Origin of the sequence: Gluconacetobacter entanii (genome assembly GCF_013155425.1) — a bacterium.
Lineage (GTDB): Bacteria > Pseudomonadota > Alphaproteobacteria > Acetobacterales > Acetobacteraceae > Novacetimonas > Novacetimonas entanii.
In genome coordinates this window covers 1-57,671 of the sequence record NZ_JABJWD010000034.1, presented here as the reverse complement: position 1 = coordinate 57,671, position 57,671 = coordinate 1, and the positions used below count along the sequence as shown (strand labels likewise).

General features: G+C 62.8%; 46 protein-coding genes and 1 riboswitch (1 of these 47 running past the window's edge). Of the genes, 29 read left to right on the top strand and 17 right to left on the bottom strand.

Annotated features, from left to right (window positions below):
* The 3 genes from HNH97_RS06570 to HNH97_RS06560 all read left to right on the top strand — a co-directional run.
* Window positions 1-224, top strand: the 3' portion of a protein-coding gene (locus HNH97_RS06570) for a hypothetical protein (RefSeq protein ID WP_110913391.1). Its footprint begins 169 nt before the window's first position; 224 of the gene's 393 nt are visible here — the last part of the coding sequence; the start codon falls outside the window, past its left edge; the stop codon is at window positions 222-224.
* Between the two features lie 66 nt (window positions 225-290).
* Window positions 291-2,657, top strand: coding sequence for a TonB-dependent receptor family protein (locus tag HNH97_RS06565; protein ID WP_244949340.1), 2,367 nt, complete (start codon window positions 291-293; stop codon window positions 2,655-2,657).
* Between the two features lie 10 nt (window positions 2,658-2,667).
* On the top strand, window positions 2,668-4,065 hold the full coding sequence (locus tag HNH97_RS06560; protein ID WP_171790350.1) for a PepSY-associated TM helix domain-containing protein: 1,398 nt from the start codon (window positions 2,668-2,670) through the stop codon (window positions 4,063-4,065).
* Between the two features lie 111 nt (window positions 4,066-4,176).
* On the opposite strand, the gene HNH97_RS06555 is transcribed toward HNH97_RS06560, so the two are convergent.
* Together HNH97_RS06555 and HNH97_RS06550 are read right to left on the bottom strand one after the other, a co-directional pair.
* On the bottom strand, window positions 4,177-4,848 hold the full coding sequence (locus HNH97_RS06555; RefSeq protein ID WP_171790349.1) for an SCO family protein: 672 nt from the start codon (window positions 4,846-4,848) through the stop codon (window positions 4,177-4,179).
* 66 nt (window positions 4,849-4,914) lie between these two features.
* Window positions 4,915-5,379 (bottom strand): Lrp/AsnC family transcriptional regulator, encoded by a 465-nt coding sequence (locus tag HNH97_RS06550; protein ID WP_171790348.1) that lies wholly within the window; start codon window positions 5,377-5,379, stop codon window positions 4,915-4,917.
* Window positions 5,380-5,488: 109 nt separating this feature from the next.
* Here HNH97_RS06550 and HNH97_RS06545 point away from each other — a divergent pair, with 109 nt between their 5' ends.
* From HNH97_RS06545 to ddpX, 3 genes are all read left to right on the top strand, one after another.
* Window positions 5,489-7,003 (top strand): aminotransferase class V-fold PLP-dependent enzyme, encoded by a 1,515-nt coding sequence (locus HNH97_RS06545; protein ID WP_171790347.1) that lies wholly within the window; start codon window positions 5,489-5,491, stop codon window positions 7,001-7,003.
* Between the two features lie 121 nt (window positions 7,004-7,124).
* Window positions 7,125-7,739: a hypothetical protein gene (locus tag HNH97_RS06540; protein ID WP_171790346.1), complete on the top strand. Its 615-nt coding sequence runs from the start codon at window positions 7,125-7,127 to the stop codon at window positions 7,737-7,739.
* Window positions 7,740-7,781: 42 nt separating this feature from the next.
* Window positions 7,782-8,333, top strand: a complete 552-nt coding sequence (ddpX, locus tag HNH97_RS06535) for a D-alanyl-D-alanine dipeptidase (RefSeq protein WP_110914562.1) — start codon at window positions 7,782-7,784, stop codon at window positions 8,331-8,333.
* A 25-nt stretch (window positions 8,334-8,358) separates the two neighbouring features.
* Here ddpX and HNH97_RS06530 read toward each other — a convergent pair whose 3' ends face one another.
* Window positions 8,359-9,288, bottom strand: a complete 930-nt coding sequence (locus HNH97_RS06530) for a 2-hydroxyacid dehydrogenase (RefSeq protein WP_171790345.1) — start codon at window positions 9,286-9,288, stop codon at window positions 8,359-8,361.
* Window positions 9,289-9,603: 315 nt separating this feature from the next.
* Here HNH97_RS06530 and HNH97_RS06525 point away from each other — a divergent pair, with 315 nt between their 5' ends.
* Window positions 9,604-11,661, top strand: a complete 2,058-nt coding sequence (locus HNH97_RS06525; protein ID WP_171790344.1) for an FUSC family protein — start codon at window positions 9,604-9,606, stop codon at window positions 11,659-11,661.
* A gap of 105 nt (window positions 11,662-11,766) precedes the next feature.
* Here HNH97_RS06525 and HNH97_RS06520 read toward each other — a convergent pair whose 3' ends face one another.
* From HNH97_RS06520 to HNH97_RS06500, 5 genes are all read right to left on the bottom strand, one after another.
* Complete coding sequence (locus HNH97_RS06520; RefSeq protein WP_171790343.1) at window positions 11,767-12,156, bottom strand: acyl-CoA thioesterase; 390 nt, start codon at window positions 12,154-12,156, stop codon at window positions 11,767-11,769.
* A gap of 161 nt (window positions 12,157-12,317) precedes the next feature.
* The gene (locus HNH97_RS06515; protein ID WP_408870051.1) at window positions 12,318-14,597 is read right to left on the bottom strand and encodes a TonB-dependent receptor; all 2,280 of its coding nucleotides are present in this window, start codon (window positions 14,595-14,597) and stop codon (window positions 12,318-12,320) included.
* Window positions 14,598-14,794: 197 nt separating this feature from the next.
* Window positions 14,795-15,364 carry a phosphatase PAP2 family protein gene (locus tag HNH97_RS06510; protein WP_171790342.1) on the bottom strand — a complete coding sequence of 190 codons (570 nt, stop codon included), beginning with the start codon at window positions 15,362-15,364 and terminating at the stop codon, window positions 14,795-14,797.
* 22 nt (window positions 15,365-15,386) lie between these two features.
* A complete protein-coding gene (locus HNH97_RS06505; protein ID WP_110914555.1) occupies window positions 15,387-16,859 on the bottom strand; it encodes a hypothetical protein in 1,473 nt (490 codons plus the stop codon).
* A gap of 47 nt (window positions 16,860-16,906) precedes the next feature.
* Entirely contained in the window at window positions 16,907-18,115 is a 1,209-nt protein-coding gene (locus HNH97_RS06500) for a glycosyltransferase (protein WP_171790341.1), read from the bottom strand.
* Window positions 18,116-18,283: 168 nt separating this feature from the next.
* Between HNH97_RS06500 and HNH97_RS06495 the strand changes: the two genes are divergently transcribed.
* Window positions 18,284-18,454 carry a hypothetical protein gene (locus tag HNH97_RS06495; protein WP_171790340.1) on the top strand — a complete coding sequence of 57 codons (171 nt, stop codon included), beginning with the start codon at window positions 18,284-18,286 and terminating at the stop codon, window positions 18,452-18,454.
* A 25-nt stretch (window positions 18,455-18,479) separates the two neighbouring features.
* Here the strand turns inward: HNH97_RS06495 and HNH97_RS06490 are convergent, their stop codons facing one another.
* A complete protein-coding gene (locus HNH97_RS06490) occupies window positions 18,480-19,070 on the bottom strand; it encodes a polysaccharide biosynthesis/export family protein (protein WP_171790339.1) in 591 nt (196 codons plus the stop codon).
* Between the two features lie 66 nt (window positions 19,071-19,136).
* On the bottom strand, window positions 19,137-20,441 hold the full coding sequence (locus tag HNH97_RS06485) for an outer membrane beta-barrel protein (protein WP_216657559.1): 1,305 nt from the start codon (window positions 20,439-20,441) through the stop codon (window positions 19,137-19,139).
* A gap of 388 nt (window positions 20,442-20,829) precedes the next feature.
* Between HNH97_RS06485 and HNH97_RS06480 the strand changes: the two genes are divergently transcribed.
* The 6 genes from HNH97_RS06480 (at window position 20,830) to HNH97_RS06455 (ending at window position 28,991) form a co-directional block, all read left to right on the top strand.
* Window positions 20,830-22,287: an exopolysaccharide biosynthesis polyprenyl glycosylphosphotransferase gene (locus tag HNH97_RS06480; RefSeq protein WP_171790337.1), complete on the top strand. Its 1,458-nt coding sequence runs from the start codon at window positions 20,830-20,832 to the stop codon at window positions 22,285-22,287.
* An 83-nt stretch (window positions 22,288-22,370) separates the two neighbouring features.
* On the top strand, window positions 22,371-24,608 hold the full coding sequence (locus tag HNH97_RS06475; protein WP_171790336.1) for a GumC family protein: 2,238 nt from the start codon (window positions 22,371-22,373) through the stop codon (window positions 24,606-24,608).
* A gap of 61 nt (window positions 24,609-24,669) precedes the next feature.
* Window positions 24,670-25,719 (top strand): glycosyltransferase family 4 protein, encoded by a 1,050-nt coding sequence (locus tag HNH97_RS06470; RefSeq protein WP_227744484.1) that lies wholly within the window; start codon window positions 24,670-24,672, stop codon window positions 25,717-25,719.
* Complete coding sequence (locus HNH97_RS06465; RefSeq protein ID WP_171790334.1) at window positions 25,716-26,084, top strand: hypothetical protein; 369 nt, start codon at window positions 25,716-25,718, stop codon at window positions 26,082-26,084. Before HNH97_RS06470 ends, HNH97_RS06465 begins: the two co-directional genes overlap by 4 nt.
* 23 nt (window positions 26,085-26,107) lie before the next feature.
* Window positions 26,108-28,144, top strand: a complete 2,037-nt coding sequence (locus HNH97_RS06460; protein ID WP_244949339.1) for a glycosyltransferase — start codon at window positions 26,108-26,110, stop codon at window positions 28,142-28,144.
* A 19-nt stretch (window positions 28,145-28,163) separates the two neighbouring features.
* Window positions 28,164-28,991, top strand: coding sequence for a glycosyltransferase family 2 protein (locus HNH97_RS06455; protein WP_171790333.1), 828 nt, complete (start codon window positions 28,164-28,166; stop codon window positions 28,989-28,991).
* On the opposite strand, the gene HNH97_RS06450 is transcribed toward HNH97_RS06455, so the two are convergent.
* Window positions 28,979-30,091, bottom strand: coding sequence for an acyltransferase family protein (locus HNH97_RS06450; RefSeq protein ID WP_171790332.1), 1,113 nt, complete (start codon window positions 30,089-30,091; stop codon window positions 28,979-28,981). The genes HNH97_RS06455 and HNH97_RS06450 overlap by 13 nt on opposite strands.
* A 405-nt stretch (window positions 30,092-30,496) precedes the next feature.
* Between HNH97_RS06450 and galE the strand changes: the two genes are divergently transcribed.
* Window positions 30,497-31,585: a UDP-glucose 4-epimerase GalE gene (galE, locus tag HNH97_RS06445; RefSeq protein WP_171790331.1), complete on the top strand. Its 1,089-nt coding sequence runs from the start codon at window positions 30,497-30,499 to the stop codon at window positions 31,583-31,585.
* A 138-nt stretch (window positions 31,586-31,723) separates the two neighbouring features.
* Window positions 31,724-33,265 carry a flippase gene (locus HNH97_RS06440; RefSeq protein ID WP_171790330.1) on the top strand — a complete coding sequence of 514 codons (1,542 nt, stop codon included), beginning with the start codon at window positions 31,724-31,726 and terminating at the stop codon, window positions 33,263-33,265.
* A gap of 24 nt (window positions 33,266-33,289) precedes the next feature.
* Here the strand turns inward: HNH97_RS06440 and HNH97_RS06435 are convergent, their stop codons facing one another.
* The gene (locus HNH97_RS06435) at window positions 33,290-34,054 is read right to left on the bottom strand and encodes a sulfite exporter TauE/SafE family protein (RefSeq protein ID WP_171790366.1); all 765 of its coding nucleotides are present in this window, start codon (window positions 34,052-34,054) and stop codon (window positions 33,290-33,292) included.
* A gap of 421 nt (window positions 34,055-34,475) precedes the next feature.
* On the opposite strand from HNH97_RS06435, the gene HNH97_RS06430 reads away from it, so the two are divergent.
* From HNH97_RS06430 to HNH97_RS06410, 5 genes are all read left to right on the top strand, one after another.
* Complete coding sequence (locus HNH97_RS06430) at window positions 34,476-35,687, top strand: MFS transporter (RefSeq protein ID WP_227744486.1); 1,212 nt, start codon at window positions 34,476-34,478, stop codon at window positions 35,685-35,687.
* A gap of 79 nt (window positions 35,688-35,766) precedes the next feature.
* A complete protein-coding gene (gene hpxZ / locus HNH97_RS06425; RefSeq protein WP_171790329.1) occupies window positions 35,767-36,153 on the top strand; it encodes an oxalurate catabolism protein HpxZ in 387 nt (128 codons plus the stop codon).
* 347 nt (window positions 36,154-36,500) lie between these two features.
* Window positions 36,501-37,109, top strand: a complete 609-nt coding sequence (locus tag HNH97_RS06420; protein ID WP_171790327.1) for a sorbitol dehydrogenase family protein — start codon at window positions 36,501-36,503, stop codon at window positions 37,107-37,109.
* An 18-nt stretch (window positions 37,110-37,127) separates the two neighbouring features.
* On the top strand, window positions 37,128-38,765 hold the full coding sequence (locus tag HNH97_RS06415; protein WP_171790325.1) for a GMC family oxidoreductase: 1,638 nt from the start codon (window positions 37,128-37,130) through the stop codon (window positions 38,763-38,765).
* Window positions 38,758-40,080 (top strand): c-type cytochrome, encoded by a 1,323-nt coding sequence (locus HNH97_RS06410; protein WP_171790323.1) that lies wholly within the window; start codon window positions 38,758-38,760, stop codon window positions 40,078-40,080. The genes HNH97_RS06415 and HNH97_RS06410 overlap by 8 nt, the downstream gene beginning before the upstream one ends.
* 199 nt (window positions 40,081-40,279) lie before the next feature.
* On the opposite strand, the gene HNH97_RS06405 is transcribed toward HNH97_RS06410, so the two are convergent.
* Window positions 40,280-40,825: a hypothetical protein gene (locus HNH97_RS06405; protein ID WP_171790321.1), complete on the bottom strand. Its 546-nt coding sequence runs from the start codon at window positions 40,823-40,825 to the stop codon at window positions 40,280-40,282.
* A gap of 310 nt (window positions 40,826-41,135) precedes the next feature.
* Between HNH97_RS06405 and HNH97_RS06400 the strand changes: the two genes are divergently transcribed.
* Both HNH97_RS06400 and HNH97_RS06395 read left to right on the top strand, forming a co-directional pair.
* The gene (locus HNH97_RS06400; RefSeq protein ID WP_171790319.1) at window positions 41,136-41,561 is read left to right on the top strand and encodes a DOPA 4,5-dioxygenase family protein; all 426 of its coding nucleotides are present in this window, start codon (window positions 41,136-41,138) and stop codon (window positions 41,559-41,561) included.
* A 219-nt stretch (window positions 41,562-41,780) separates the two neighbouring features.
* On the top strand, window positions 41,781-43,166 hold the full coding sequence (locus HNH97_RS06395; RefSeq protein ID WP_265176108.1) for a glucoamylase family protein: 1,386 nt from the start codon (window positions 41,781-41,783) through the stop codon (window positions 43,164-43,166).
* Between the two features lie 219 nt (window positions 43,167-43,385).
* Here HNH97_RS06395 and HNH97_RS06390 read toward each other — a convergent pair whose 3' ends face one another.
* On the bottom strand, window positions 43,386-43,856 hold the full coding sequence (locus tag HNH97_RS06390) for an Lrp/AsnC family transcriptional regulator (protein WP_171790317.1): 471 nt from the start codon (window positions 43,854-43,856) through the stop codon (window positions 43,386-43,388).
* Between the two features lie 128 nt (window positions 43,857-43,984).
* Between HNH97_RS06390 and HNH97_RS06385 the strand changes: the two genes are divergently transcribed.
* Both HNH97_RS06385 and HNH97_RS06380 read left to right on the top strand, forming a co-directional pair.
* The gene (locus tag HNH97_RS06385) at window positions 43,985-45,073 is read left to right on the top strand and encodes a saccharopine dehydrogenase family protein (protein ID WP_171790315.1); all 1,089 of its coding nucleotides are present in this window, start codon (window positions 43,985-43,987) and stop codon (window positions 45,071-45,073) included.
* Window positions 45,074-45,310: 237 nt separating this feature from the next.
* Window positions 45,311-46,273 (top strand): D-2-hydroxyacid dehydrogenase, encoded by a 963-nt coding sequence (locus tag HNH97_RS06380; protein ID WP_171790313.1) that lies wholly within the window; start codon window positions 45,311-45,313, stop codon window positions 46,271-46,273.
* A gap of 13 nt (window positions 46,274-46,286) precedes the next feature.
* Here the strand turns inward: HNH97_RS06380 and HNH97_RS06375 are convergent, their stop codons facing one another.
* Complete coding sequence (locus HNH97_RS06375; RefSeq protein WP_171790312.1) at window positions 46,287-49,541, bottom strand: Eco57I restriction-modification methylase domain-containing protein; 3,255 nt, start codon at window positions 49,539-49,541, stop codon at window positions 46,287-46,289.
* A 249-nt stretch (window positions 49,542-49,790) separates the two neighbouring features.
* On the opposite strand from HNH97_RS06375, the gene HNH97_RS06370 reads away from it, so the two are divergent.
* Window positions 49,791-50,780 carry a DMT family transporter gene (locus HNH97_RS06370; protein WP_171790310.1) on the top strand — a complete coding sequence of 330 codons (990 nt, stop codon included), beginning with the start codon at window positions 49,791-49,793 and terminating at the stop codon, window positions 50,778-50,780.
* Between the two features lie 13 nt (window positions 50,781-50,793).
* Here HNH97_RS06370 and HNH97_RS06365 read toward each other — a convergent pair whose 3' ends face one another.
* A complete protein-coding gene (locus HNH97_RS06365; protein ID WP_171790308.1) occupies window positions 50,794-51,732 on the bottom strand; it encodes a polysaccharide deacetylase family protein in 939 nt (312 codons plus the stop codon).
* A gap of 227 nt (window positions 51,733-51,959) precedes the next feature.
* Between HNH97_RS06365 and eat the strand changes: the two genes are divergently transcribed.
* Window positions 51,960-53,384 carry an ethanolamine permease gene (gene eat, locus HNH97_RS06360; RefSeq protein WP_171790306.1) on the top strand — a complete coding sequence of 475 codons (1,425 nt, stop codon included), beginning with the start codon at window positions 51,960-51,962 and terminating at the stop codon, window positions 53,382-53,384.
* 51 nt (window positions 53,385-53,435) lie between these two features.
* Entirely contained in the window at window positions 53,436-54,290 is an 855-nt protein-coding gene (locus HNH97_RS06355) for a 23S rRNA (adenine(2030)-N(6))-methyltransferase RlmJ (protein ID WP_265176101.1), read from the top strand.
* A gap of 25 nt (window positions 54,291-54,315) precedes the next feature.
* Here HNH97_RS06355 and HNH97_RS06350 read toward each other — a convergent pair whose 3' ends face one another.
* A complete protein-coding gene (locus HNH97_RS06350) occupies window positions 54,316-55,728 on the bottom strand; it encodes a M20 family metallopeptidase (protein WP_171790304.1) in 1,413 nt (470 codons plus the stop codon).
* Between the two features lie 293 nt (window positions 55,729-56,021).
* Window positions 56,022-56,105: riboswitch (Fluoride riboswitch) on the top strand.
* 135 nt (window positions 56,106-56,240) lie between these two features.
* Here HNH97_RS06350 and HNH97_RS06345 point away from each other — a divergent pair.
* A complete protein-coding gene (locus tag HNH97_RS06345) occupies window positions 56,241-57,578 on the top strand; it encodes a voltage-gated chloride channel family protein (protein WP_171790302.1) in 1,338 nt (445 codons plus the stop codon).
* Window positions 57,579-57,671 lie beyond the last annotated feature (93 nt).

The window sequence follows — 57,671 nt, the reverse complement described above, 5'->3', positions numbered from 1 at the left end:
CCGCGGATGATGGCCACCATGACCATCACCTGCCCACGGCCGACATGGCGACCGTACTGGCCGAAGCGCACGGACTGGACGCCCCCCTGATGTCGGGGGCCGGTTTCGTGGGGCCGGGTATGTTTGCCATGCTGGCCGGATCGTGGATATTCCCGCCCGTGCGCGGGCCGCCACGGGCACGGTATTCCGCCCTGTGCCCGCAGGGGCCCCCTCACCTGAACTGAATCTGCCGCCTTCTGCCCCCGCCATTGCGCGGGCGCGCCCGATTCATCTTTCAGGTTCCTTCAATCATGCGTTCCACATTCAATGCGCCGTCGCGCCTTATGGGCGTTGCTGGCTGCATGGTGGCCGTCGCGGCCTGTGCCGCGATGTCGCCGGCCCATGCTGCCGACGCGCCCGCACATCGCGCCACGCCAGCGCCCCCACATCAACATGCCCGGCATCAACATGGCCGGGCGCCCCGTCCCGCGCCTCAGACGACATCCGGTACAGGCGAACGGATTACCGTCATCGGCACATCGCACGCACCCGCGACATTCCATCCCTCCGGCCAGACGACCTACAGCGCCCCGCGCGAAAACTTTGCCAACCATGTCGGACAGAGCGTGGCCGACATGGTGGTGACCATCCCCGGCGTCAGTTTCGTCGCGGGAAACGGTCCGCGCGATGTCGTGGTGTCGGTCCGGGGATCGGGCGACCGGCAGGCCTATGGCATGAAAAACATCCAGGTTCTGGAGGACGGCTTCCCCATGACCCAGCCCGACGGGACGGCGCGCTCCGACCTGATCGACCCGCATGCCTATGACGGGGTGGATGTCTTCCAGGGCCCGGCCTCCACCGTGTTCGGCAATTACGCGATCAATGGCGCAATCAATTTCCGCACGCGCCAGGGCGCGGATATCCACGGGGTGGAGGTCGGGTCGGATTTCGGCAGTTTCGGCATGGTCAACAACTATGCCACGCTGGGCCTGTCGGGGCGGAAATATGACCTTGTCATCTTTGGCAGCGACGTGCGCGGCAACGGCTTCATCGCCAACAGCGCCTACCAGACCTCGACGGAGAACCTGCGCCTGCGGGTCAACCTGACGCCGTCGGACCGGCTGGTGGTGAAATTCGTCAACAACATTACCGATACACGCCTGCCGCTGCGGCTGTCGCTGGCGCAATACGCCGCCAACCCGTTCCAGTCGGGATGCGCCAGCGCCAGCCACGCGGCCGCCGGATGCGCCACGGTCAGCCTGCTGGCCAATGGCAGCTATGGCGCGCGCATCGCCGTCAGTCCGCAGGCGGCGGGGCTTGGCCGCTTCGACCGCCGGACGGTCGCAGGCATACGCTGGGAGCATGACGTCAACGCATCGACCACGGTCCACACGCAGTTCACCTATGACCAGCGGCATATCGACCAGCCCACCTCGCCCTATGCCTATACCGGCCCGTATGATTCCTATGCCGGCAGCAGCGATGTCACGAATACGGCGCATGTTGCCAGCATGGCGCTGAACAGTTCCGGGGCCATCAGCTTTGACGACCTCGACGCCCTGTCCGCGGTCCGCAATGTCACGACAGCGGGCCACGACCATCCGGGCGCCCTGACGCAGTCAAGCTGGAGCCACCAGTGGAACGCGGGCCTGCGGTTTCAGGAGGACCTGCAGTTCGCACGGGCGTGGCACCTTGTCGTGGGGCTGGGGGGCACCTATTCTGGGCTGAGGGCGCAGGAGACACTTTTCACCAGCAGCGCCAGCGGCACCAGCCGGCGTCCTGTCGCCGCCGACCGGCATTTCTTCAACCTCGCCCCGGAGGCCGCGCTGACCTATGCGCCCTCACGCGACTGGACGCTGCATGCGCGCATGGGCACGGCCTATGCCACGCCCACCACGTCAAACCTGTTCATCACGCCGCAGGGCACATACGGGAACAACACCCGGCTGAAGAGCGAGACAAGCCTTGGCTTCGATTTCGGGGCGGACTGGCATCCCTCCGCGACCCTTGATGTGCAGGCAACGGGTTTTTACGAATTCTATCACAACGAACTGGTCAGCCAGTCGGCGGGCGTAAATACGGTGGGGGCCTATACGTTCAACGCCCCCGCCTCCCAGCATCGCGGCGTGGAGGTGGGCGCGACGTGGACGCCCCTGCCGCGCACGCTGTCGGGTGCGCGGATCATGCTGAGCTATACCTACGACAACCAGATCTATACCCGTTATACCGAAGTCCTGTCCAACAGCACGATGTCGCGCGCGCTGGACCGGTCGGGGAACAGCATTCCCGGCGTCATCCCGCATTTCCTCAATGCGCGTGTCCTGTATGACCAGCCAACCGGCCCGCTGCAGGGACTGGGCGGTTATGCCGAGGTCACGTGGCGGGGCGATTACTGGCTGGACAACGCCAATCTGCTCAGGGCGCCGGGATATGCACTGCTTAACCTCGAACTGCATTACGACCCGCCTGCGCGTTTTGGATGGGCGCAGCGGCTGCATGGATTTTTCGAAATACAGAATGTCGCCAACCAGACCTACATCGCCGGGGCAACGAACATTACCGACACCCTGGCATCCAACGGGCATAATGCAGGGGCGGCCGTCCTTGCGACCAGTACAGGCTCGATCTATGCCGGATCCCCACGCGCCTTCTATGGCGGCGTGAAGGTCCGTTTCTAAGGACGCACCCATGAACATCCCCCATGATACCCGCCCCCGCCGCACGATGCGCGCGCTGTGGCCCGATTACCGCGTGGTCTGGCGCTGGCATTTCATCGCCGGACTGCTCTGCCTGCCTTTCGTCGCTTTCCTGTCGCTAACGGGCAGCATTTACCTGTTCAGGCCACAGATTGATGACCTGATCGACTGGCGTTACGAACATCTTGCCACAAAGGGCGACGTGGCCGCGCCCTCACGGGTGGTCACGGCCGCGCTTTCGGCGGTACCGGGATCGCACTTCCTCGCCTATGAACTGCCACGCACATCCCACAGCGCAGTGCGTGTGATCGTCAGCCACGGCGGCGACGCCATACGTGTCTATGTCGATCCCCAGTCCCTTGCGGTCCTGAAGCAGGTTTCCGAAGAACATCGCTTCGAGCGCATCATCTTCAACCTGCATGGGCAACTGCTGCTTGGCAATGCTGGCTCCATGATCGTGGAGATGGTGGCGTCATGGACGATCGTGCTGGTTGTGACCGGCCTGTACCTGTGGTGGCCGCGCGGGCGCACGGGGCAGGCCGGCGGCATTGCATATCCGCGCCTTGCGGCCGGGGGACGCCTGCGCCTGCGTGACCTGCATGCCGTCACCGGCGCGTGGCTGTCCATCTTTGTGGTGCTGTTCCTTGCCTCCGGCCTGCCATGGTCGTTCGTGTGGGGGCATGCGTTGCAGTCCGTTGAAAAAACCGTCGGCCGCTTCACGGCAATACAGGATTGGGAAATCGGCCATGTGCCCGCGCGCAACGTGATCGCGGGGGCAGGCGGCGCGCCTGCCGCAATGGACGCCATGGCGGGGATGAAGGACATGCCCGCCATGCCCGGCATGGATATGCCGCCCACCCCTGCGGCGGATGCCCCCGTCGATGGGGCCGCGCTCGACCGGGTGGTGTCCACCGGGGCGACGCTTGGCCTGCGCTATCCCGTGCTGGTGACACCCCCGTCACAGGCCGGACGGGCATGGCGGGTGCGTTCCGATACGCAGGACCGCCCCTGGCGCATGACGGTCGATGTCAGCGCCAACGGCCATGTCGAGGGACGCGATACGTTCGCGGACAAGCCGGTCATCGACCGGGTCATCGGATATGGCGTGGCTGCCCATGAGGGGCAACTGTTCGGAATCGCCAACCAGATCCTCAACCTCGTGGTGGCGCTCGGCCTGCTGGGCATGAGTATCGCAGCCTTCCTGATGTGGACCCGCCGCAAGCCACCCGGACATATTGGCGTTCCGGCGTCGCTGCCGGATGGGCGCATCGGGGGAGCGGCCATGGCCTGCATCGTGGTCATGGGGATCATGCTGCCGGAACTCGGCGCCGCGCTGGTGGTGATTATCCTGCTCTCCGCCCTCATACGACCTGGAAAAGGAAGTTCCTGAAAAAAAGTTTTTGGTGAAGCTTTTTTCAAAAAGCTTCAATAAGCGCCGTCTTATTTAAAAATTTTCTCCCCTGGAGACTTTCACCCACAAGCAATTTCCGCCCTCCCCTTGCTATTGGGCAGGCAACAGGTTGCGCAACCGCGTGGCAATTTCCTCGGCACTCGAATCCACGGGGAACATGGACACCAGATGGTTGCGCCCATCCATCAGGAACAGCATCGAACTGTGATCCATCTGGTAATTCCCCGCAGTGGCGGCCGTCATCTGCCGGGGACGGACCATGACGTGAAATTCCGCCGCCACGTTGCGGATGGCCTGCGCATCCCCCGTCAGGCCGACAATGCGCGGGGAAAAGGAGGTGACATATTCATGCACCCGCGCCGGGGTGTCACGCGCCGGGTCGATGGAAATGAAAACCGGCACGACCTGCGCCCCGCGTGCGCCAAGCCGGTCCAGCGCCGCCGTCACGGTCGCGAGGGTCAGAGGACAGACATCAAGACAGTGGGTATAGCCGAAATACAGCAATGTATAATGGCCATGAAACGACTGCTCCATCACGACATGGTACGTATCGTCGGTCAGGGTATAGGGACCGCCGATTTCCTCCGCCGGCCTGCCAAGCATCAGGGCGCGAAACCCCGCCGCCGCGCACAGCAGCACGGCAGTCGCGGCCATCAGGCCCAGCAAGGCACGGCGTTCGCGGCGTTTGCGCACATCCGGCGCGATGCCACGGGCGTCCTTACGCGCGCGCGTCCTGCCGGGGGAAGAAGACGGTTCCTTCATACCCCCGTCCCTATCCCATCCGCGCGCGCAATACCACGACCGCACGCATGACGGTGTACATGCCCCTCAGCACACCGGCAGGTCACGGTTGTTGGCGATGGCCTCCATCGTGATGTACGACGTGATGGAATCCAGTTCGATCTGTTCGATCAGTCGCTGGTAGATCGCATCAAACGCGTTCATGTCCTCCGACATGATCTTGAGCATGTAATCATAGTCGCCCGCGATGCGGTAAAAGTCGATGACATTGGGAATCCCCAGGACGATCATGCGGAATTTCTGCAGCCATTCGCGCGAATGGTGACGGGTGCGCACCATGACGAACACCGTCAGTCCCAGACCCAGCCGTTCCGGGTCAAGGCGCACGGTCTGCCCGGTGATGACCTTCCTTTCCCGCAGGGCCTGCACACGCCGCCAGCACGCATTTTGCGACAGCCCCACACGATCGGCCAGTTCGCGTTGCGACAGGCTGGCGTCATTTTGCAGCGCGCGGAGAATCCTCTGGTCAAAATGATCCATATTTTTGCTCATTGTGGATCATATGACCACAAAATGACGAAAACAAAGCAGAAAATGGGAAAACACCTCCCGTAATGGCAGATAGGCTCTGCGCAGCACGACAGTCACGGGAACCCCACAGATGCACGACCCGGCCACCCTCTATGGCTCCTTCGCCAACAGCCTGCGCGATGGCGACACACTCGCCCTGCTGCGTGCCGGACTGATCGGCGAAGGTGCGATGATCCCCGGCCCCTTTGGCGCACATAAACTGCTTTATGCCGATTATGTGGCGTCCGGCCGTCCCCTGCGGCAGGTGGAGGACTTCATCGCCACCCATGTCCTTCCCTATTACGCCAACAGCCATACCGAGGCCTCGTTCTGTGGTGCCTACATGACCCGCATGCGCGCCCATGCCCGGGCGGAAATCGCCCGCCTGTGCGGCACGGATGACCGGTTTTCCGTAATTTTCACCGGATCGGGCGCAACCGCCGGGATCAACCGGCTTGTCCACCTGCTGGGCGTGGCACAGGACGCCCGGGCGAGCGAGCGGGGGCGGCCGATCGTCTTCATCGGACCTTATGAGCATCATTCCAACATCCTGCCCTGGCGCGAAAGCGGCGCCGAGGTCATCGAAATCCCCGAGGCGGACACCGGTGGCCCCGACCTTGTGGCCCTTGAGCGCGCCCTGCATGAAACGCCCGCCGGCAGGCTGCGGGTCGGGGCATTTTCCATCGCATCCAACGTCACCGGCATCATCACCGATGCCGATGCGCTAAGTGCGCTGCTCCGGCGGCATGGGGTGCTGTCTGTCTGGGACTATGCAGGGGGTGGCCCGTACCTGCCGGTGGACATGAAGGCCGGGACACCGTGGGAAAAGGACGCCGTCGTGCTGTCCGCCCACAAATTCGTCGGCGGCCCCGCCGCATCCGGCGTCATGGTCGTGCGCAACGCGGCCCTGCGACAGGCGCGCCCGACCGCCCCCGGTGGCGGTACGGTGCGGTTCGTCTCCCCCTGGGGGCATGATTATTCCCAAAGCCCCATCAGCAGGGAGGAAGCCGGCACCCCCAACGTGATCGGCGATATCCGCGCGGCCCTCGCCTTCATGGTGAAGGACGCGATCGGGGAGGATGTGATGGAGGCGCGGCATGCCGAACTGCGCCAGCGCGCATTGTCGGTCTGGTCACGCAATCCGTTCCTGCGCATTCTTGGCAACCCGCGCGCCACCGCCCACCTGCCCTTCTTTTCGTTTCAGGTGCGCGACCCGGATACGGGCGCACAGGTCCATCAGCAGCTTTTTACCCGCATGCTGTCGGACATCTACGGCATCCAGGCACGTGGCGGATGCGCCTGCGCGGGGCCATATGCGCATCGCCTGATGGGAATTGACCAGACCCGGTCGGATACGCTGCGCGCGGCCATCCTGTCGGGACAGGAAATCGACAAGCCGGGGTGGGTGCGCCTCAATTTCAGTGTGCTGATGGATGATGCAAAGGCTGATACCCTCATCCATGCGGTCGATACCCTCGCCCGCAGGGCCGCAGGCTTCGCATCCCTGTATGAGTGCGATACGCATAACGCACGATTCAGCGCCCGTCCCATGCCGCAGGCGCGGATCGCGGCGCTGCCGGGCCATGCCGGGACCGAAAAGGCATGAGGACGCCCGGTTCCCGCCGTCCTGCCGCGCAGGGCAGCGCCACGTTGATACGGATTGCCTGAACGGCAGGTTCACGGATACGATGCGCCCGGTGACGCAATCTGCGCAATAGGGGATTTTGTTGAACATCAAGCGCAACCTGCTACTGGTCGCGGCGGCCGTGACCGGCCTTTGTGTCCTGCTGCTGATGGGCGGTTATTTCGTGTGGTCGGACCACAAGGACGTGGATTTCGCACGGCACAACACCCTGATGAAGCATTCGCAGGAAGAGGCCGCCTATGCCCGGCAGCTTGACGAGGCGAACCAGACCGTCGTGCGTGACCAGAGCGTGTTCCTTGACGTCCATCTTGCGGATTTCGACAAGATGGCCAGCAGGGAGGACAAGGCATGGCTGTCGCAGGAAGTCAGGAAATTCGACATCAGCCGCGTCAAGGTTTTCGACGGCCTAAAGTTCGCGCCATATTCGGAGATCCCGTGCAAGGTGGAACTGTGCTTTGTCCCCATCTTTGCCGAGGAAACATACAGGGATATGGAACATCATCTGGATTATATCCAGGTCGATGCGCTCGACGGCATTTCGCGCACCCTGGTCATGGACGCCGAACAGTTCTGGCGCCTGCGCAAGCTGGTGATCCGCAACGACCGTATCCTGTTCGCCCACATGCAGCCGCAGATGGCGGCCTATGAAAAGGATGTGGAAATACGCAAGATGAAGGATGAAATGGGCATAAAGTAAGCCTGACGCGGTTTATTGATCCACCATACGGGACGGTTGTGCATGCTGGTACCACTTGAGGAAAACGAGGGTGTCATCTTCGACATCCGCTATGCTTCGGACAACAACTTTGTCGGGCGTCCGGTCTATGCCCGGCCGGTCGCCCTGCTGCACCGGGACGCGCATGCGGCCTTTGGCCGTGCGGCGGCGCGGGCGCGCGTGCTGGGGCTTGGTTTCAGGATCTTCGATGCGTTCCGCCCGATCGAGGTGCAGGCCATCCTGTGGGACGCCGTATCCGACAAGGCCTTTGTGGCCGACCCCGCACTTGGCGGCACACATCCACGCGGCATCGCGGTTGACCTTACGCTGTTCGACCTCGCCACGGGCAGGGACCTGCCCATGGGAACCGGGTTCGACGCGGTAACACCCCTCTCGGCCCATGGCGCGCTGGAGGGGCTTTCACCAGAGGTCATCCACAACCGCGCCCTCCTGCTCGGGTTGATGACCACCGCGGGGTGGGAAAGCTACGAACCCGAATGGTGGCATTACAACCTGCCTGATGGCGACGACCTGCCGGTCCTTTCGGCGGCGGATGTGCCCGGCGGCCCGCTCTAGGCCGCAACAGGCCCATCCCTCCCGTTCAGACCACGGCGGAAAGAAGCCTGCTGCCCGCATAGAAGGCGGCAAGGTTGCCCAGCACCATCTCCCCCATCGCCAGGCGCGTTTCCACCGTGGCGCTGGCGCGGTGGGACTGTAGCACGACATTGTCCATCGCCAGCAGCGCCGCAGGGACGTCGGGTTCATGGGCAAAGACATCCAGCCCCGCACCCCCCAGACGCCCCTCACGCAGTGCCGCGACCAGCGCATCCTCGTCCACCACGCTGCCACGCGCGACATTGACGAGTATGCCTGCGCGCCCGAGTGCGTCGAGCACACCCGCATTGACGATCCCGCGTGATCCCGCCCCGCCTGCCGCCGCCACCACAAGGATGTCGCTGGCACGGGCAAGGTCCGTCAGGTCGGCGTGATAGGCGAAGCCCGCATCGGGGATTTCACGCACATCGTTATAGGCGACCTGCATGCCAAAGGCCTGCGCACGATGGGCGATGGCGCGTCCCACATGACCCAGCCCCACGATCCCCATGCGTTTCCCACTGACGCGATGCCCCAGCGCAATGGGCGCGCCCGTGGACCAGTCACCTGCGCGCACGTACCGGTCGGCCCGGACAATGCCGCGACTGACCGCAAGCAGGAGGGCGATCGCCATGTCCGCCACGTCATCGGTCAGGACACCCGGCGTAGTGGTTACGTGGATGTTGCGCCGCCGTGCCTCCCGCAGGTCAACCGCGTCCGTGCCGATCCCGTTGACCGCGATCAGGCCCAGTTCAGGCAACGCGGCCATGACATCGGGCGGAACCCCCGTTCCCCCACCGGTCACCACCGCACGGACCCGTGGCGCAACCGCCGCCAGTGAGGGCGTGTCCGGCAGGTAATGCACCGTATAGGCGTCATCCAGCGCCTTTTCGATCTGGGGCATCATGCGTTCCAGCAGCACGATCTCGGGCTTCATCAATTGTCCTCCATTGATCCTTGTACATCCAGACATAACAGGATGTGCCGCATTCCCCGCGCCCCGCCGGATCAATAATGCGCCATGGCGCCGAAAATGCGGCGGCAGGCATGTTGATAAATCCGCTACGTCAATATTTTTTCTTTCATGAAACAATCGACAGATATCGTGCCGGTCTATTTTTTCGTGGTAGGAACCAGCAGCAGGTCCCTCCCCCGTCCAGGACATTGCCATGGTCGGGGCACCAGAAGACGACCTTACAGGACCACAAGAATAACAGACCTGACCGTCCCGCCCCCTTTTACGCGGTAGCCCATGAAGACAAAACTACGCCCACGCCCATCCGGCGCCCTGCGCACGCTGTCCCGGCGGATGCCCCCCACGCCACTGACGCACTGGCTGGGGATGCGGGCCATCAGTATGGCACCGGAACAGATCGCCCTGCGTGAAGGACTGCGCGCGGCGGTGGCGGTGGGCATCATGATGGCGCTTGCGCTGGCGATGGATGTGCCGCTGATGGCATGGTCGGCCTTTGCCGCGTTCTGGACCTGCCTGGTTGATCCGGGCGGGCCGCTGGCGATCCGCCTGCGCACATTGCTGACCTTCGGCATGGTGGGCACGGTGCTGGCGGCCATCATGTCCATGGCATCGGGATATGGTCCCGTCATGGCGGCGCCATTGCTGGCGCTGATCGTCCTTGGCTGCGGACTGGGCCGCCTGCGCGGGGCCACTGCGACACAGATCGGGGTGCTGGCGGCCATCGTGGCGGTTGTGGCCATATGCTATCCCATGACGCCGCAGGGTGCGCTCGGACTGGCGGGCCTGTTTGCGCTGGGGGCCGGATGGGCCACGCTCGTATGTATTGTTGCATGGCCGGTCGATGCCTATGCCCCGCTGCGCCGGGCCTGTGCGGAGATCTTTCGCGAGGAAGGGCGCATGACCCGACGCATGCTGCGCGGTCGCGACGTGGCCCTGTCAACCGGTACACGCGGGTCCATCGGCGCCCACCGCCGCGAAATCCGCAGCCGCATCGAACGGACCCGTACGCGTATCGAAATCCTGTCCCCCGATGCCGCAGGCAGCCAGACACGCGCCGCCCTGCTGCCGGCGCTGGAAATATGCGACCGGATTTTCGTGGTGCTGATCGCCTTTGAACATGCGGTCGTGCTGACGCCTGCCTCGCCAACGACGCGCCGTATTCTGCGTCACCTGCAACTGCTGCTCGAACGTGCGGCGCGCGTGGTGGGCCACCCGGCGGCCGACATGACGGCGCTGCGGCGCCAGATCGCACGCATCGACACATTATGCGCGCATGAAGACAGCCTGTACGGACGCGGCGCACGCACATGCGCCGCCGCCCTGCGCGACCTGCTGGTTGCGCTGCATGAAACGCCCGGCCCGCTGCCTGCCGGACAGGACGGGAGGCGGGCGGCACAGCCGGGGAAATGGCGTGACTGGCCGGTGGCGGTGCGTCACGCCACGCGCCTGTCGGTTTCGGTCATGGTGGCCTATGGCATCACGCTGGCATTCGCCCTGCCCTTTGCCTACTGGGCGATGATGGCGGTGGTCGTGGTCATGCAGCCACAGGGCATGACCACCCTGCCCCGCACGATCGAACGCGTGGTCGGCAGCATCGTCGGCGGACTGCTGGCCGCCATCATGGGCGTCGTGATGCCTGTGTGGCTGATCCTTGTGATGATTTTCCCGCTGGCAGCCGCAACCATTGCCTTGCGTGCCGTCAATTACACGCTGCTTGTCCTGTTCATGACGCAACTGTTCGTGCTGGTCACGGACCTTGTCAGTCCCGGCGTGGGCTGGGACGTGGGGCTGGCACGATCGGTCAACAACATCATCGGCAGCCTTGTGGGGCTGGCGGGATGCCTGCTGCTCTGGCCCGAGCGTCGTGGTCCCGGCCTTGCAGCGCAGGTGGCGGACGCCTTCATAGCCAACATCCGCTATGCCGTGCTGGCGAGTGGCGCGCATGCCGCCGGCCGGGAAAAGATCGAGCAGGCCCGCCGCATGGCCGGCACAACCAGCACCCGCGCCGAAATCCAGTGCCAGCAGACACGCCTGGAGGGGCTGCGCAGGTCCGCCCGACTGGACAGGGCGGAACAGATCCTGCTTGCCCTGCGCCAGATGGCGGGACGGGCAAGTGTCACATGGATGGAACGTTCCCTTTCCCCGTCCAGCGCCGATGCCCCTTTCCCCGCGCGGTTCGAACAGGTCATGCGCCAGATGGACTGGCCGGACATAACCGCCCCGCCCCATGCGCTGCCGACACTTGATGAAATGGCCGGCATGCTGCATCTCCTCGACGTCACGCACGGGGAGAGCCCGGACGTCGTGGCGTCCGTTCCGTCTGGGAGTGCCTGAAAACAACGCAAGTTTTTGGGGACTGACTTTTAAAAAAGGAAGCGTTTTTCGAAGCTTTCTGAAAAAAGCTTCACCAAGAACTTTCTTACGGTTTCCGGATGGTCCTCAGGGCGTATCGACAGGGCGCGGACGGCCATTTTCATCGAGGGCGACGAAGACGAAATGCCCCTCCGTCACCTTCTGGCGCACGCTGGCGTGGCGGACCCTGCGCCATGCCTCCACGGCGATGGTCATGGAGGTGCGGCCTATTTTCGTAATCTGGGTATAGATGCTGACCTCATCCCCCACCGACACGGGACGGTGGAAGACGACCCGGTCGATCGCAACCGTCGCACACCGCCCACCCGCACACAGGGCAGCGGTGGTACTGGCGGCAAGGTCCATCTGCGACATCAGCCAGCCACCAAAGATATCACCCGCCGGGTTGGTATCCGCCGGCATCGCGACGACACGGATGGTCAGTTCACCAGAAGGCATGGCATCATGTTCGCGCATGGAATCCCCTTGTTTCAAAAAGGCTGCCATCACGGCCCGGACTGGAAAGATGTCTGCGGGCACTGGCCTTTTTACGCGGGCATATTACATGATCACCTTTCCCGGCACGTGACTTTGCCGCGCGTTGCGGTGCACATTTTGGTGACGTGCAGGGGCCGTGTTCAGAAATCGCATGCAATGCGGCCACCGATGAACCGGGGCGCGCCGGGCAGGTAGAAATAGGTGGTGGTCGCCATGCCCCCGCTTTCGGCGTACCGCCGGTTCAGCAGATTCGTGGCATAGACCGTCGCCGACCAGTGCCCGGACGCCGGATGGAACGTCGCATGCGCGCCCAGCAGGAAATAGGGCGGCAGGCGATAGAACCCCGTCCCGCCGGGCGTGATCGCCTGGCTGTCGCGATAAAGCCAGTCGGGGCCGAAATCGATGCCATAATGCGGACCCAGCGCCTGTCGCCATTCCGCATTGCCGTTCAGGGTCAGCTTGGGCTGCCCGTTATCGACGCCTGCGAAATTGTCCTCGATCGCCTTCCACACCCCATGCTGCGCATAATAGGCATTGGTGGCGGCACGGTTCACGGTCGGGAAATTCTGGAAATTCCCCCGCTGCCACCCCAGGTTCTGCGTCACGAACAGGTGCGCGAACGGATGGATGTCCAGTGTCGCCTCGAACCCCCAGCTTTCGGATTTCGGCGCGTTGGTGATTTCACTCAGCGGCCCGTAGTTCGGGATCAGTACCGTCCCGACAAGCTGCTGGTTATGGTAATCATTGTAAAATGCCGCAGCATTGAGGCGGATGCGGTTGGGAACGGGATCGCTTTTCAGGCCGAGTTCATAGGTCAGGACCGTCTCCGGCCTGAACGGGTTCAACTGCGCCTGGATCTGGGTATTGTTCGCCGTAAAGCCGCCGGGCTTGAACCCCTTGCTGATCTTGAAATAGACAAGTTCATGCGCCGCCGCCTGCCATGACACCCCGGCCTGTCCTGCATATTGCGCGGCGGCCGTGTTTTCGCCGTGGAAATCCTGCGACGTACCGCCAAAGATGACGGACTGCAGGCCGGAAATGGAACGGTCGTCAATTTCATGCAGCAGCCCCGCCCACAGGGTCACGCCATGCCCGAAGCGATAGCTGATATTGCCGAACTCGGACGTGCTTTCCTGATCCATGCCGAAATGCGTGGCCATCATGTAACCACGTTGCGGCACATAATCGGTATAATCGAAGAAAAACCGCTGCTGCATGCGACTGCGCTGGTAAAACGCGCCGATTGTCCATTGCAGCCGGTCATGCGGGTGGGAGGATTGCAGGCGCACTTCCTGCGTAAAGGTGTTCGCGTCGATGGTGCGGTAGGTATCGGCCTGCGCCAGCGCGGTGCCGTCCTGATCGGTATATTCGCCCTGCCGCTCCGTCTCGAACGCGCTGATGGACGAAAACGTCACCGGGCCGAAATCGTGGGAAAAATGGACATCCGCGCCCCAGAACTGGTTATGCTCGCTGGGCTTGAGGCCCGGCTTGCGTCCGATCAGACGGGCGAATTCGGGACGCATGGACCATTGTGTCTGCTGCCATGATTCAACAGGCAGGGGCGCCGTCCCCACAAGACGGTCAACCGGGATGGGATTGACGACCTCGCTGTCGTCTTGCGTGAAATGCCCTGATATCATCAGGGTTGTATGGCTGTCGGGTGTCCATTTCAGCTTGCCGCGCAACGCCCACAGGTCGGCATCGCCAAGGTGGGAGCCATTGAGCGGATCGGTCTGCCACCCGCCGCCCTGCTGCGTCTGTCCCGCAAGGCGGAAGCTCAGTCCGCGCGCAAGCGGGCCGGAAACATAGGCCTCGCTCCTGCTGCGGGAATAGGAGGCGATGTCCTCCCGCGCGCCGTAATGCCAGCTATCGGTAGGGTCATTGGTGCGCAGGCGCACTTCGCCCCCCGTATCCGACTGCCCATGACGTGTGCCGACCGGCCCCGGCGTGACCTCCGCCCCGGCAAGGTCGAACATCATCCCGTCCGTCATGGTCGAAAACGCGAACGGCACGTCATCGAAATAGGACAGCACGGAGGGCATGTTGTTCTGCGTGAAATCGTTGAAGCCCACCCCGCGCAGGTAGAAATTGGTCGAGGCCGTGCCGTTGATGCTCTGGACGGTCAGGTTCGGCGCCACGCGCTCAAGCCCGCGCAGGGAGACGACCCCGCGTTCGATCAGGCGGGCTGCGGTCAGGCGCGTATCCGCATCGGGCACATGCTGCGCCTCCGGATAGGCAAAGTCACGGCGCTGCGCATTGACCGTGATGGTTTCCGCATGCACGGGCGCTGCAGGCTTCGTCGCCTGTCGCGCATGGGCCTTTTGCGTGGTATTGGCCGCCGCCTGCGCATGCCGGGGCAGCGAAAGCACGATCACCCCCCCAAGCACCAGCCATCCGCGACGCAACAGCAGCGACAGCATCACAGGGTCAGATCGTCTCGGGGCACGGCGCATTATCGGATATCTGTTACCTGTTGTATGTTCGTACGTTTCTGCAACAAAGATGCGGCCATATCCCGGAGCGGGGACATGGAACCTGCGCATCGCGATGCCGCAACATCCATTCTGCGCCTGATATGTCCGAACGTTTCATCCGCCATGTTATGACAATATTTGCTCTATTCGTGCAAAAGCGGCCTTTTACATTCCCATTGCGAAAAATACAACCGCGATGCGGACTGTATCCTGCTTTCGATATTGGGATGCCATCCGCGCATGGATATCGCCACCAGCACGAGGACGCACAGGATGGACAGGACCGGGCGGAACTGCTTTTGCCACCCCTGCGTCCGGATGCCGAAACACGCCACCATCGCAAGGCCCAGCGCGCCGCCCACCACGACCTCCATTACCGTATGGTACCCCAGCGCCACACGGGTCCATCCCATCAGCATCGCGATCGCCAGTGTTGCCGCCAGCACGGCCGCACGGTTAAGGCGCGTCAGCGACAGCAGTCCGCCATATACCATGGTGGCCGCCATGGTATGGCCGCTGGGGCTGTACAGCACGCGGTGGCGCGCGGGACCGCATGCCTCGAAATAAAGCTTCAGCGCCAGCATCAGTCCCGATCCCGCGACAATCATGACCGCCCACGCCGCTGCCATGCGCCAGCAGCGACATACCAGGAACACAAGGAAAACGCCTGCCTCGATGGGAATGATCAGGGCCTGGTCGCCTGCATTGGTCATGAAATGCATTGCGTCCCCCATCTCATGCATGGATCTGCGGTCGGTCCGTCTCCACCCTGGCATGGCATTGCGCCGGCGTTGCGTAAACGGGCGCAAGCGCGCGTTGTGGAACCTGCGCGCGTCCCCTGCCCGCGCACATCAGGTCGATCCGGGCGATCGCGGCAATCAGCATGGCGATCAGCAGATAGAAATCGAGGAACCCGACCGTCGGACTGGACAGGCAGGCCGCGATCAGGCGCGCCACCAAGGCGGGCACCACCCCTTCGATCACCAGTCGCTCCGGCCCCGGGGGGACGCGCCTGCGCGCCACCATCGCCCCACGCAGCAGTTTCCAGTCAAAGACCAGCAGGCCGATCGCCCCCACGACACCGATGGTCGATAACAGCCCCGGCAACAGGCTGGACGCCCGGTTGCTGCCCCACCCCACGCCAAGCCCGTAGGTTTCCGTCACGAGGGACATGGAATCCCGGTCCACCTGCGAACGGTCCTGATAGGACTGGCTGTCCTTCTTTTCCGCCGTGGACTGGAACACGAACTGCGCCGCGGGCACGACCTGCGGCGCGACCGTCACCACCACCAGCACCCCGCAGGCCAGCAGCGCGACCCCCACCACGATCAGGCGCATGACGTTCCCCAGCAACTGCATCGCCCCGGTCGCGATGGCCGCCACGGGCAGGAGGCAGATTTCCGCCGCCACGGTAATGAAGCCTGTGGTCGATGTCGTACAGGCAAGCGCCAGCGCCGAGGCGGGGATCAGCCATTTGGCGCGCGCCACGGAATAGCCCTGCAGGACGATCCAGACGCTGGAAAACAGGATCTCGCTCAGGAATGCGGCACAGGCGGCCGGTTCGGAAAATGACGCGTTGATGCGCGGCACCGGCCCTGCAGTCTGGGTGTTGAGGACGGCCCAGCCGGGATTGGAATAAAAGAACGTGTCGGGAAATGGCACGCCACCGACCCTGTGCGCGAACTGCCACATGCATATCCCAACGACGCACCATCCCGACAGCAGGAAGGTCCGGTACAGGCGATCCAGCCGCACGTCGCTGCGGGTCAGGAAACGGGCGGCGAGGACAAGGAAGATCGTATTGATCAGCAGGTACATATCCTGCGAGATATTGCCGAAATTGGGCGCAAGCAGGACCCTGCCCCCCACCGAATCGCTTTTCTGCGGCCAGACCATGACCTGGTTCATGAACAGGCGCGGCATGATCAGCGACGCCAGCAGCGTCCATGTCACCACCAGCATGAACGGAAAGCACAGCGTCATGACCGTGCGTTCCCCCGGATAATGAACGCCCAGCACCCATTGCAGCATCACGAAGCTCATGAACGCCATGGCAGGCACCATGGCGGGCTGGACCCCGAGGCCACCAAGCACCAGCGCCGCAGCCGCCGGCAATATCCCCGCCAGCAGCAGGATATGGAGCATCAGTTGCGGACGCATCCATAACAGCAGGCATAACGGGAACAGAATCAGTCCGACAATCGTCATCGCGCGCCACCCCCTGCTGGTCCGTCCCGCTTCCCTTTGCGTGCGGCCTACCGCGCCACGCCCAGATGTCGTGGACAGGCATCACGCATCGCCTGCTCCACGACCGCGAACATGGAGCGGCGAAAGGCATCGCACGAAAAACGCCGGGCATTGGCGCGACAGGCCGCGGCAGTGATGCGCGTGCGCATCGCCTCGAACCGTTCGACTGCCGCGATGATGGCATCGGCTTCCTGCACCTCGAAAAACACGCCGGTCGGCCCCTCCGGGTCGTCCCCGTCACGCACGATGTCGCATGCGCCACCACGGCCAAAGACGATCAGGGGCGTGCCGCAGGCCTGTGCCTCGACCATCGCGATGCCGAAATCCTCCTCCGCGGCGAAGACGAAGGCACGCGCGTCCTGCATCATCGACAGCACCTCCGCATCGCTGACACGGCCACGAAAGATGATGTTCGGCGCACCTTTCGCCACCGCCTCGATCCGTTCGCGTTCCGGCCCTTCGCCCGCCACATGCAGGACATGCTGCGGCATGCGGCGGAAGGCCTCCACCACAAGGTCTATGCGCTTGTAGGGAACCATGCGCGATATCACGACATAGGCGGCGCGCGAGGGCTGGTCCTTTTCATGAAACCTGTCGATATCGACAGGGGGATAGACAACCTCGGCCTCCCGGCGATAGACCTTGCGGATCCTGCGCGCGATATAGGTCGAATTGGCCACGAACACATCGACCCCGGCGGCGGAGCGCACGTCCCAGTTGCGCATCCGGTGCAGCAGCCAGCGCGCATACAGTCCCTTTATTCCCCGCTCCATCCCGCCATGGCGCAGATAGGCCGCCTGCATGTCCCAGGCGTAGCGCATGGGCGAATGGACATAACAGACATGGACCTGGTCCGGTCCGGTAATGACCCCCTTGGCCACGGCGTGATTGCTGGAAATCACAAGGTCGAACCCCGACAGGTCAAGCTGCTCCACCGCAACAGGCATCAGCCCGAGATAGTAACGGAAATATCGCCGGGCAAAGGGCAGTTCCTGTATGAACGTCGTCTCCACCGGGCGTCCGCCCAGAAAGGCACGCTGATCGGGGGGCATGAAATCGACAATCGCAAAAACCGCCGCATCCGGATACATGAGCACAAGCTGTTCCAGCACCCGTTCGGAACCTGCGTAATGTTCCAGCCATTCGTGAACGATGGCGACACGCGGCCCCGTGGGCGGCGGATATGCCGCGCGACGTGATGCAGGAAGAACATTCATGAACCGACCCTCCGCTTCGCTGGCCGCGACGTCCCCTTGCCGTGCATGTATCCCCATGCTTTACAGGTCGGACACGTGGGCATTATCGATATTTTCAGATATCGGCATGAAGATATCGCCGACATTACGTAAACAGGGCCTGATGCGGCACCAAGCAGGAGATGAGCCTTGCCCCTGAAATCCCGCCACAGACCATCCGGCACATCCGCGTCCCCCCACTCCCTGCCGCGTCCCGCCACGCCAGACCGCCTGCGCCCCGCACGGGGCCTGGTCGTGGGTATCGTACTGGGCATCGCGTGCTGGGGCGTACTCATCGCGGGGTTCTGCCTGATGCGGTGAACACGGGGTGGGCGGGGACACCAGATCAGAAATGACGTTCGTAAATCTTTATGACATCGCCCGGCTTTACGTAATCATGGGGCTTGAGGTAGCCGACAACGGCATGATCCCCCTCCTGCCGCACGACATAGGCCCGCGTTTCCAGCGCGCGATAGGTGAATCCCCCCCCCGCCGCAACCGCCGTCAGCAGCGTCATGCCAGGCTGGTAGGGGTACTGCCCCGGTTTCGCCACCTCCCCGAGGACGGAAACAAGACGATAGGCCGAAACCTCGACCGAGACACTGGGTTCGCGCAGCATGCGCGCCTGCTGTAGCGCCTTTGTCACCTCGGCCGCGAATTCGACCGTGGTCAGGCCCGCGGCCTGAAGGCTGCCGGCAACGGGAAAGGCGACCTTTCCACTGCTGTCAACACGAAAATCCGATGTGAACTGATCCTGTTCATAGGTCATGACACGGATTTCATCATCCACGCCCAGACGGTACTGTCCGGGATCATATGGTGGAACCGGCTTTAAATCCCAACCGGGCGTGCAACCTGCAAGCAGGCCCCCCATCGCACCCATGACGACCGGCAGCCAGATGGCCACGCGGCGGGGTCTTGAACAGGTCGTCGGCATGCGTCGTATGCTCCTGTCATCATATCCGTCCCGGCAGGAAAACCAGACGCCCCGGATGCGCGTCCCCTAAAGCGATAGATGAAACCCGACCAGAAAGGTGTGGATCGGGAACTGTCCGCTTCCCACCGTATTCTGACTGCTGAAATCATAATTTGCCGACAGGTGCATGTGGCGGTTGATCAGCCACTGCACCTCGGCGCCCACGCCATAGAACGTCTGGTTGTTGTGTTCCTGATACAGGACCGTATTCTGTAGAAAGGCCGGAGCGGACGGATAGTTCGCTTTCTGTATCTGTCCATATGCAGAAAAAACGATATTGCGCCTGTATGTGTGCGTCACGCCGATCCGCGCGCCGGTAAAGGTGTACCCCACCACGTTTTCAAAGGCGCTGTCCTCGATCCCGTGCCGCACGCTGAGCGTGACCGAGGTCAGGCGCGTGGGGCTCCAGTTGAACTCCGCCTCCGCCATGGGGGAATTGATGCTGCCATACGCACTGGCGCGGTAACGCCGCGTCTGGTACCCCACAAGGGCCCGGAAACGCAGCGGGCCGCGCATCCCGAAATCGTATCCCGCCATGACCGACGCCCCATTGGAATCACGCGAAGGCGCATCTTCCAACTGGTTCTGGTACCGGATTTCCGTCCCCTGCATCACCAGCAGGGCGTGGCTGTCCCCGCGCAGTTCATATTGCGCCGTCACCCCTTCGGTCACGAGGATGCGATCACGGTATCCCTGCCCTGGCTGACTGGCGGTGGGGGGAAAGGAATCGAAATGATAACGCTGCACATCGACCTGCGGGATGAGGCTCAGCCGTCCATGCGTCGTCGCGGTATAGCTGACCCTGCCGTCATCGACCTGGTAGGGCACGGGATGGTCAACCACCAGCGCGCCAAGGTCGGTGGGCATCTGCACAAGCGCCAGATGGGAATAGGAAACCCCTATCGTGTCATGACCGAAATCATGCACGCCGCCGACATTGGCGGTCCAGTTCGTACGATTCTGGATACTGCGGGAGGGATAGCGGATATCGTCCACACTGATGTTGCCATGGACCTGGTCGCGCTTGCCCCATTTTGACACCGCCGACAGGTTCCCCTGCGTGGAGACAACGGCGCTGGAATGGCCGCCGACAGTGCGGTCGGCGTTGTTGACGTAACCTTCCGATTCGCTTCCGTCGGCGTCGATGCGCAGGGGCCCGTAACGCTTCCCCAGCGGGGCATAGGCCCCCATCGCACGCACCTGTGCGGGTTCCTGCGCCAGTTCGCCCGCCCCGCTGCCAATGGCGGGGAAATAGTTGTCGATAACCTGGGCATATGCGCCATCCACCACAAACAGGGGAGCCGCCGCAGTCAGGCCCAGCCTGAAGACCATTATTTTGCGCACCAGATACCTATTGAACATTCATGACGGAGAGATGGGAAAAGGACTCATCTGGCAACCTGCCCTGGTGGGTGTTCTTGTTTCCTGCTTCATGAAGCGCCGTGGGCACGCAGATTTAATCCCCTATCAAGATTAAATTATTTTTGGCTTCTGTCTCCATTTGCATGTTTTCCGGGCGTAACGGTGGTCACGTTCGCGTTATTACTGGAAATAAATTTTTAACACTTTAACGGAACTTGCTTCCCCGCTGCCACGTATAGCCCCTGTCACGGCCGGAGGAGCAGTCATGAACAGGCTCCGCCCACAATGGCCGGGCCCTCTGAAAACGCGGCACCAAGTATTCTGACTCTACATGTTCTGTAATAATGCGGAGTAAATCATGGATACGCACCTTTCCCCCGCGGCGGTTGGCTCCACCCCGGCGACAGTTCACCCCGGTGATGCCCACCTGGCGGAGGTGGACGGATTCCATGCTCCTGCAATCCAGTTGCGACATATACATTTTTCATGTGCAACAGCCCTGATCGCCACCGACTGCGCCGCATTTTCGCTGTGCCTGGGGATGGAGGAAATGTTCTTTCCAAAGAACATTCATTACATGGAAAGCGTGTTCTTCCTCTCCTGCGCCATGCTGGTGGTCATGCTGGGCTATTTTGCGTACCAGCGCCATTATACCGACCGCCCCCCCTTCTGGAACGAAGTGGCGCAGATCATTGCCGCCGCCGCCATGGCGGGGGTGGCCATCGTCATGCTGTCATGGCCCGACATGCAGGTTGCATCCGCGCTGTTCCCGTTCATCATGTTTCCCATTGTCGATGTCACGCTGCGCCAGATTACGAAACGGGTGCTCCATGCCATGGGACTGTGGCGCATTCCCGTGCTGCTGGCCGGTGAACCCGAGGACTGCACCCGCGCGATCGAGATCTTTTCCAGCGAACGCTTTCCCGGCCTGCGCTCGGTCGGGTGCATCCCGCCGTCGCGCCTCCTGCACATGTCGGGCACGCACCTGCATGACATGCTGCTGGCCCGCCATGGCGCCGCGCGACTGCTGCTGGTCATGGACACGCATGAAGGCGACGGACGCAGCGTGATCGAACATGTCACGCGCACACGGCTGCCTTTTTCGCTGATGCCGCCCCTGCGTGGTGTCCCGCTGGATCATGGGGACCATGCCTATTTCAGCCATGACGCCATGATCATGACGTTCCGCAACAACCTTGACCGCCCGGTCCACCGGGCGATGAAGGTGGCGCTGGACCTGTCCGTGGCGATGCTGGTCCTTATGGCCATCCTGCCGATCCTTGCCGTGGTCTATGCGCTGGTCCGCCTTGACGGGGGGCCTGCGGTCTTTGGCCACATGCGTATCGGGCGCAACGGCCGTCCGTTCCGCTGCCTGAAGTTCCGGACCATGGCGGTCAATGCCGATGCGATCCTGGCCGACCTGCTGGCGCGCGATCCGCAGGCGGCGGCGGAATGGGCCGCCACGCGCAAGCTGACATCGGACCCGCGCATCACGCGCGTTGGCAGGCTGCTGCGCCGGACCAGCCTTGATGAACTGCCGCAGATCTTCAACGTGCTGCGCCTGGAGATGAGCCTTGTCGGCCCGCGCCCCATCGTCATGGCCGAGGAGGTCCATTACGGCGTGGACATGGAATATTACATGGCCACCCGTCCGGGCATCACCGGCCTGTGGCAGGTCAGCGGCCGCAGCGACACTTCCTATACCCGCCGTGTCCAGCTTGATAACTGGTACGTCCGGAACTGGAGCCTGTGGCGCGACATCGTGATCCTCCTGAAGACCATTCCGGCCGTGCTGGGCCAGAAAGGCGCACGCTGAACTGAACATCCCGGCCCATCCCGGAAGAAAAGCAGCCATATGCCCCATATACCCGCCCCTCCCCTTTCGAGAGGACGCAAGTGATGAATACGCTCCAATTGCCCGCATCATTCAACGGCCCCGTGCCGGACCCGACGGCAACGCAGCAGGTTTCACCCTTGCATGCCTTCAGCATCATGCGCCGCCATCGCCTGGCCATAGCGCTTGTGACGCTGGGGATCTCGGTGCCTGCGGGGATCGGCATCTTCTCGCTCCGGCCTTATTACAATGCCTCGTCCATCCTGATCGTCGGCACGCACCAGGCCCCGTTCCGTGACCTGCAGGCCACCGTTTCCTCGCCCGAGGTGGACACTGTCGCCGTCAATAGCGAGGTCAGCATCCTGCGAAGCCCGGCCATCGCACGGGCGGTAGCGAAAAAGCTGGACCTGGTGAACGATCCCGACTTTCGCGAGGCGCTGGATCATGTACCTGTCAGTAAACGGCTGGTCGATGCGGTTTCACGCATGTTCGTCACCCCGCCGGTCGAGCCGCCCATGACGGCGGACGAACGCCTGCAGGCCGTCAGCCTGCTGCTGGACCAGTGGGTGACGATCCTTAATGACGGGCGGTCCTATATCATCACGATCACGGCCAGCACGGTCAACGCGGCCACCAGTGCGCGCATCGCCAATGCCTATGCCGATGTCTATCTCGACTTCAAACGCCACATGAAGATCTCGGCGACATGGCAGGCGAACGCACTGCTGGATGAACAGATCGCCCCCCTGCGCGAACGGCTGCGCAAGGCGGAACAGGCGGTGCAGGCCTTTCGTGAAAAGAACGGCCTGATTGCGGCCGAACTCGAACGCGCGCCCGGCGCGAACGGCAGCAGCAACAGTGCCGACAGCGGCGGCACCACCGTGACCGACCAGCAGCTGATCCAGATGAACCGTGAACTGATCACCGCGCGCGGCGACCTTGAAAGCAGGCGCGCCCGCTATACCGAGGTCCGCAACGCGATCCGCAACGGCAGCCTCGACAGCATTCCCGACGCCGTTTCCTCCCCGCTGATCCAGCAGCTTCAGGCGCAGGAAGCCCAGATCAGCAGCCGCGCCGCCAGCCTGAGCCAGACGGTCATGGACGGCAATCCCGACCTGCAGTCCGTGCGCGCGGCGGCAGCCCAGGTCCGCGCGCGCATCGGTGCGGAAGTCCAGCGCGTCGCCAACAGCGCCGCCAAGGAACTGTCGAGCGCCGAAGCCCGCGTCGCCGCCCTGTCGGCCGAGGTGGACAGGCTTCAGGGGCAGGTCACGGCGGAAAACGAAGCCGACGTGACCCTGCGCCAGTTGCAGAGCGAGGCCACGGCGGCACGCACGGTCTATCAGGACTATCTCGGCCGTTTTGCCCAGACATCGACGCAGGCGGAACTGCAGGTGGCGGAAGCCGACCTGATTTCACGGGCCGAGACGCCGCTTGGCCCCTATGGCCCCCCGCGCAAGCAGTACATGGCCATCGCCATCCTCTTTGCGCTGATGATGGGGGCCGGGTCGGCGCTGGTGATCGAACGGATGCGCAAGGGGGTGCGCAGCACGGCCGAACTCGACGCGATACCGGGGCTATTCGCGCTGGGTCTGGTGCCGGCCTTCGCCGGGCCACTGGCGCGCCAGTACGCCAGCAGGGAGCGTTCGGCCTATCTGGAGACGGTGGAATCGATCCGCAGCGTCCTGTCCTTCGGCCACAGCCGCTTCCGCGCGAAGGTGGTGCTGGTCACATCGGCAGAGCAGGCGGAAGGCAAGACCACCTTCGCCCTGTCCCTGGCGGCGAATACGGGGCGGTGCGGACAGCGTGCGCTGGTCATCGACTGTGACATGCGCAATCCGTCGGCCATGCGGGTCATGGGGGCGGTCAGCATCATGCGCAATACCCACGCCCCGGTTTCGCCGCTTCTGGCGGGGCTGGAGCGCGATGTCCTGCCCGGTGTCGATATCCTGACCCCCGAGGGGATGATGCATCGTGGTGGCGGCGCCATGCTGCTGCCGGAGGAACTGGGCCAGATCCTGGCGCAGGTGGGATCGCAGTACGACATGATCCTGCTCGACACGCCGCCGGCGCTGGCGTTTCCCGACGCCGCCGTCCTGTCACGGCAGACCGACGGCGTGGTGATGGTGGTCAAGTGGGGACAGACCAGTGCCGCAACACTGGTGCAGGCGATGCGCACGCTGCACACCTATGACGCGCGCACGCTGGGCGCCGTGCTGACGCAGGCCCCGCCGCACAGCCTGGGTGAGGCGGAGAAACATCCCTTCCGGATCTACAGCCATTATGGACTGCTGCCCCCGACCTGAGGCGGCAGGCAATGTTTGGAGTGCTTTGGTGAGACCAGCCATCTATGTCAACGGTCGCTTCATGACCCAGCCCCTGAGCGGGGTGCAGCGCTTCGCACTGGAGATCTGCCATGCCCTCGCCCGGGTCAGCCACGCACAGGGGCGCCCGTCCCCGATCCTCCTGATCCCCGAAGGGCGCATTACCGAAGATGATGCGCCCGACCTGCCGCGCCGCACGGTGGGGAAACGCCACGGGCAGGTCTGGGAACAGTTCGAACTGCCCCTTGCCGCGCGCAGTGGCATCCTGCTCAACCTTGGCAACACGGCCCCGCTGTGGGGACGACGCCAGATCGTGATCATCCACGATGCGGGGGTGTTCGGCCATCCTGATTCCTATTCATGGAAATTCCGCCTGTGGTACCGGGTGCTGCATTTCCTGCTGTGCCGCACGCGCACGCGCCTTGTCACCGTTTCCGAATTTTCCCGTAATGAACTGGCGCGTTACCTGCACATCCCCGCCGCACGCATCTCGGTCATTGGCGAAGGGGCCGAACATATCGTCCGCACGCAGGCCGATCCCGCGATCCTGGCGCGCCATGACCTCCGCCCGCAGCGTTTCGTACTGGCGGTCGGCAACCTTGCCCCGCACAAGAACCTGTCGCGGCTTGATGCGCTGGCGCGTGCGCTGTCCCTGCGCGGCATCCCGCTTGTCATCAGCGGCAGCGTGAACACCACCATATTCAATGCCAGCGGCACACAGATCCTGCCCCGCCCGGCCACCTATGTCGGACGGGTCAGCGACGGGGAACTGCGCGCGCTGTATGAAGCGGCGGCGTGTTTCGTGTTTCCGTCACTGTACGAAGGGTTCGGCCTGCCCCCGCTGGAGGCCATGGCATGTGGCTGCCCGGTGGTGGCCGCCGACATTCCCGTCTTGCATGAAGTCTGTGGCCCTGCCGCGATCTATGCCAATCCCGCCGATCCCGACGCCATCGCGCAAAGTGTGGTGCGCATCCTCGACTCCCCTGCCGTGGCGCAGGAACTGCGGGTGGCGGGACGGGCGCGGGCGGATGAATTGACGTGGGACAGGGCCGCGCAGTCGCTGCTGCAGATCACACAGGACATGACCTCATGAAATATGCACCCATCCTGCGCTGGCTGGGGGGAGTGCATCTGGGGGGCATGATGGCCGTGGCCGTCACGGCGGGCGCATATGCCGCACCAACGCAGTCGGTCTGGTGCAGCATCAGCGATCCCTCCTCCGAACAGTTGTTCATCAGCAATCCCTATCCCCTGCCCATGACATCGCGCATGGCAGTCTATGCCTATGGCGGCAGGTTCGCACGCACGGTCAACCTGCGCTTTGGCATGCATGTGGTGCTGGAGGGTGCCTACTGCCACGCCTTTCCCTCTCCCCATCGCGCCGCCGCCGCACATGCGGACCTGATCGCGCATATGGCGGAACGCAATTTCAGGATTGTTTCGGTCGGTATTTTCTAGCTTCGCGCACAGGAGACCTCCTCATGCCTACACAGACCGCCCCGCCCCTGCGTGCTTTCGTGCAGCTCAGTTATGGATACGGGGCCAGGAGCTGGCATGCGCGCTGGCAGAAAGGAGAAATCCCTGGGATCAACGAACCCTATGCCTATGGATATTATCGCGCGGCAGGCCCGGACGTTATCGTTGAACAGTCCGAAGACAGGGCGGAAAACCCGTTTTCGCGCCTTGTGCGCTATGGGGTGCGCTTCATCCTTGGGTTCGATTTCGTGCAGGCCTGGCGCAACCGTGCGGGCATCCTGTCCGCCGATGTGGTCTGGACCCATACCGAGGCACAGGCCCTTGCGGTGCTGCTGCTCTACCGCCTGACGCCACGCCGCACCCACCCCCCCCTGATCGCGCAGAGCGTCTGGCTGATGGATCGCTGGCCGCATGAACCGGCGTGGCGGCGACTATTCATGCGCAGCCTGCTGTCACGCGCGGACATGCTGACATTCCTCTCGCCCGAAAACCTGGCGCAGGCACGCACCGTTTTCCCCGGACAGAGGATGGAATGGATCCCGTTCGGCATCCGCGCGGATGACATGACGGACCATCCCCCGCCGGTACGTACATCGGGTGATCCGGTGCGGGTGCTGTCGCTGGGCAATGACCGCCATCGTGACTGGAGCACGCTGATGGCCGCCACGTCCCCCCTGCCCGATGGGGTGGCATGTCATGTCACCATCGCCACGGCCAACCGCTTTGTCCCGCCCCCCCATGTCACGCGCGTCACCCCCACGCATAACGATATGCTGTTCCGGCTGTATGACGAAGCCGACCTCGTGGTCGTTCCCCTGACGCACAACCTGCATGCCTCCGGCATTACCGTGATCGAGGAAGCGACCCTGCGGGGGCTTCCGGTCATCGCCACGGATACCGGCGGCCTGCGTCATTATTTTGGTGAAGACTGCGTTTTTTATGTACCCGTTGGCGATGCGCAGGCAATGGGACACGCCATCGTCACGCTGGCGTGCGACCCGGACCGGTGTACGGCCATGGTGTCCAATGCGCGCGAACGCATGCGCACGGAACTCAATTCCCGGTCCTATGCCCTGCGTCATGTCGCGCTGTCACGCGAACTTGTGTCACAGCGCAGTCCCGCCGCGCGGGAGGCTGGGGACAATGGCCCGGCCGCCGCGCGGGACATGAAGATCACGGTCGGGATCGCGACCTGCGGACGGCCGGGCATCCTGCGCGAAACGATCGCGGAACTGCGCCGGCAGACCCATCCCCCACACAGGATCATTGTCTGCGCGCCCACCCTGCAGGACATGGCGGGACTGGACGCCGCCGATGGACTGGTCCTGCTTCAGGGGCCGCGGGGACTGGCGCACCAGCGCAACATGCTGCTGCAGCATATGGAGGATGCGGATATTGTCGTCTTCTTCGACGATGATTTCCTGCCGGATCCCGACTACCTTGCGCAATGCGCCATGGCCTTTGCATCGGACCCTGAAATTGTCGTCGCCACCGGGCGCGTGCTGGCGGACGGTGCAAAGGGGCCGGGCCTGACGGTGGAGGACGCGCGCACGATGCTGGCCGATCCCGCCATCAACGATACGCCCCCCCTGCCCGCCGTGCAGACGGCATGGAACGGATATGGATGCAACATGGCCTATCGTCTCTCCACCATTGCGGAAATGGGGGTCCATTTTGACGAACGCCTGCCCCTGTATGCGTGGTACGAGGATATCGACTTCTCCCGCCAGTTGGGACGGCGCGGCCGTATCGTGCGCGTCAACGGCGCAAAGGGCATCCACCTGGGCAGCAAGTCCGGACGTACGCCGGGACGGCGGTTGGGATATTCGCAGGTAGCGAACCCGCTTTACCTGTCACGCAAGGGCACGTTCCCGCTTGATCATGCCCTGCGCAGCATTGGCCGGAACATGGCCATGAACGCCATACGCAGCCTGTGGCCGGAACCCTATATCGACCGCCGGGGGCGGATCATCGGCAACTGGCTTGCATTGCGTGATGCCCTGCTCGGCCGCATTTCCCCTGAAAAAATGCTGACGCTTTAACCCATAGGGACCTGTTTCAATGTTCTTTTCACTGATCGTGCCGACACTGGGGCGGGTTGAGGAATTACGCAGCCTTCTGCTGTCCCTGACACAACAGTCACTCAAGACATTTGAAGTCATCATCGTGGACCAGAACGAGGATGACCGCCTGATCCCCATCGTGGAAGAATTCAGCGACAGGCTGAGCATCCTTCACCTGCGCAGCGCCATCCGCAAATGCAACCATGCCCGCAACCTCGGCGCCAGCCGCGCGGGGGGCGACATTGTGACATTCCCCGATGATGACTGCGTTTATACAAAAGACATTCTCAAAACCGTCAACCGTACATTCAGCGGCGTCCGCTCCCCCGAATTCATAACCGGCTCCGTCATCACGCATGAAGGCCAGACAGGACGTTCAGGACGATGGCAGACGGAAGAAACCGTGATCGATCCCCATACCGTGTGGACATGCCTGATCGAATTCAATTTCTTCATCCGTCGCAGCGCCTTCAACGCCGTGGGCGGGTTTGACGAAATGCTTGGCCCCGGCACGCCCTTTGGCTCGGCCGAGGGGCAGGATCTTGCGCTGCGCCTTTTGAAAAAGGGGTTTGCCGGGCTTTATCTTCCAACCCTGCGTATCATCCATCCTGACAAGCCCGTCTCCCTCAATATCGCCCGCGCCTACAGCTATGGTGCAGGAATGGGACGGGTCATGCGCAGCAACCGCCTCGCCCCCGCCATTGTCCTGATGTTCCTGCTGCGCCCCATCGCGGGGGGCATCTTCTACCTGCTGAAAGGAAATATTCCATTCTTCCGTTACTATGTCATGACATTCCTTGGACGTGTGCGGGGCTATCTTTCCTGATGGACGGGGACGGCGACGGACGCCTTGCCCATGACATAGCCCGCCCCGCCTGCTGCATCAGGCCGACGGCGCGACAGCATGCGACGGGCCGGTTCATCGACACCCCTGAGTATGAGCAGGGAAATCACAACCGCCATGACTGCGGCCAGCGGTATTTCCACCACCGCGATACGTGCATGCATCGTTGCCTGAAACAGGCCATTGACCCAGCAGAAAACCGGATAATGCAGCGCATAGAGCGGATAGGAGATCTCCCCTCCCCATAACGAAGCCCGCGCCAGGGCGGGCGACATCCTGACCCGTGCGCCGGAAATGACCAGCAGGGGGGAGAAGATCGCAATCCACGCCATTTCAATCCCGCGCGATGCCGCCACCGGCCAGAAGAACAGCCCCAGCATGAGGCACAGGCACATGACAAATACCGGCACCCCCGAAACCACCGCCGGGATGACCGGTGCAAAGCGGTAGAGGGCGACGCCAATGAAAAAGGATGCACCGACCCTTGGAAAACCGCTCCAGAACGTGCCGGGCACATCGCCCCCCAGGCCGAACCTCCATACCAGCGGCAGACATATCACGATCATGGCCGTCGCCAGCACACGCTGGTCAAGCCGGCGGGTCATCCACCAGAACAGGTTGATGAACAGTTCCAGAAACAGCGAATATTGCGGACCATTGAGCGGAAAGACCTGTGGCCCGCCAATCTCGTGTGGCGCGAAAAGATAGGGCAGATCCAGCAATGCCAGCACTACCGCCACCAGCAATGCCGCATATGCGACATCCCCGCCATTCAGATGACCGCGCAACAGGACATAGGCCGCACCGATCATGGTCGCCACGATGACCACAGGCATGAGACGCACAAGGCGACGGCGGAAGAACTGCCCTGCCGACAGGCCACGCGCGCCCGTCATGCGCGTGCCATATGAAAGGGAAAGGACATATCCGCTGAGACAGAAGAAAAGGTCCACCGCAAGGCCACTATTGACCGCAAGCCCCCCCATATCCAGCCAGTGCCCAAGGTGATAGATCATGACCGACAGTGCGGCAAAGCCACGCACACCATCCAGAGCGGCATAATGGTGTCTTGGAGCATCCATATCCTGTTCCCTTCACGGATCATGGCTGCCACATGACCTCGGCAGGGAAACAGGCCAGTAACCGGTCTGGTTTTACGGGGGGCCAAAAATATTTTGTATCCGCCTCCCGGCAATGTCCGGATTCATGTTCCTTGTGTCCATTACACGAAAAATGTGAACACGCCCCACAGGACAGCGCGCATCCCACGGACATGCAGGAATTATCCATCCGATACAGGCCTGTAGGTAAATATCCTTATTGTTCTTTTCCATAACGGCAGGAAATAAAATATTAAATTCGATACGGACTCACGCAACCGGAGGCCTGTACCTGTCGTTCGCGCAGAGCAGCCAGAGGCATGGTCCCACAGGCATGTCCCTGCCAGGCCCGTTCATATCGCATTCCATTACCACAGGAAGAATACGATGCATTACCTTGTCACAGGGGGCGCCGGCTTTGTTGGCAGCCATGTCGTACTTGCCTTGCGCGACGCCGGCCATTCCGTCGTGGTTTTCGACAATCTCAGCACCGGCCACCGTGCTGCCGTCCCGCCCGATGTTCCCCTTGTGATCGGCAACCTTTCGGATCAGGCGCTTCTCAATACACTCATGGAACGCGAAAGATTCGATGGCGTCCTGCACTTTGCCGCCCTGTCCCTTGTCGGGGACAGCATGCGCGTGCCCTTCACCTATCTGCGGCAGAATTACCTGAACAGCCTGCAGCTTATTGAACTGTGCACCCATCACGCCATCAGGCGTTTCGTGTTTTCATCCACCGCGGCCCTGTTCGGCACCCCGGAACAGCAGCCGATCATGGAACATGCCACCGTCAATCCCGGCTCCCCCTATGGCGAAAGCAAATTCCTGATCGAGCGTGTCCTGCACTGGGCCGAGACGATTTATGGAATGCACAGCGCATGCCTGCGATATTTCAATGCCGCCGGGTCCGACCCCATGGGCCGGGCGGGCGAGGACCATCGCCCTGAAACCCACCTGATCCCGCTGGCGATTGATACAGCCCTTGGCCGCCGTCCTGCCCTGTCGATCTTTGGCGCGGATTATGCCACGACCGATGGGACATGCGTGCGTGACTACATCCATGTCACCGACCTTGCGCATGCGCACCTCATGGCGCTGGAACAGATCGAAACCCGCAGCGTGACGTACAATGTCGGAAATACAACCGGATTTTCGAACCTTGATGTCATCCGCGCGGTGGAACGCGTGACGGGACGCACCGTGAACTGGTCATGGGCGGGACGGCGGCAGGGCGATCCCGCCACCCTGATCGCCGGTTCCGAACGCCTGCGCCGCGAAACCGGCTGGATACCACGTATTGCGGCGCTTGAGGACATTGTCGAAACCGCGTTCCGCTGGCGCCTGACGCATCCCGATGGCTATGCCCTTCCCGCCGCGTCCCCGATGCCGGGGATGGACATGCCCGCCATGCCCCTGGGCGCGGATTTCCCCCTGCCCGGCGCACCGGAGGAATTCTACAGGCCCGCCTCCCCCTGAAGGAAGGCATGGCTTCCGACGCCTGCGCATCCCTTTTCCATCCTCCCGTCAGGCAGGCCGACCGCAACTGCCGCGCCATGGCGGGCGCCCCCATAACCTGATGCATCAGTATCGCAGAACGGGCAGGATCATATTTCAATGACACCCACGGACCATGCGCGCCTGACCCGCATGCAGACAGTATTATTCAATGCAGGCTGGAACATGCTTGGCCGTATCGGTCCGGTTGCCGTCGCCCTTCTGGTGACGCCCCCGCTGATCACGCGGCTGGGACTTGCGCGCTGGGGGGTGCTGACCATTGCGCTCAGCCTTGTCGGGACATTCGGCATCTTCGATTTCGGGCTGGGTCGCGCACTGACGCGCGCCATTGCCGAACGCCTTGCCGATGGGGACGAGGAAGAAAGCGCCAGCCTGACGCTGACGGGCATCCTGACGCTGGGGCTGTTCGGGGTTGTCGGTGGGGGGATTGCGGCATTGTGCGTCCGGTTCTGGGTCTATCACGGGCTGAAGATTCCTGCCGACCTGCAGCACCAGACGACGCTGGCAATGTGGGTGCTGTGCGCCACGGCGCCGCTGGTGATGATCAATGCCGCGATGTGGGGCGTCATGTCGGCGTATCAGGCGTTCCGCACGGCCAACCTGATCAATATCCCGATTTCCATCATGTACTATCTCGGCCCGCTGCTCATACTGCAGGTCTGGGACAGCCTGGTGGGGGTGATGCTGGTGCTGGCGCTGTGCCGCCTGGCGATGACGGTGGGGTATGGCATGGTCTGCCTGCGCATCATGCCATCGCTGCGCCGGGCGCGTCCGGCATTTGGCCTGCTGCGGCCCCTGTTCAGGATCGGGGGATGGATGACCATCTCCAACCTGATGTTTCCCATTCTGTCCTACATGGACCGCTTCATGATCGCGACGGTGCTCTCCGCGGCCGTGACGGGATATTACACCACCGCCTTTGACGTGGTCGCGCGCCTGTCGATGATCACCATGGCGGTGACCAGCACGGCCTATCCCGCGATGGCCGCATGCTGGCGCACCGACACGGCCGCAACGGTCGCGCTGTACCGCAACAGCATCCTGACGGTGGTGGGACTGCTGTTTCCGTTCTGCCTGCTCGGCTCCATCTTCAGCCACGATATCCTGTCGCTGTGGGTCGGACCGGATTTCGCGCTGCACAGCACGCTCATCATGAAATGCCTGAGCATCGGTGTCTTCGTCTTCGGCATGGACGCGGTGGCGGCCGGCTTCCTCGACGGGATCGGGCGGGCGGAGATGAATGCCATCCTCTCGGTCGTCGAAGTCGTGGTCTATATCCCGCTGCTGCTGGCGTTCCTGCACTGGTTCGGGGTCGATGGCGCGGCCTTTGCATGGGCCAGTCGCAGCCTCATGGACTGCGTGGTGCGCATACGGCTTGGCATCCGGCTGTATCCATGGCTGTCGCAGATGCTGCGTCACCTCATTCCCACGGCCATCGTGGGGGTGGGCGCGATGTTGCTGGCGCTGCCGCGCACCCCGCACCTGATGGGCGGCGCCATCGCGATCGGGGGGCTTGTGGTCTTCTATACCGTGCTGTGGCGGCAGGGACTGGCGAACGAGGAACGGGCCTCCCTGCGTCAGGTCATGACGCAGGCATGGAACATGGGCCGCCAAGGGCTGCGCTGGCGTTCGCAGGGCTGATCCGGGACTGCGACAGCCTGCGCATCATCCCCGCAGGCTGCGCCAGATCATGTAGGTCGCCACGCAGAAGATCACCCCGGCAAAGAAGATGGTCAGCGCCCCCGACGACCCCGCCATGCGGCGCGACACCCGCATGCCCGCGTAACTGCCGATCGTCCCGCCGACGATGAACAGCGCCGCCATCCCCCAGTCCACATACCCCGACAGCATGTAGTTGAGGGCGGTGCTGAGCCCGAATGCCGCCACCGCCACAAGGGACGTGCCCACGGCATTGAGTATGGGCATATGTGTCGAGGCGATCAGGCCGGGCACGATCAGGAACCCGCCCCCGATGCCAAAGAACCCCGACAGCAGCCCCGTCAGGCCGCCAAAGGTCATGACCCGGGGCGCATTGTCACGGGTGCACTGCGCATCGGCGCAGCCCTGGTCATGCCGCCCGCGCAGCATCAGGAACCCGACGACGATCATCAGGATGGCGAAGCACAGCAAAAGCCGCTGCCCGTCCACCGCCTTGCCCGCCGAGGCCCCGACCAGCGCGCCGAGCACCCCGCAGGAAGCAAAGATACCCGCGCACCGCCATTTCACCGTCCGCGCGCGGGCATGATACCCAAGGCCGGCCAGCGCATTGACCGCCACGCTGACGGCGCTGGTGCCAATCGCCACATGCGCGTTGGGCACACCCACGACATAGACCATCAGCGGCACCGCAAGGATGGATCCCCCACCCCCGATCAGGCCAAGCGTGAACCCCACGACCACGCCGGACAGCAGTTCAAGCAGCATGTGCATCACGTCAGATGACATTCCCACGCGATTCGCAAAAACGGAAAAATATGCATCGACCTGCCATCCCCTGCCATCTGCCGCCCCTGTGGCCGCACGGAGCCATCCCGTGTCGGCCCGTGGCACTTTTACAGGCATCAATGGCCTTTTGAAAACCGCTCCATGACAACGTGGCGCTGATCGCCATTCATGCAGGCCGCAAAATAAATATTACATATTTATGTAATATTGATCGGAATTATTGCATTCCCCATGGGCCGAATGCCTCTTTTCAAAAAGACATTCAGGTTTTCCTCCAGAGATCAATAGTAAATCACGAAGAGCAGAAGCCCCGTGCCAACACTGGCGCAGCCGCGACCGGTATGAAAAACCGATGCCATGGCGGATGTCATCCGCACACACAAGCTGACCGAAAAGGGTGACGTTCTTGCCTGTCGCACTGCTGGCCCTTGCAATCGGGGCGTTTGGCCTCGGGACCACCGAAACCATCGTCATGGGCCTGCTGCCCCAACTCTCAAGCGGGCTGCATGTCACCATCGCACAGGCGGGCATGCTTGTGTCGGGTTATGCCATCGGCGTGACCATCGCCTCCCCGCTGGTGGCGGTCCTGACCAACAGCCTGTCACGACGCGACACGCTGCTGCTGACAATGGGAATTTTCATCGCCGGCAATGCCTGCAGCGCGATCGCGCCGGGATACTGGTCGCTGATGACCGCGCGCGTCCTGACATCATTTTCGCATGGCACGTTCTATGGCGCGGCATCCATCATGGCGGGCAAGCTGGTCCCGCCGGAAAAGCGGGCGGAGGCCCTCTCCCTCGTCTATATCGGGCTGACGCTGGCGATGATCCTGGGCGTGCCGCTGGGCACCGTTGTGGCGCAGTTGACGACGTGGCGCATGGCGTTCTGGCTGATATGTGGCGTGGGGGTCGTGGCATGGGGTACGATGTGGCTGTGGATTCCACAGGACGGGAAGGCCGGTCCCACCATCCGCCTGTATGAACAGTTCCGGGCCATGACGCAGCCGCTGGTGGTGACCATGATGCTGGTTTCCATGTGCACCTCCGCCAGCATGTTCACCCTGTTCACCTATATTTCCCCCTTCCTGCAGATCCGCACGGGCCTGACGACGCATGTGATTGACGGTGTCCTGCTGATGATCGGCGGGGGCCTGTGCCTTGGGAACCTGCTTGGCGGACGGCTGGCGGACTGGAAGATGCTGCCGTCATGCGCGGGTCTGATGGGGGCCGTGGCCATTGTGCAACTGCTGCTTGCGCCGGGCAGCCTGCATGTCTGGACCTGCCTTGTCCTGCTGTTCCTGTGGGGCGTGTTCATCTATGCCCCGATGGCGCCGCTGCAGTCCTATGTGGTGGCATGTTCGGGATCGGCCCCCAACATCGCCGCAGTGATGAACCAGAGTTCCTTCAATTTCGGCAACGCCATCGGGGCATGGGCCGGCGGCATCCTGGTGGGGACGCACTGGTCCTATGGCAGCCTGCCCATCCTGTCCGCCGGGTTCGCCATTGTCGGGTTCGTGCTGGTCCTGCTGGCGCAGTATTTCGACTCCCGCGACAGGAGGCCGCATACTGCCGGACATGCCGATGCTGAAGCACCGGAACACGCAGCCTCGCATTCCTGAAACGCCCCGGACCGACAATCCCGGCAGAGCTCGCCGGGGTGGACCGCACGACAAGGCCCCATAGCAGAAGGACAGGCATATGCCGGAACTGAACAATCCCGCCATCGTCGCGGAAGTCACCGCGATGTCCGACCTGTATGAACAGGCGCTGGCCGAAAACCGTATCGCAACCCTTGACGGCCTGTTTTATGATGGTCCCGAAACGGTCAGGTACGGGGTGGGCGAAAACCTTTACGGCGCCGCGGAAATCGCCGCCTTCCGTCGTACCCGGACCGGCGGGTCGCCGCCACGCAGGGTCCTGCGGCGGGTGATTACCGCGCTGGGGCCCGACGTGGCCACTGTGGACCTTGAATTCCAGCGCACCGGCAGCACCCGCATCGGCCGCCAGAGCCAGACATGGATCCGCACGGATGATGGCTGGAAAGTCATTGCCGCGCATGTTTCACTGATGGCCGACATCTCCTGAACCATGCGGGGGCATGCATGCAGTACCGCATGATAAAAACGGGGCATGGAATACATCTTTTCTGGTGACGGGATGCGGCTTTCGCGTCATTGGAAAAACCTGTCCTTACACAATATGCAAAAAAGCAGTCATTTCTTCATTTTTCTGGCTGCATTTCAGGAAAAATACTCCATCCCCGACCGTGTTCCCACGGTATCCGCGCGGCAGCCATTCCGCATATGAGTAGGTCAGAGGTTGCCGGGATAAATGAAAAAGCTGTAACGATATGGACATCATTGCATTCTGTGCGGCCATGCCATGTCCCGGGCATCGCTGCTGGACCAAACGTCCTCGAGAGGCGACGCTACATGGCTACAGACCAGCACTGTTTTCCTGCTGACATCCACCATTCCACACCCAACCGCGTGCGCCTGAACCGGCTTGTGCGGATGTCGCGTCGTGACGTCCTGCTTGGCAGCATGGGAGTCGCCCTGGCCTGTGGCACCACGGGGGCCTTTGCCGCCGCACCGGATGATGCCGACATCGCGGCGTTCATGGCCGTGTCCCAGCGCCTGACGGACCGCGATGCCCTCGACCCGCGGATCGGCCATGCCCTGTTCATGGGAATCGTGCACGCGGTGCCCACCCGCCGCGATCAGGTCAACAGGCTGCATGACCTGATGACGAAAAACAGCTTCGCCAGCGCACATGACATGGCGAAGGCTGCCGAACAGGCCGACCCGGGGTTCAAGGATGTCATCCATGACATCATGACGGGCTGGTATCGCGGGCTTGCGGACCACAAGGTCGTCGTCTACCGCTCCGCCCTGATGTTCGACATCACCAAGGACGCCGTCTATCCGAAGACCTATGCGGCGGGCGGCCCGTTCTACTGGACAAAGACCCCGCCGGAAGTGGCCGTTCCGACAGGTGAGCCCGCCCTTTCGCCCTCGACATTCGTCGTGGAACCCACCTGACAGCCGGAGCGTCACGCCATGTCTTCCGAACAATCCCTATCTGCGGACGTCGTGATCGTCGGGTCCGGCGTCGCAGGCAGTTCCATCGCCAACGAACTGGCCCGTGCGGGCATTTCCGTCATCGTGCTGGAGGCAGGTCCGCGGGTGGACCGCCAGCATTTCGTGGAAAATTTCCGCAACCTCGAAAACAAGCCCTCTTACCAGGGACCGTTCCCCTCCGTCCCGTGGGCGATCCATCCCCCCAACCAGATCACCCCGAACGAGTACCTGCACACCACCGGCCCCGATGCCGAAGCCTACCAGCAGGTGTACCTGCGCATGATGGGCGGCACCACATGGCATTGGGCCGGGTGCGCATGGCGTTACCTGCCGTCCGATTTCGAGCTGAAAACCCGCTATGGGCAGGGACGTGACTGGGCGCTGAAATACGAGGATCTCGAGCCGTTCTATTACCAGGCAGAGGTCATGATGGGCGTCTGCGGCCCCGACCCGTCGGTGGAGGATCTCGGCTCCCCGCGCAAGCAGCCCTACCCGATGGACGCGCTGCCGATTTCCTATGCCGCGCAGGAGTTCCGCAAGCTCATCAGCGAAAAGACCCCGTGGCGCGTCGTGCACGAACCGCAGGCCCGCAACACCCGCCCCTATGACAGCCGTCCCACGTGCGAGGGGCATAACAACTGCATGCCGATCTGCCCCATCGGGGCGATGTACAACGGCAGCTATTCCGTCTATCATGCCGAGGCCGCGGGCGCGAAGTTCATCCCCAACGCCGTGGTCTACCGGATCGAACGTGACAGCGCGAACAAGCGCGTGACGGCAGTCCATTACTATGACCCGGACAAGGGCAGCCACCGCGTGACGGGCAAGTATTTCGTCATCGCCGCCCACTGCATCGAAACGGCGAAACTGCTTCTGGTCTCCGCCGATGACCAGAGCCCCGACGGTGTCGCCAACAGTTCCGGCCATGTCGGCCGCAACATGATGGACCATACCGGCGTGCAGGTCAGCTTCATCAGTGGTGACAAGGCGCTGTGGCCCGGTCGCGGCCCGCTGGAGACCAATGTCATCGACAATTTCCGCGATGGCGAATGGCGCAACACCCGTGGCGCGTACCTTGTGCACATGGTCGATGACAACCAGGTGGACCTTGCCACGGCGCTCGCGATTTCCAAGGGATATGTCGGGCGCGAACTCGAGGAGCAGATCCGCTACCTCGCCTCCCACACCGTCCGGCTGTTCAGCCACAACGAAGGCATCGCGGACCCGGAAAACCGCCTGACACTGAGCCAGACGCACAAGGACGTGCTGGGCATCCCGCACCCCGAAGTCTATTACAAGCTGCCTGAATACACCGTCAAAAGCTGCGAACACACGCGTGGCATGTTCCGTGAACTGATCGGCCTGATGCATGGCACGGACGAACAGTGGACACCGGGATATTTCCCGCAGGACCATCCCGCCGGCAGCACGATCATGGGGACGGACCCGAAGGATTCCGTGGTGGACGGCTATTGCCGCACCCATGACCATGAAAACCTGTTCATGGCGAGTTCATCCGTCTTCTCCGCAGTTGGAACAGGCAACATTACCCTGACGGTGGCCGCCCTTGCCCTGCGCGTTGCCGATACGCTGAAAAAAGAACTCGCTCATGCCTGATATCGCGCGCAAAGCCCTGTGGTCCGTTCTGGCGGCAGGGACGGTCCTTGCTTCGCTGTCGGTCTCCGCCGCCCGGGCGGAAGACCCGTCGGCGGACCTCCTCTCCCGCGGGGAATATCTGGCCACGGCGGCCGACTGCGTGGCCTGCCATACCAAACCGGGCGGCAAGCCGTTTGCGGGGGGACTGAAGATCGCAACCCCGATGGGCGATGTCATCTCCACCAACATCACGCCCGACCCGGAACACGGGATTGGCCAGTATACGGAAGAGGACTTTGAAAAAAGTGTCCGCCATGGCCTGCGCCGTGACGGCAACCACCTCTATCCCGCCATGCCCTATGTGTCGTATTCCGGAATGACGGATGGGGACGTCAAGGCGCTGTACGCGTGGTTCATGCATCGTGTGAAGCCGGTGGCGGAAAGCCCGCCCACCACGTCACTGAACTTTCCGGCCAACCTGCGCATCGCCATGAGCGCATGGAACATGGTCGCCAGCACCGTCCCCCCCGAAAGCGGCGATTCCGCAACCTTCGACAAGATGCGGCGCGGCAAATACCTGGCGACCGCGCTTGAGCATTGCGGCACCTGCCACACGCCGCGCAACATGATGCTGAGCGAGGAGCAGGACAACTACCTTGCCGGTGCGCCGTTGGTGGGGTGGTACGCCCCCGACATCACCTCCAGCAAGACAAGCGGCATCGGCAACTGGAGCGAGGACGACCTCGTGCAGTACCTGCGCACCGGGCATGTGGATGGCCTCAGCCAGGCTGCCGGTCCGATGGGGGAAGCGGTCGAACACAGCACAAGCCACCTGACGGATGCCGACCTGCATGCGCTTGCGGCCTATATCCTGCAGGTGCCGGCCAAGGAAGACAGCGCGGAACCCAAGCCACGCGAAAGCTTTGGCCAGGCTGTTGAAGAAGCCGATGTGCGCAGCGGCGAACTGACGCGGATCGACAACCTTGCGGAAATGGACGGGCAGCACGTCTATGATGCGAACTGCGCCGCCTGCCATGGCATGAATGGTGCGGGAACCGCCGATCATTATGCACCCTCGCTGTTCCATAACTCGGTCACGGGTGCGGGGCGTCCCGACAACCTGATCATGACCGTCCTGAACGGTGTGGACCGTACGACGGGTGACCAGCACGTGCATATGCCGGGCTTTGACGGCAATTCCGATGTCCAGCGCCTCAGCGATACCGAAATCGCCAACGTGGTCAATTATGTCATGAAGACCTTCGGAAGTGGCGATCACGCGGTAACCGCCGAACAGGTTGCCAAACTGCGCACCGATACCCCGAAGACGCCCTGATCCCCTTCACGATCAGGCCGGACCGCCGTTCCCTGCATGCACCGCATGCAAGGGGCGGCGGTTTTTCTTTGCCCTCAGGGCAAGGGAAATTTGTCCCCTGCCCCACGCAACATGACACCAGTCAAAAGAACACCGCCTTTTAAAAAAGGCGGTGCCCAAAAAACTTTTATTATTGTCCCATATCCCTAGCGCTACCGATTTACCAGTTGCCCCAGTTCTGGCTGTTGTTCCACTGCTGACCGTTCCATCCCGGCCCACCCAACTGCTGCATCTGCTGCTGCTGTTGCTGGCGCATCTGATCGGCCTGCTGACGTAACTGCATCTGCTGTTGCTGGTACTGCTGCTGCATCTGTTGCATCTGCTGCTGGCGCTGCATTTCGATCTGCTGCTGGCGCTGCTGCAACTGGAACCCGGCGTTGGGCTGACCACGCATCTGTTCGGCCTGCTGACGCAACTGATCCTGCTGCTGCCGGTACTGGTCCTCCATCTGCTGGCGCTGCTGTTCCATCTGCTGGCGTTGCTGCTCATGCTGCTGGCGCAACTGTTCGCGCTGCTGGCGGAACTGTTCCTGCATTTGCTGCATCTGTTGCTGGCGCTGCTGCTGCTGCTGCTGCTGCTGCTGACCATCCCACTGTGCCAACTGGATATAGGGCGATGGCGCGGCATGGGCCGGGGACACCATGAGATCAGCCCCCAACAGGGAAAATGCCAGTGGAACCGCAAACCGAACATAACGATGCCTCATGGCATGTCCTCCTTGTCCTTCAGGGGCCGGTTTCCCGACATCATCACGACATCTTGCCCATAACCCATGCGCAGGCAACCATGCCCATGCGGCCATATGAAGGCATGAATGGACACGCCCTGCCCGCTACGGCCATGACCTTCTGCCCATCCGCGAAAAACCCTGCCCTGCGGCATCCCCAGAACGTAACACAATGTAACCAACAGTGATGGCGCCATCCCCCTTTTCCTCCGGGACATGAACCACGTGTCTCCATGTCCGGTTCGATGCACACAGCCTCGGCTACCGCCCTTCAAAGGAGAAACTGACGATGGACTCCCAGACATTCACGCCGCGTCACATTGATGAAATCGCAAGTTACCATGCGCATGTCTATTTCTGTGCCGATACGATGCCCTGCGCGCTGGCGCTGCGTGCCGCCCTGTCGGCCCGTTTTGCCGTTCGCGTCGGCCGCGTACACACTTCTGCCGTGGGACCACATTCCGCCAGCATGTTCCAGGTTGCCTTCGAAACCTCCCTGTTCGCGCTTTTCGTGCCGTGGCTCATGCTGAATCGTAACGGCCTGAGCATCCTGGTTCATCCCAACACCCTCCATCCGCAACAGGACCATGCCCGCGACAGCCTGTGGCTGGGCACGCCCCTACCGTTACGGACGGAGAACCTGCCGCAGACACAACCGCATGCCGACGAAGCCGGACAGCCAAACACCACGCCAGAGCCGAATATTACGATATGATTTTTTATGTTTTGTAACAGCCACCAAAAGAAACCATTCCGGGATTGCCATCAAGCACGCACTCAATTCATAAATGCCGGCAGCAACCGCTCAGGAGACAGGACGTTGCAGGGTCGGCAAACGGGCAGGCGGCATATCGTCGCCTTCGTATCAATCCTTCTGTGTTGCACATCACTGCCCGGTCCGGCGGCCCATGCCCTCGACCAGCAGGGCGTGAAAATCACACATCCTCCTGCCGCTTCCACGTCGCCGGATGCAGGGCCTGCCGATACCGTCCTGATCGATGACCTTGAACACCGGACCTTCCAGTGGTTCTGGGATTCGGCAGATCCCGCTTCCGGCCTGATTCCGGACCGCTATCCCTCGGCACAGACACAGGCCAGTGTCGCCTCCATCGGGTTTGGCCTGACCGCCTATGGCATCGGGGCCACACGCGGATACATCACACGCGAGCAGGCGGTGGAGCGAACCCTTGCCACGTTGCGTTACCTGCTGCACAGCGCGCAGAATGACAGCGAGGACAACGCCACAGGATATCAGGGCTTCTATTATCACTTCCTCCAGAAGAAAAACGGCCTGCGCCTGAACCGTGATATCGAACTGTCCAGCATCGATACGGCCCTGCTGATGCAGGGGGTGCTGTTCACGCAATCCTTCTACGACCGGGATACACCCCGCGAACGCGACATACGGGACATGGCCGACCGCCTGTACAGGCGCGTCAACTGGCAATGGATACGCCGTCCCGACAATCACCTCAGCATGGGGTGGAGTCCCGAACACCAGTTCATCCCCAGTTACTGGGAGGGCTACAGCGAAGGGATGATGGCCTACATCCTTGGCCTCGGGTCGCCCACCCATGCGCTGGAACCTGCGTCATGGCAGGCATGGCTTGCGACGAACAACCGCCGGTGGGGGGATTATTACGGACAGACCTTCCTGAACTTCGCGCCCCTGTTCGGCCATCAGTACAGCCACGCATGGATCGACTTCCGCGGGATCCAGGACGCATGGGCGCATGAAAAGCAGATCGACTATTTCGAAAACAGCCGTCGCGCCGTCTATGCGCAACGTGCCTATGCCATCGCCAATCCCGGGAAATGGCGCGATTACAGCGCCACCACATGGGGCCTGACGGCCTGCGACGGCCCGGGCGAGGTCACGCAGAAGATCGACGGGCAGGACCGGCATTTCCTGTCCTACTCCGCCCGTGGGGCCGGGCGTGACTATACACAGGATGATGGGACCATTGCCCCCACGGCCGCCGTGGGTTCAATCGCGTTCGCGCCCGAAATCGTGCTGCCGACCATGCGTGACATGAAATCACGTTATGGCAGCAGGATTTATGGGAAATACGGATTCGTTGATGCGTTCAATCCCAGTTTCCGCAATGGTGGCTCTTTCTGGTCCGATAACGAATATCTTGGCATCGATCAGGGGCCGATCCTGCTCATGATCGAAAACTGGCGCTCCGGACTGGTGTGGAATGTCATGAAACGCAATCCCTATATCCGCACGGGACTGGAACGTGCGGGATTTCAGGGCGGATGGCTTGCACCTGCCTCGCCTGCCATGAAGGTCGCCAGGATTACGCCCCTGCCCTGATGTCCCGGCACTCCGGTGTCGCGCGCTTTTGCAGACGGGTAAAATGAGTCCGGGCGATGTTTCCTCCGTGAAGTTCCCGCCTACAGGGTTCGTCATGGCTCTGGCGACGATTTCGGCCGTGGCGGATGTGAGACAGGTCTGTACCTCGGGCGATGGTTTTTTCAAGAATGTAGCGTTTTCTGAAGCTTTTGAAAAAAGCTTCACCAAAAACTTTTGTTTTTACCGTGTCTTGTGGCGCGACGGGGCAGCGGCAGTTGGCCCCTGACGCATGACGCGGGTGGACAGCACGATGGCGGACGTCGTGCGATCCACCCCTTCGAGCATGCCGATCCGGTCAATCGCATCATTGATCGCCTCCGTCGTCTGGGCGCCAACGACGGCAATCATGTCGATCTGTCCACTGACGGCATGCAGTTCCCGGATTTCGGGAAACCTGCGCAATGCCTCCTCAACCGAGGAAACATGCCTTGGCGCCAGGGTAATCATCACCTGCGCCCGGATGGCGTCGCGCGCCGCCGCCCCCATCACCACGGCATATCCGGCAATCGCCCCACCACGTTCCAGCCTTTCGATCCTGCTCTGCACAGTCGTGCGCGACAGTCCCGCGCGACGGGCCAGTTCGGCCGTCGGCATGCGGGCGTTTTCCTCCAGCAGGGCGAGGATGAGGCGGTCAGTAGCGTCAATCTGCATAATGCCGACCATGCTATACATAATGCCGAAATAAAAGTGCCATCTGCCGTCTATCCTCGGCTTGTTGCCGACATTGGCACGCGGTTTCATCGACGGGTCTCATCCCATGGAACACGCGGAGTATGGTCATGCGGAAAATACTTGTCATCGGGGCCGGTAACATCGGGTCCACCATTGCCGATTTCCTTGCCAGCACGGGCGATTATACCGTCACCCTGACCGACCGTGACCACAATACGCTCAAGACCGCCAGCGTTCCCGATTCCGTGCAGCGCACGGTCGCGGACCTGGCGGAAGAAGGCGTGCTGCCCGCCCTGCTGCAGGGCTGTTTCGCGGTTCTTTCGGCTGCTCCCTTCCACCTGACGACCCGCATCGCCAGCGCTGCGGCGGCGGCCGGGGTCAACTACCTCGACCTGACCGAAGACGTGGCCAGCACCAAGATCGTGCGCGAACTTTCGACAAAGGCGCCGTCGGTGGCCTTTATCCCGCAATGCGGCCTGGCGCCCGGATTCGTCTCCATCGTGGCCCACGACATCGCACGCCGTTTCGACAGCGTGGATACGATCCAGTTGCGTGTCGGCGCGCTGCCGGAATATTCGACCAACGCGCTGGGCTACAACCTGACATGGAGCACGGACGGCGTCATCAACGAATATATCGAACCGTGCGAAGCCATCGTCAGCGGCAAGCGCCGCCTGGTGCCGGCCCTCGACGGGCTGGAAAGCCTGACGATCGACGGTGTGAAGTATGAGGCGTTCAACACCTCCGGCGGGCTTGGATCGCTGTGCGATACGTATGACGGGCGCGTGCGGGAACTGAACTACCGCACCATCCGCTATCCGGGGCATGCCGCGATCATGAAGGTGCTGCTCAATGACCTGCGCCTGTCGGAACGCCGCGACGTCATCAAGTCGATCTTTGAACATGCCCTGCCGGTGACGATGCAGGATGTCATCATCATCCTTGTCACGGTTTCCGGGCAGCGTGACGGGCGCCTGACGCAGGAGACGTTCGTGCGCGCCATCCATGGTGCGACCGTCAACGGGCGTCCGCGCACCGGCATCCAGATCACGACGGCGGGGGCGATCTGCGCGGTGCTCGACCTGCTGGCCGAAGGCAGGATCCCCACATCCGGGCTGGTGCTGCAAGAAGACATCGCCCTGTCGCAGTTCCTCGAAAACCGCTTCGGGAAGTTTTATCAGGACAGCCGGCGCTAAGGGCCGTCCTGATAAATAACAATTCCAGGATTGCCGCCTTTTCCCCAGAAGGCGGCATTCTTTTTTTGCAACCTGTTCCCCCGATGGGCCTGCCGGGCCGGTTTGCGTATTGAACCGGGTCCCCCTTCATTCTAACATCAGAACGTATATGTCCCTTCCCCGGAGGGGTGCTGGCGGCCTGAACCTTATCGCGCATGCGCTGACACCCGTCCCAATCGCGGAACCTGTCAGCCAGCCATGCCCCAAGACAAGATACAGCACATCTATGCGGCGCATACCTATTACGATATCCGCCGGGAACTCGAAAAACGTCCGGGGGCGCCGACCTGCACGCAGGTTTCCACACCTGATGACCTCAGGGCGATCATGCCGGAGGTCGAGGTTCTGGTCGCTTCCATGCTGTGGGACAATAATCTTCTGGACATTGCCCCCCGCCTGCGCCTGATCCAGTCGATCAGTTCGGGCGTGGACCAGTTCGACCTGAACCGCCTGAAGGAACGGGGCGTCCATCTGTGCAATGCCCGTGGCGTCAATGCCAACGCGGTTGCGGAACATGCGCTTGCCCTGATGCTCAGCCTCGCACGGCGCCTGTATGAGGCACGCGACAACCAGAAGATCCGCCACTGGTCCACGACAGGCACCGACCCGCGCCCGCGCCTTCAGGAGCTGTCGGAAAAGCATGCGCTGATCATCGGCATGGGCACGATCGGCGACCGGGTGGCGCGCCTGTGCCTTGCGCTGGGCATGAAGGTCAGTGGCGCACGCCACAGTGCACGCCCCCTCGATGTCGCGGGGGTGGAGCAGGTCGCGATGGACGACCTGCATGCCGGCCTGAAGGATGCGGATTATGTCATCCTGACCTGCCCCCTGACCGAACAGACGCGTCACCTCATCAATGCCGCGGCGTTCGGCGTCATGAAGCCCGATGCCTGCCTGGTGAATGTGGCGCGCGGCCCGGTGGTGGAGGAAGCCGCCCTGATCGAAGCCCTCGATACAGGCCGGATCGCCGGGGCGGCGCTCGACACCTATGACGAGGAACCGCTGCCGTCCTCATCCCCGCTCTGGTCGCGCCCCAATCTGGTCATGACCGGGCACACGGCGGGGGAAACCCAGTTCTATGAACGCAATGTCGTCGATATCCTGATGAAGAACCTTGCCGCCCTCGAAACCGGGGGACCACTGACAAACCAGATCGTCTGAATGGTGGGCCGTGTCATGAGACGGGACGCAATGCCGCCGTCTCCTGCCGGTCATAGGCCGCCAGTACAAGCCGGCGGGTGCGGTATTCGCCAAAGGTGGCCATTTCGTTCTTGCGCAGCACCCTGAAGGTCTGGGACGGGTAATCGGCCCCCATGACATCATGGGGATCAAGCACATATTCCAGTTGCCTGCGGTCCAGGCCATAGGCGCGGGCGTACCACGCGTCGAGTTCCGCGCGCAGCAGTGCCCGCCGTGCCACGTCCCAGGCAAAGGGCGCCCCCACATGGCCCATGCCGCGCGCGAACGGGGCCATGGTGTTGCTGGTAAAGGTCAGTTCCAGCACCCGTGGCAGGATGAAGGCCACATCATCGGCGCTGTAGAATGACGGGGGCAGTACGGGAAGCTGTTTTACAATAAAGAAATTGAGGTTGACCCCACCCGCTTTCTGCCGACAGACGAAATCGAACGGCAGGGACGACAGGTTGGCGATCAGGCAGGCCGCCCGTGGGTCATCCCACCCCATCCCGGGTGACAGCAGGGTCATGCTGTTTCCCACCCCCCATGGTGGCAGCAGGTTGCAGATGAAGGTACGTTCATTCGTCGGGGACATGATGTTGCGAAACCCGAAAAATGCCGATGGCGAAGACATGTTCCCGATCTTGCGCATCACCTCGTTACGGGGAACCCAGTAATGGGGCATGATTTCGAACGCAGGATCGCAATGTTCGCGCAGACCGGTCTGCGGCAGGACCCGATGGCCGCGCTCTCCCTTGCGCTGCGCATAACCCGCATGCCGGTGATCGTAAAAATATCCCATCTTGGCTTCATAAAGCGGGACATAACGTGATCCGTCCCCATTATCCGGGGCCTCCCGCGCCATGCGGGCAGGATGCAGCCAGTCCGTGCCGTCCCGCCGCCACCCGCCACCCGCCAGTTGGGCGGCGGTACGGAACAGGCTGCTGTCACTGGTCATGTTGAACAGGCCCTGCCGGAACTCCACCTCCCATGGGTTGCCCGCAGGGCCGCGCGCCTCATCCACGAAGACCTGCACGCGGGCATAGATCGCGCGGGTCAGCGCGGCATCCATGCGGGAACGGAACACCGGCATGGTGCGCGTATTGGGATTGATGCGCGCGATGTCCCCGGCCGAAAGCGAAAAGCTGCGCCGCGTGTCCCCGCACTGTTGCGTGCGTGTCAGGAAACAGGCAAAGCGTGTCGCCGCCACCGCATTGGCAATCGTCAGCAGGCAGAATTTGAAACTGCGATGGACACCCGGGAACAGGGGCGCGCTGTTTTCAAAATCCACAAGCTGCGCCAGTCGCCTTTCATCCACCAGAAAGCCAAGCAGCGGCGCGGTCATTGCATCGGTCGCAATGCCTGTCGGAACGATTAGTCCCGCCCGCCCATCATCCCGCACCAGGGCCAGGGAAAGTTCGGTAAACAGCGCATAGGTGTTGCCCCTGCCACGACCGGCAAGGGGGAAACGTCCGCTGGTGCGGACAAACACGCCCATCGCCTCGCTCTGGCGGCGTGCGCGCGTAAAACGTGCGAACAGTTCCGGCCGCGCGGTGCCCAGCGCCGTGATCGCGGCCTTGCGCGCCGCGCCCTTCAACGCGGAGATCGCGGACAGGCGCGTCCCGAAATATTCCTCTTCCTCCAGTTGCATGACGTCCCATGGTGGATTGCCGATCACGACATCAAATCCTCCACGTTCCACCATGATGTCGGCGAAAACCAGCGGCCAGTGCAGCGTCCGCGCCCCGATGGCCGTATGGATGGCGGCGTCCATGCACCCGCCGTCCCCGTCCCCCGCAAGTTCCTGCCATAACCGGTCCGTCGTGGGCACCATATCGGCCTGACTGCCGGCAGGGCGCGGCAACATGAACGCCGCAACGTAAAGGTCACAGGCCCGGCCGAGGGGGGAGCGCGACACGCCGGTCCACCATGCCTCGAACCGCTGCTGCTTTTGTGCAACCTCCTGCGCGGTATCTTCCGCCATGCCCCGCAACGCGGACAGTTCGGCGGCAAGGGGGGCCAGCAGGGTGCGGCAGTCGGGTGCACGCCATTCGGCCTTCGCACGCTGGTTACGGCGCAGGCAGCGGCGCACGACGGCCGGGTCGTCATTGCCCAAGACCCGGTAAGCCCCGTCCGGCACACCTGTTTCAAGGACCGCAACATCCGCCACGCCAAGCAGCGCGTTCCCGCAGCGGATATTCGCCCCCAGAAAGCACAGGGGCCGTCCGGGCATGGCGGTTTCGATCCACAACGCCATGCGCGTCAGTTCCACCGCCATGGGATTGCAGTCCACCCCATGGATGCACCGCGCCACGACATCACGCAGCGCGGCCTGGTACCCCTGCTGTCCCGGCGGGCGAAGGGCGACAAGGCGTGCCGCCATCCGCCGCGCGGCACCCAGCAGGAAATGCCCGCCGCCACAGGCCGGATCAATGATGCGCAATGCAAGCAGCCCCCCTGCCCCGCCCGCAGCCACGGCCCGGTCCATGACGGGATCAAGCGTGCTGTCGAGCAGCGCCTGAACCAGACTGTCGGGCGTATAATAACTGCCCGAAATCCGCCGGTCGTTCCCTCGCCCCCCATCATCGAGCATGAAGAGACCGTCAGGCGCAAGGCAGGGCCGGATTTCCAGCAGGCCTTCATACACGCTCGCCAGATCGCCGCTGCCAATCGAACACCAGCCGACCGGCCGGGGCTTCCCTCCTTCCCCGATGCGGCAGCCAAGGCTGCGGATGGCGGACAGGAAATCACGGTCCGCAATCCGCGCCGCCATCATCTGCGGCAGTCCCCCCGGATGCGCCAATGCCCCCAGCGCCGGCAGGCCGCGCCCGGGATCACCCGCATCCATCGCGCCAAGGACATGCCGCATGCCGTCCCACGCTGCGAAACATCCCGCCGCCCCTTCGGAAGCATCGGCCTGCGCAAGCCAGTAAAAGAAGGAATGTCCTGATGGCCCCTGCGCCCGTGATGCAGGCAGGAGGCCACGCGCCTCAAGTTCAGCCAGAAAGGCAAGGCGGCAGACCAGGCGCAGCAGTTCGTCAAACAGGCATGACAGCACATGCCCATCCGCCCCGACCGCGTCACGAAGGTCCGCATTGGCGTCCAGCACCCCCTGCCCCAACGCAAGCAGCGCAGCCCTCATCCCGGCACGCAGGTGCGCCTGCGTCGGTTCCTGTCCCTCCGTACAGGCTGCATTCCCCTGCCGCCATGCGGGGAAAGGGGTGGATATCGGCTCCGGTCGGGGTGGCATCATGTTCCTGCACGACAGCATCAAGGGCGCGCCTTTTCATCGCCTGCCCTCCCTGCGCTGGCAAGGCCGAAACATTCCCTTCGCATGCGGGCACATGCACGAACCGTCACATCCGGCATCTCCATGGCAGGAATCGTTCCGCATCCGGCATACCGCCCCTGCACCATCAGCACGCAACAGATACTGCCGCCCCCATTCCCATATCGTGCGCAATATTCCATAATTACCACCGATACCTGCATCAGGACGAACATGAACAGTTCTCGGGCCCGGTCCCATTCTTCCCTGCTGGCAGGCCTGGGCAATGGCCTGGCGGCGGGGGCGTGCTGGGGGCTGGTTTTCATCGCCCCGGCCATGATGCCGGATTTTACGGCGCTCCAGTTGGCGACGGTACGCTACCTGATGTACGGGTTTTTCTCCGTGGCGCTGGTGCTTCCACGCTGGCGGCGACTGGCTGCCTGCATCCCGCAGGGAGGACGCGCGGCACTGCTGGGGCTGGGGCTGACGGGCAATCTTGGATATTACATCCTGATTGCCATGGCCGTACGGCTGTGTGGCATCAACATCACCTCCATCATAACCGGCTTCCTGCCCGTGATCGTGGGAATACTTGGCACGCGGGAGGGGGACAGCCCTGGCCTGCGCAGGCTTGTGCCCTCCATGCTGCTGATGGTCGCAGGAATCAGCCTCACCGCCCTGCAGGCCCTGCACGCCCCCGGCGCGGGCACTGACGACCCACGCGTCGATATGGCCCACCTCCTTGGCTTCCTGTGCGCGATCGGGGGATTGGCATCGTGGAGCATCTTCGCCCTCGCCAATGCCCGCTGGCTCAGGCGACTGTCGGATACCAGCGCGGGGGACTGGGGGCTGCTGACCGGTGTCGCCACGGGGGCGGAGGCCCTGTTCGTCATCCCGTTCGCCTGCCATGGCGCGATGTCCCACCCGCCCTCACGCTGGGTCGCGTTCATTGTGCTGGGCGCGTTCATCGCGCTGGTTTCCTCCCTGCTGGGCGGGATTTTCTGGAACCGCACCTGCCGCCTCCTGCCCATGACGCTGTGTGGGCAGATGGCGGTGGGCGAAACCCTGTTCGCCCTGTTCTATGGCTGCCTGTGGACGGGGCGATGGCCCACCGCCATGGAAGGGGCGGCCGTCCTGTTCCTTGTGCTGAGCGTTGTCTGCAGCACGCTTGCCCATGCTCCATCCTCCGCCAGCAGCGATACATCCCACGCCCCGACAGGCTGAGCTTCGCAGCGGGTCAGGGGCCCTTCGCCTCCGCTGGCGCGGGCGTGGCTGCATGATGCAGGCACCAGCGCGCAACATCGGCATGCGTTGCAAACCAGACATCGCCACGCGCCCGTGCATGCGCCAGCAGGTCGGCGATGATGCCGATACGGCTGCGATGGCCGCTGACATGCGGATGCAGCGTCAGCAGGAAAAGGCCGCCTTCGGCATACGCGCCCTCGAATTCCGCCCGGAAGACCTCCGCCACACCCGAAGGAGGCGTGTACGGGCGCAGGGCGGAAAACCGTTCGAAATTGAAGTAGATCGCATCGTCGCGTATCCATTCGGGCGGCAGTTCGACAATGCCCGTGGGCCGTCCGTCGGCCAGCAGTTCATACGGATCGTCATCCGCCATCAGGCTGCTGTCATACAGCAGGCCCATCTGTTCGATGATGGACATGGTATGGACGGAAAAATCCCAGCTTGCGGTGCGGATGCCGACAGGTTCCACACCACTGATATCCGCCAGGACCTCCCGCGCGCGCAGGGACAGGCGCAGTTCATCTTCGGGCGGCAGTTGCGTGTTGCGCTCATGTATCCATGAATGGATGCCGATTTCATGGCCATCGCCTACCAGCGCCCGGACCTCGTCCGGATACAGCATGGCCGACACGGCGGGGTAGAAGAACGTCGCCGGGATCCCCGCCTCCTGCAGCAGCCTGCGGATGCGCGGGATGCCACGCCTGCTGCCATACTGGCCCTGGCTGATGCGCATGGGGCTTTCGTCCCCGTCACGCAGGGGTATCGTCTCATGGTCCGCATCGAACGAGATCGCAAAGGCGCAGCGGGCGCCATCGGGCCAGCGAGTCGGTTGCAGGCTGCGCCCGGCCCGGACACGGTTGACGATCCCGCGCCAGCGCGCCTCCGGCCAGCGCCACGGTTCATTCCCGTCCGCCTGTAAAAGTCCTGTCACCGTGGCTGCCCCCGTCCTGCCTGTGTCCCTGCCTGTCCTGCCAGTGATGGCCGGTGACGGCGCAGGCCGCGCCGCTGCATGATCGCCTGCATCGCCGCGACGCCCCTCTTATTGCATAATGGTAACATAATCTGGAATCGGCCCCCGTTATCATGCCACTGTCATCATGACGGTACGCGCACGCCCGCAGCAAGCCCGCCCCACCCTTCCTCTTCAGACCATGGACAATGCCTGCATCACCCCTTTCCCCCGCCCGGCCTTCACCGCCTTCCCCTGCGCATGCGGGGCCGGTGCACCTGCGGCGGCGGCTGGGCGCCTTTCACCTGTGGGGGATTGCGGTCGGCCTTGTCATCTCGGGCGAGTATTTCGGCTGGAGCTACGGCTGGACGGCGGCGGGCACGCTGGGCTTTGTGGTGACGACGGTCATGGTCGCGCTGATGTATTCGGCGCTGATCTTCTCCTATACCGAACTGACGACCTCGATCCCGCATGCAGGCGGTCCGTTCGCCTATGTGCTGGCGGCATACGGGCCGGTACCTGCCTTCATCGCGGGGCTTGCCTCCATCGTGGAACTTGTCTTCGCCCCGCCCGCCATCGCGCTGGCGATCGGTGCGTACCTGCATGTGCAGTATCCGCATGTCAGCGCACGCGCGGCGGCTGGCGGGGCCTATGTCGTGTTCATGGCGCTCAACATCGCGGGGGTCAGCATCGCCGCCGCGTTCGAACTGGTTGTCACCATCGCAGCGATCGCCGAACTCCTCGTCTTCATGGCTGTGGTCGCGCCGGGATTTTCGTGGGCGAACTTCGTCCATGACGGATGGGCGGGGTCCGACACGTTCACCCTGCATGCCATCCCCGGCATCCTGGCGGCAGCGCCGTTCGCGATCTGGTTCTTTCTGGCGATCGAAGGGGTGGCCATGACGGCGGAGGAAGCGCGCGATCCGCAACGCACCATCCCGATGGCCTATGTCGCGGGCATCGTGACGCTGATGCTGCTGGCCTTTGGCGTCATGGTCATGGCCGCAGGCGTGGGTGACTGGAAGGCGCTGGCGAACATCAACGACCCGTTGCCCCAGGCGATGCTCAGCGTCGTGGGACCGCGCAGCGGGTATGTCCACATGCTGGTCTGGCTGGGGCTGTTCGGTCTTGTCGCGTCGTTTCACGGGACCATCATGGGATATTCGCGCCAGATCTATGCCATGGCGCGCGAAGGCTACCTTCCCGCCCTGCTGGGGCGGCTGCATCCACGGTTCGGAACGCCATGGGCCGCGATACTCGCAGGTGGGATGGTCGGGTTCGTGGCGATCTACGGAGACCGCCACATCACTGTCGGGGGGCAGCCACTGACGGCCGGTATCGTGACCATGTCCGTCTTCGGGGCGCTGACGATGTATGTGCTTGCCATGGGCAGCATGTTTCGCCTGCGGCGCATGCGGCCGGACCTGCACCGCCCATGGCGCGTGCCGGGATATCCCGTCGTGCCCGGCTTCGCCCTTGTCGCGGCAACACTGTCACTTCTGGGCATGGCGGCCAGCAATCCGGCCGCCTTTGCCCTCTATGCCGCCATCATGGCGACGGGCGTGGGGCTGTTCGTGCTGGCGCGGCGCCACAAACGGCAGGCGGTGATGGAAAAGGGCGCGGCCATGCACTAACACTCCCTCACCCCACATACGGGGCGGATCAACCTGCGGGACCGACAGAGAGTGAATTACAGACACAGCTACCATGCTGGCAATTTTGCTGATGTCATGAAACATGTCGTGCTGATGGCGCTGATCGGGGCGCTGCGGCGCAAGCCATCGCCCTTCTGCGTCCTCGACACGCATGCGGGGATCGGCCTGTATGACCTGTCCGGCGCGCAGGCGCAATCCACCGGGGAATGGCGCGAGGGCATCGGCCGCCTGCTGGATGCACCACAGGGGAGCCACCACGCGCCGGACGTGGAAAACTGGCTGGAGGTCATCCGTGCGGTCATGCGCGACGAACAGGCCGGGCGGCTGTCCTATCCCGGCTCCCCCGCCCTTGTCGCGCGCCTGCTGCGGCCCGGCGACAGCCTGATCTGCTGCGAACTCCACCCCGAGGACCAGCAGGCCCTGCGGCACCTGTTCCGCCATGACCGCAATGTCAGCGTGCATGGGCGTGACGGCTACCAGGCCATCACTGCGCTGCTGCCGCCAAAACAGGCCAGGCGCGGACTGGTCTTCATGGACCCGCCATTCGAGCGGCCTGATGAATTCCAGCGCCTCGGCACGGCCATCATGACCGCACGCCAGCGTTTTCCCGCGGGCATCGTCGCAGGGTGGTATCCCATCAAGCACCGCGCCCCGGTCCGTGCCTTCATCAATGGGCTGAAGGACGCGGGGCAGCGCAAGCTCCTGACGCTTGAACTGACGCTGCGGCCACCGCTTGACCCCTCACGCCTCAATGGCAGCGGGATCATCATCGCCAACCCGCCCTTCCGTTTCGAGGAGGAAGCGCGCGGGATCCTGGCGTCGCTGTGCCGCTACCTTGGCGATGGGGAGGCGGATTTCCACGTTGAATGGGCCGTGCCGGAATAAGGCGGGAACCGGGGAGACCCCGGCCTCATCGCTCCGCCACCGGCGGCATGACATCCGCCGGCAGGGGGCAGATATAGGGATCCTGCGCCAGACGCTGGGCATGGTCCGCCTTCACACGTTCCAGCAGCGTCGGGCTCTGCAGGACATCACGCGCCGTCGCGGCCAGCACCTTGGCCATATGGATCATGCCTTTATGCGCAATGCCGCTCTTGCCCTGCGCCGTCATCTGCCATGAATGAAGCTGCGTGCCGATGGCGCATGTAGCCCCCCATGCCTGCACCGTAGGCACCGCCCAGCTTACATCCCCCACATCGGTGGAGCCAAAGGGCGGCGGCACGAATTCACGTGGCGCGATCATCTGGCACAGCGGCGTATCATCGCGCGGGGGCACCCCGGCCGCCAGATAGGCCGCACGGATGTCCTGCGGGCTGAGGGTTTTCTGGATCTCCCGCGCGAAGTCATAATCCGCCTGTGCATAGGACGGCGGCCCAAGCCGGGTCAGGTTGGCACACAGCGTATCTTCCAGCGGCGTATTGCCCATCAGGTTGGAAACCGCGCTGACGACCGCTTCCTCCACCGTCGTTTCGGTCATCAGTGTCGCACCCTGCGCAATCGCACGCACCCGTTCGACCAGTTCACGCAACTGCCGCAGGTCATCGGCACGCACGAGATAGCGGATCGTCACCCGTGACTGCACCACGTTGGGCGCCTGTCCCCCCGCATCGATATAGGCATAATGCAGCCGTGCGGTCGATGGCATGTGTTCGCGCAGGTAATTGGCGCCAATATTCATCAGTTCCGCCGCATCAAGGGCGGAACGGCCCAGATGCGGCGCCGCGGCCGCATGCGACGCCCGTCCATGGAACGTGAAGTCGATCCGGGTATTGGCCAGTGACGCCGGATAGAACGGCCCCACGATCGACCCGGGATGCCATGACAGCGCGATATCGACATCATCGAACACGCCGTCACGCACCATGAAGGTCTTGGCCGCGCCCCCTTCCTCCGCCGGGCAGCCATAATAGCGCACCGTCCCGGGAATTCCCTTCTCCGCCATCCAGTTCTTCAGCGCCGTGGCCGCCAGCATCGCGCCACCACCCAGCAGGTTGTGCCCGCAGGCATGGCCGTTCTGCGTCTCCTCAAGGGGGCTGGAACACGCCACCCCGGCCTGCTGGCTCAGTCCCGGCAGCGCATCGAATTCGCCAAGGAAGGCGATGACCGGACCGCCTGCGCCTGCCTCCCCCATGACGGAGGTGGGAATTCCCGCAAGGTTGCGCGTGATGCGAAAGCCATTGCGTTCAAGCATGTCGCGCTGCGTCTCGACAGAGCGGTACTCGTCATAGGCCAGTTCGGGCGTATCCCATATGCGGTCGGCAAAATCGCAGAACGCCGCGCCAAGGGCATCCACACCGACCCAGATTTCATCGGCATTTTTCATGTTCTTCCCTCCCACCGCACACGGCTGGTTTCATATGCATTCCACGCCGGCATCACATATCGACGCCCGACAACGGGCCATACGGCAGGCCATGGAGTTCCCACCCCGCCGGAAGAACCATCGTGAAATCCGCGTCCTGATCCCAAGGTCACCACGACACACATCGGCAGACCGGGCCAGAAGACGCGACATTATACATTCCATACCCTGCGAGCCAGTCGGATGATCGACATCCGTTCCGGCACGCAGGCCACGCCGGCACGGCTTGACTTCCCCACGGGGGAAAACGCATCCTGCCGTCCGGCAATGGACTCTGCCCGGCTTTCCTGCTCGCAGGATGCCAAACCGCCCGCCGGGCTGATGATTCCTACCTCGCCATCATGGCAGCAGAGGGAGGAATCCGTACAGACGTCATGCGCCATACCCCACAACCATCCGTCACCACATGCCTGCCGGGGCATTGTCCCCGCAGCCAGGGCACCATTTCCAATTCCGTACAGGCATTTCCATCCATGACCCTTTCCCGGCTTATCGCGACATCGGTCGCGAACATGCGCGTCATTCTGAAATGGGGCTGCATCCTCGTGCCGATGTCGGCCTGCATTGGTACATTATGTGCGATATTTCTTTGGCTTCTGGATCAGGTTACAGCCTGCCGGATCGCCTATCCCGGCCTGTTATGGCTGCTGCCACTGGCCGGTGTCGCGGTCGGGTTGGCCTATCACGCGTTTGGACGGTGTGCCGAAGGCGGCAACAACCTGATCATCGACCAGATCCATGAACCCGGGGGCGGTGTTCCCCTGCGCATGGCGCCCCTTGTCCTGGTATCAACCGTCATCAGCCACCTGTTCGGGGCCTCCGTCGGCCGCGAAGGCACGGCGGTACAGATCGGCGGCAGTATTGCATCAGGCTTTGGCCACCTGTTCCGGCTTGATCCGCATGCCGTGCGGATTATCCTGACATCGGGCATAGCCGCGGGTTTCGGGGCCGTGTTCGGCACCCCCATTGCCGGCGCGATCTTCGCGCTTGAGGTCCTGAGCATCGGGCGGATCAATTACAGGCCACTGCTGCCTGCCGCGTTTTCCTCCATTTTTGCCGACTGGGCCTGCCATGGTTGGGGCATCCACCACACATCCTATCGCGTATCGTTCGCCGGTGCTCCCGACTGGGGCGGCAGCGTTTTCCATATGGCCCCTGTCCTGCTGGCCAAGGTCGGGCTTGCGGCGGTCTGCTTCGGACTTGCCAGCCTGCTGTTTGCCGAATCCGTTCATCGCCTGGCCCCCGTGATCCGCCGCGCCTGCCCTGTTGCATGGCTGCGTCCGGCCATCGGGGGCGTCGCAACCATCGCGCTGGTCTATCTTGTGGGGTCGCGTGACTATCTGGGCCTTGGCGTCGTCGCGGCGACGCAGGACGGGGCCTCGATCGTGAATTTCTTTCACACCGGCGATTATACGTGGAGTTGGCTGTACAAACTGCTGTTCACGGTCGTCGTACTGGCGACGGGATACAAGGGCGGAGAGGTCACCCCCCTGTTCTTTATCGGCGCGGGACTGGGCAATACGCTGTCCGGGCTTCTGGGCGTGCCTGTGGACCTGCTGGCCAGTGTCGGGTTTGTCGCGGTTTTTGCGGGTGCCGCCAATACGCCATTGGCCTGCACCTTCATGGGGATCGAACTGTTTGGGGCGACCAATATCGTCTATATCGCGACAGGCTGCTTTGTGGCCTACCTATGTTCGGGCCATTCGGGCATCTACCTGTCACAGCGGGTCGGGATCGCGAAACATGCCCACCCCATGATCGTGCCCGACATGCCCCTGCGTCAGGCCAGGACCGTTTGGGATAAATGGTGAGTATTTTTCCAGGGTCTGTTGGGAATTAACGCGAATTGATGATTGCGGCGGTGAGATAAATCATCGCTGCGAATGATCTGTCGGTCTTGTCGC

Coding starts and splice junctions, on each gene's coding strand:
- HNH97_RS06390 (WP_171790317.1), bottom strand. CDS start 43,856: ATGCAGATTGACGCTACTGACCGCCTCATCCTCGCCCTGCTGGAGGAA.
- HNH97_RS06465 (WP_171790334.1), top strand. CDS start 25,716: ATGAAATATGCACCCATCCTGCGCTGGCTGGGGGGAGTGCATCTGGGG.
- HNH97_RS06530 (WP_171790345.1), bottom strand. CDS start 9,288: ATGAAGCCCGAGATCGTGCTGCTGGAACGCATGATGCCCCAGATCGAA.
- HNH97_RS06500 (WP_171790341.1), bottom strand. CDS start 18,115: ATGAATGTTCTTCCTGCATCACGTCGCGCGGCATATCCGCCGCCCACG.
- HNH97_RS06380 (WP_171790313.1), top strand. CDS start 45,311: ATGCCCCAAGACAAGATACAGCACATCTATGCGGCGCATACCTATTAC.
- HNH97_RS06400 (WP_171790319.1), top strand. CDS start 41,136: ATGGACTCCCAGACATTCACGCCGCGTCACATTGATGAAATCGCAAGT.
- HNH97_RS06350 (WP_171790304.1), bottom strand. CDS start 55,728: ATGAAAAATGCCGATGAAATCTGGGTCGGTGTGGATGCCCTTGGCGCG.
- HNH97_RS06460 (WP_244949339.1), top strand. CDS start 26,108: ATGCCTACACAGACCGCCCCGCCCCTGCGTGCTTTCGTGCAGCTCAGT.
- HNH97_RS06385 (WP_171790315.1), top strand. CDS start 43,985: ATGCGGAAAATACTTGTCATCGGGGCCGGTAACATCGGGTCCACCATT.
- HNH97_RS06450 (WP_171790332.1), bottom strand. CDS start 30,091: ATGGATGCTCCAAGACACCATTATGCCGCTCTGGATGGTGTGCGTGGC.
- HNH97_RS06550 (WP_171790348.1), bottom strand. CDS start 5,379: ATGAGCAAAAATATGGATCATTTTGACCAGAGGATTCTCCGCGCGCTG.
- HNH97_RS06415 (WP_171790325.1), top strand. CDS start 37,128: ATGTCTTCCGAACAATCCCTATCTGCGGACGTCGTGATCGTCGGGTCC.
- hpxZ (WP_171790329.1), top strand. CDS start 35,767: ATGCCGGAACTGAACAATCCCGCCATCGTCGCGGAAGTCACCGCGATG.
- HNH97_RS06440 (WP_171790330.1), top strand. CDS start 31,724: ATGACACCCACGGACCATGCGCGCCTGACCCGCATGCAGACAGTATTA.
- HNH97_RS06470 (WP_227744484.1), top strand. CDS start 24,670: ATGACCCAGCCCCTGAGCGGGGTGCAGCGCTTCGCACTGGAGATCTGC.
- ddpX (WP_110914562.1), top strand. CDS start 7,782: ATGCTGGTACCACTTGAGGAAAACGAGGGTGTCATCTTCGACATCCGC.
- HNH97_RS06565 (WP_244949340.1), top strand. CDS start 291: ATGCGTTCCACATTCAATGCGCCGTCGCGCCTTATGGGCGTTGCTGGC.
- HNH97_RS06515 (WP_408870051.1), bottom strand. CDS start 14,597: ATGCTGTCGCTGCTGTTGCGTCGCGGATGGCTGGTGCTTGGGGGGGTG.
- galE (WP_171790331.1), top strand. CDS start 30,497: ATGCATTACCTTGTCACAGGGGGCGCCGGCTTTGTTGGCAGCCATGTC.
- HNH97_RS06525 (WP_171790344.1), top strand. CDS start 9,604: ATGAAGACAAAACTACGCCCACGCCCATCCGGCGCCCTGCGCACGCTG.
- HNH97_RS06490 (WP_171790339.1), bottom strand. CDS start 19,070: ATGCCGACGACCTGTTCAAGACCCCGCCGCGTGGCCATCTGGCTGCCG.
- HNH97_RS06480 (WP_171790337.1), top strand. CDS start 20,830: ATGGATACGCACCTTTCCCCCGCGGCGGTTGGCTCCACCCCGGCGACA.
- HNH97_RS06485 (WP_216657559.1), bottom strand. CDS start 20,441: ATGGTCTTCAGGCTGGGCCTGACTGCGGCGGCTCCCCTGTTTGTGGTG.
- HNH97_RS06455 (WP_171790333.1), top strand. CDS start 28,164: ATGTTCTTTTCACTGATCGTGCCGACACTGGGGCGGGTTGAGGAATTA.
- HNH97_RS06370 (WP_171790310.1), top strand. CDS start 49,791: ATGAACAGTTCTCGGGCCCGGTCCCATTCTTCCCTGCTGGCAGGCCTG.
- eat (WP_171790306.1), top strand. CDS start 51,960: ATGCCTGCATCACCCCTTTCCCCCGCCCGGCCTTCACCGCCTTCCCCT.
- HNH97_RS06405 (WP_171790321.1), bottom strand. CDS start 40,825: ATGAGGCATCGTTATGTTCGGTTTGCGGTTCCACTGGCATTTTCCCTG.
- HNH97_RS06560 (WP_171790350.1), top strand. CDS start 2,668: ATGAACATCCCCCATGATACCCGCCCCCGCCGCACGATGCGCGCGCTG.
- HNH97_RS06435 (WP_171790366.1), bottom strand. CDS start 34,054: ATGCACATGCTGCTTGAACTGCTGTCCGGCGTGGTCGTGGGGTTCACG.
- HNH97_RS06345 (WP_171790302.1), top strand. CDS start 56,241: ATGACCCTTTCCCGGCTTATCGCGACATCGGTCGCGAACATGCGCGTC.
- HNH97_RS06475 (WP_171790336.1), top strand. CDS start 22,371: ATGAATACGCTCCAATTGCCCGCATCATTCAACGGCCCCGTGCCGGAC.
- HNH97_RS06510 (WP_171790342.1), bottom strand. CDS start 15,364: ATGACCAATGCAGGCGACCAGGCCCTGATCATTCCCATCGAGGCAGGC.
- HNH97_RS06555 (WP_171790349.1), bottom strand. CDS start 4,848: ATGAAGGAACCGTCTTCTTCCCCCGGCAGGACGCGCGCGCGTAAGGAC.
- HNH97_RS06520 (WP_171790343.1), bottom strand. CDS start 12,156: ATGCGCGAACATGATGCCATGCCTTCTGGTGAACTGACCATCCGTGTC.
- HNH97_RS06505 (WP_110914555.1), bottom strand. CDS start 16,859: ATGACGATTGTCGGACTGATTCTGTTCCCGTTATGCCTGCTGTTATGG.
- HNH97_RS06410 (WP_171790323.1), top strand. CDS start 38,758: ATGCCTGATATCGCGCGCAAAGCCCTGTGGTCCGTTCTGGCGGCAGGG.
- HNH97_RS06420 (WP_171790327.1), top strand. CDS start 36,501: ATGGCTACAGACCAGCACTGTTTTCCTGCTGACATCCACCATTCCACA.
- HNH97_RS06375 (WP_171790312.1), bottom strand. CDS start 49,541: ATGATGCCACCCCGACCGGAGCCGATATCCACCCCTTTCCCCGCATGG.
- HNH97_RS06545 (WP_171790347.1), top strand. CDS start 5,489: ATGCACGACCCGGCCACCCTCTATGGCTCCTTCGCCAACAGCCTGCGC.